This is a genomic window from Stenotrophomonas sp. GD03654 (assembly GCF_029845105.1).
In the GTDB taxonomy this organism is placed as follows: domain Bacteria; phylum Pseudomonadota; class Gammaproteobacteria; order Xanthomonadales; family Xanthomonadaceae; genus Stenotrophomonas; species Stenotrophomonas africana.
Genome location: NZ_JAOCLC010000031.1, coordinates 1 through 56303 on the forward strand (window position 1 = coordinate 1; position 56303 = coordinate 56303).

Annotated in this window: 51 protein-coding genes and 1 tRNA gene; 27 read left to right on the forward strand and 25 right to left on the reverse strand. The window is 66.8% G+C overall.

Features of this window, described 5'->3' with window-relative positions; all coding sequences use genetic code 11:
- The 9 genes from N5J73_RS12675 to N5J73_RS12715 all read right to left on the reverse strand — a co-directional run.
- Positions 1-746, reverse strand: a 746-nt coding sequence (locus N5J73_RS12675) for a hypothetical protein (RefSeq protein ID WP_049449026.1), incomplete at its 3' end; no start/stop codon positions are given.
- Between the two features lie 35 nt (positions 747-781).
- On the reverse strand, positions 782-1459 hold the full coding sequence (locus N5J73_RS12680; RefSeq protein ID WP_049449029.1) for a DUF4124 domain-containing protein: 678 nt from the start codon (positions 1457-1459) through the stop codon (positions 782-784).
- Positions 1460-1502: 43 nt separating this feature from the next.
- Positions 1503-2093: a Sua5/YciO/YrdC/YwlC family protein gene (locus N5J73_RS12685; protein ID WP_080354943.1), complete on the reverse strand. Its 591-nt coding sequence runs from the start codon at positions 2091-2093 to the stop codon at positions 1503-1505.
- Between the two features lie 98 nt (positions 2094-2191).
- Positions 2192-4684 carry a DNA topoisomerase I gene (locus N5J73_RS12690; RefSeq protein ID WP_049449034.1) on the reverse strand — a complete coding sequence of 831 codons (2493 nt, stop codon included), beginning with the start codon at positions 4682-4684 and terminating at the stop codon, positions 2192-2194.
- 190 nt (positions 4685-4874) lie between these two features.
- A complete protein-coding gene (locus N5J73_RS12695) occupies positions 4875-5807 on the reverse strand; it encodes an RDD family protein (protein WP_049449036.1) in 933 nt (310 codons plus the stop codon).
- A gap of 49 nt (positions 5808-5856) precedes the next feature.
- The gene (locus N5J73_RS12700) at positions 5857-6609 is read right to left on the reverse strand and encodes a pilin (protein ID WP_049449038.1); all 753 of its coding nucleotides are present in this window, start codon (positions 6607-6609) and stop codon (positions 5857-5859) included.
- A 39-nt stretch (positions 6610-6648) separates the two neighbouring features.
- On the reverse strand, positions 6649-7122 hold the full coding sequence (locus N5J73_RS12705) for a DUF494 family protein (RefSeq protein WP_005411195.1): 474 nt from the start codon (positions 7120-7122) through the stop codon (positions 6649-6651).
- Positions 7123-7165: 43 nt separating this feature from the next.
- Positions 7166-8293: a DNA-processing protein DprA gene (gene dprA, locus N5J73_RS12710; RefSeq protein ID WP_049449040.1), complete on the reverse strand. Its 1128-nt coding sequence runs from the start codon at positions 8291-8293 to the stop codon at positions 7166-7168.
- Between the two features lie 131 nt (positions 8294-8424).
- A complete protein-coding gene (locus N5J73_RS12715; protein WP_049449042.1) occupies positions 8425-9558 on the reverse strand; it encodes a LysM peptidoglycan-binding domain-containing protein in 1134 nt (377 codons plus the stop codon).
- A gap of 126 nt (positions 9559-9684) precedes the next feature.
- Between N5J73_RS12715 and def the strand changes: the two genes are divergently transcribed.
- The 5 genes from def to N5J73_RS12740 all read left to right on the forward strand — a co-directional run bounded on the left by def (position 9685) and on the right by N5J73_RS12740 (position 15728).
- Complete coding sequence (gene def / locus N5J73_RS12720; protein WP_049449044.1) at positions 9685-10197, forward strand: peptide deformylase; 513 nt, start codon at positions 9685-9687, stop codon at positions 10195-10197.
- A gap of 120 nt (positions 10198-10317) precedes the next feature.
- Positions 10318-11241, forward strand: a complete 924-nt coding sequence (gene fmt, locus N5J73_RS12725; RefSeq protein WP_049451463.1) for a methionyl-tRNA formyltransferase — start codon at positions 10318-10320, stop codon at positions 11239-11241.
- Between the two features lie 3 nt (positions 11242-11244).
- Positions 11245-12576, forward strand: a complete 1332-nt coding sequence (rsmB, locus tag N5J73_RS12730; RefSeq protein ID WP_049449047.1) for a 16S rRNA (cytosine(967)-C(5))-methyltransferase RsmB — start codon at positions 11245-11247, stop codon at positions 12574-12576.
- A 23-nt stretch (positions 12577-12599) separates the two neighbouring features.
- Complete coding sequence (locus tag N5J73_RS12735) at positions 12600-14321, forward strand: glycosyltransferase family 39 protein (protein ID WP_049449049.1); 1722 nt, start codon at positions 12600-12602, stop codon at positions 14319-14321.
- Positions 14322-14438: 117 nt separating this feature from the next.
- Positions 14439-15728 carry an O-antigen ligase family protein gene (locus N5J73_RS12740; protein WP_049449051.1) on the forward strand — a complete coding sequence of 430 codons (1290 nt, stop codon included), beginning with the start codon at positions 14439-14441 and terminating at the stop codon, positions 15726-15728.
- Here the strand turns inward: N5J73_RS12740 and N5J73_RS12745 are convergent.
- Both N5J73_RS12745 and N5J73_RS12750 read right to left on the reverse strand, forming a co-directional pair.
- A complete protein-coding gene (locus N5J73_RS12745) occupies positions 15701-16822 on the reverse strand; it encodes a glycosyltransferase family 4 protein (protein WP_049449053.1) in 1122 nt (373 codons plus the stop codon). The genes N5J73_RS12740 and N5J73_RS12745 overlap by 28 nt on opposite strands.
- Positions 16823-16865: 43 nt before the next feature.
- A complete protein-coding gene (locus tag N5J73_RS12750; RefSeq protein ID WP_049449054.1) occupies positions 16866-17684 on the reverse strand; it encodes a glycosyltransferase family 2 protein in 819 nt (272 codons plus the stop codon).
- Here N5J73_RS12750 and N5J73_RS12755 point away from each other — a divergent pair.
- Entirely contained in the window at positions 17683-18741 is a 1059-nt protein-coding gene (locus tag N5J73_RS12755) for a CDP-glycerol glycerophosphotransferase family protein (protein ID WP_049449114.1), read from the forward strand. The two genes, N5J73_RS12750 and N5J73_RS12755, sit on opposite strands and share 2 nt — an antisense overlap.
- A gap of 84 nt (positions 18742-18825) precedes the next feature.
- Here the strand turns inward: N5J73_RS12755 and N5J73_RS12760 are convergent, their stop codons facing one another.
- The 4 genes from N5J73_RS12760 to N5J73_RS12775 all read right to left on the reverse strand — a co-directional run bounded on the left by N5J73_RS12760 (position 18826) and on the right by N5J73_RS12775 (position 23066).
- Positions 18826-20364, reverse strand: coding sequence for a PH domain-containing protein (locus tag N5J73_RS12760; RefSeq protein ID WP_049449055.1), 1539 nt, complete (start codon positions 20362-20364; stop codon positions 18826-18828).
- Entirely contained in the window at positions 20361-20861 is a 501-nt protein-coding gene (locus N5J73_RS12765) for a PH domain-containing protein (RefSeq protein ID WP_049449056.1), read from the reverse strand. The genes N5J73_RS12760 and N5J73_RS12765 overlap by 4 nt, the downstream gene beginning before the upstream one ends.
- A gap of 75 nt (positions 20862-20936) precedes the next feature.
- A complete protein-coding gene (ribA, locus tag N5J73_RS12770) occupies positions 20937-22073 on the reverse strand; it encodes a GTP cyclohydrolase II RibA (protein WP_049449058.1) in 1137 nt (378 codons plus the stop codon).
- A gap of 72 nt (positions 22074-22145) precedes the next feature.
- Positions 22146-23066: a lauroyl acyltransferase gene (locus N5J73_RS12775; protein WP_049449060.1), complete on the reverse strand. Its 921-nt coding sequence runs from the start codon at positions 23064-23066 to the stop codon at positions 22146-22148.
- Positions 23067-23127: 61 nt separating this feature from the next.
- Between N5J73_RS12775 and dtd the strand changes: the two genes are divergently transcribed.
- The 4 genes from dtd to N5J73_RS12795 all read left to right on the forward strand — a co-directional run bounded on the left by dtd (position 23128) and on the right by N5J73_RS12795 (position 26447).
- On the forward strand, positions 23128-23568 hold the full coding sequence (dtd, locus tag N5J73_RS12780) for a D-aminoacyl-tRNA deacylase (RefSeq protein WP_049449062.1): 441 nt from the start codon (positions 23128-23130) through the stop codon (positions 23566-23568).
- Positions 23569-23658: 90 nt separating this feature from the next.
- A complete protein-coding gene (rpoD, locus tag N5J73_RS12785; protein ID WP_049449065.1) occupies positions 23659-25512 on the forward strand; it encodes an RNA polymerase sigma factor RpoD in 1854 nt (617 codons plus the stop codon).
- A gap of 138 nt (positions 25513-25650) precedes the next feature.
- Positions 25651-26319: a hypothetical protein gene (locus N5J73_RS12790; protein ID WP_099589675.1), complete on the forward strand. Its 669-nt coding sequence runs from the start codon at positions 25651-25653 to the stop codon at positions 26317-26319.
- Positions 26320-26371: 52 nt separating this feature from the next.
- A tRNA-Ile gene (locus tag N5J73_RS12795) sits at positions 26372-26447 on the forward strand.
- Between the two features lie 109 nt (positions 26448-26556).
- Here N5J73_RS12795 and N5J73_RS12800 read toward each other — a convergent pair.
- Positions 26557-27072 carry a hypothetical protein gene (locus N5J73_RS12800; RefSeq protein WP_065428149.1) on the reverse strand — a complete coding sequence of 172 codons (516 nt, stop codon included), beginning with the start codon at positions 27070-27072 and terminating at the stop codon, positions 26557-26559.
- A complete protein-coding gene (locus N5J73_RS12805) occupies positions 27069-27632 on the reverse strand; it encodes a hypothetical protein (RefSeq protein ID WP_049451464.1) in 564 nt (187 codons plus the stop codon). The genes N5J73_RS12800 and N5J73_RS12805 overlap by 4 nt, the downstream gene beginning before the upstream one ends.
- Positions 27633-28279: 647 nt before the next feature.
- Between N5J73_RS12805 and N5J73_RS12810 the strand changes: the two genes are divergently transcribed.
- Positions 28280-30055 (forward strand): serine hydrolase domain-containing protein, encoded by a 1776-nt coding sequence (locus tag N5J73_RS12810; protein WP_239508862.1) that lies wholly within the window; start codon positions 28280-28282, stop codon positions 30053-30055.
- 18 nt (positions 30056-30073) lie between these two features.
- Here N5J73_RS12810 and N5J73_RS12815 read toward each other — a convergent pair whose 3' ends face one another.
- Positions 30074-30466 carry a DoxX family protein gene (locus N5J73_RS12815; RefSeq protein WP_049449072.1) on the reverse strand — a complete coding sequence of 131 codons (393 nt, stop codon included), beginning with the start codon at positions 30464-30466 and terminating at the stop codon, positions 30074-30076.
- Positions 30467-30584: 118 nt separating this feature from the next.
- On the opposite strand from N5J73_RS12815, the gene N5J73_RS12820 reads away from it, so the two are divergent.
- Both N5J73_RS12820 and N5J73_RS12825 read left to right on the forward strand, forming a co-directional pair.
- Positions 30585-31004, forward strand: coding sequence for an H-NS histone family protein (locus N5J73_RS12820; RefSeq protein WP_006395620.1), 420 nt, complete (start codon positions 30585-30587; stop codon positions 31002-31004).
- Positions 31005-31053: 49 nt separating this feature from the next.
- Positions 31054-31461 carry a hypothetical protein gene (locus N5J73_RS12825; RefSeq protein WP_049449077.1) on the forward strand — a complete coding sequence of 136 codons (408 nt, stop codon included), beginning with the start codon at positions 31054-31056 and terminating at the stop codon, positions 31459-31461.
- 24 nt (positions 31462-31485) lie between these two features.
- Here the strand turns inward: N5J73_RS12825 and N5J73_RS12830 are convergent, their stop codons facing one another.
- On the reverse strand, positions 31486-32127 hold the full coding sequence (locus N5J73_RS12830; protein ID WP_049449079.1) for a glutathione S-transferase family protein: 642 nt from the start codon (positions 32125-32127) through the stop codon (positions 31486-31488).
- Between the two features lie 465 nt (positions 32128-32592).
- Between N5J73_RS12830 and N5J73_RS12835 the strand changes: the two genes are divergently transcribed.
- Both N5J73_RS12835 and cml read left to right on the forward strand, forming a co-directional pair.
- On the forward strand, positions 32593-33045 hold the full coding sequence (locus tag N5J73_RS12835) for a PA2169 family four-helix-bundle protein (protein ID WP_279941030.1): 453 nt from the start codon (positions 32593-32595) through the stop codon (positions 33043-33045).
- Positions 33046-33298: 253 nt separating this feature from the next.
- Positions 33299-34501 (forward strand): CmlA/FloR family chloramphenicol efflux MFS transporter, encoded by a 1203-nt coding sequence (gene cml, locus N5J73_RS12840; RefSeq protein WP_080354944.1) that lies wholly within the window; start codon positions 33299-33301, stop codon positions 34499-34501.
- Between the two features lie 54 nt (positions 34502-34555).
- Here cml and N5J73_RS12845 read toward each other — a convergent pair whose 3' ends face one another.
- Positions 34556-37942 (reverse strand): autotransporter serine protease, encoded by a 3387-nt coding sequence (locus tag N5J73_RS12845; protein WP_049449081.1) that lies wholly within the window; start codon positions 37940-37942, stop codon positions 34556-34558.
- A 188-nt stretch (positions 37943-38130) separates the two neighbouring features.
- Here N5J73_RS12845 and N5J73_RS12850 point away from each other — a divergent pair, with 188 nt between their 5' ends.
- Both N5J73_RS12850 and N5J73_RS12855 read left to right on the forward strand, forming a co-directional pair.
- Positions 38131-38331 (forward strand): hypothetical protein, encoded by a 201-nt coding sequence (locus tag N5J73_RS12850; RefSeq protein ID WP_049449083.1) that lies wholly within the window; start codon positions 38131-38133, stop codon positions 38329-38331.
- Between the two features lie 122 nt (positions 38332-38453).
- Positions 38454-38804 carry a VOC family protein gene (locus N5J73_RS12855; protein ID WP_049449085.1) on the forward strand — a complete coding sequence of 117 codons (351 nt, stop codon included), beginning with the start codon at positions 38454-38456 and terminating at the stop codon, positions 38802-38804.
- A 15-nt stretch (positions 38805-38819) separates the two neighbouring features.
- On the opposite strand, the gene N5J73_RS12860 is transcribed toward N5J73_RS12855, so the two are convergent.
- Positions 38820-39440, reverse strand: a complete 621-nt coding sequence (locus tag N5J73_RS12860; RefSeq protein ID WP_049449088.1) for a TetR/AcrR family transcriptional regulator — start codon at positions 39438-39440, stop codon at positions 38820-38822.
- Positions 39441-39566: 126 nt separating this feature from the next.
- Between N5J73_RS12860 and N5J73_RS12865 the strand changes: the two genes are divergently transcribed.
- Entirely contained in the window at positions 39567-41039 is a 1473-nt protein-coding gene (locus N5J73_RS12865) for an MFS transporter (RefSeq protein WP_049449090.1), read from the forward strand.
- Between the two features lie 10 nt (positions 41040-41049).
- On the opposite strand, the gene N5J73_RS12870 is transcribed toward N5J73_RS12865, so the two are convergent.
- Complete coding sequence (locus tag N5J73_RS12870; RefSeq protein WP_049449091.1) at positions 41050-41355, reverse strand: KGG domain-containing protein; 306 nt, start codon at positions 41353-41355, stop codon at positions 41050-41052.
- A gap of 244 nt (positions 41356-41599) precedes the next feature.
- Between N5J73_RS12870 and N5J73_RS12875 the strand changes: the two genes are divergently transcribed.
- On the forward strand, positions 41600-43084 hold the full coding sequence (locus N5J73_RS12875) for a DUF4434 domain-containing protein (protein WP_049449093.1): 1485 nt from the start codon (positions 41600-41602) through the stop codon (positions 43082-43084).
- 5 nt (positions 43085-43089) lie between these two features.
- Here the strand turns inward: N5J73_RS12875 and N5J73_RS12880 are convergent, their stop codons facing one another.
- Positions 43090-43554 carry a MarR family transcriptional regulator gene (locus N5J73_RS12880; RefSeq protein WP_049449094.1) on the reverse strand — a complete coding sequence of 155 codons (465 nt, stop codon included), beginning with the start codon at positions 43552-43554 and terminating at the stop codon, positions 43090-43092.
- Between the two features lie 50 nt (positions 43555-43604).
- Between N5J73_RS12880 and N5J73_RS12885 the strand changes: the two genes are divergently transcribed.
- From N5J73_RS12885 to N5J73_RS12895, 3 genes are all read left to right on the forward strand, one after another.
- Positions 43605-44516: a S41 family peptidase gene (locus tag N5J73_RS12885; RefSeq protein ID WP_049449096.1), complete on the forward strand. Its 912-nt coding sequence runs from the start codon at positions 43605-43607 to the stop codon at positions 44514-44516.
- 98 nt (positions 44517-44614) lie between these two features.
- Positions 44615-45508: an NAD(P)-dependent oxidoreductase gene (locus N5J73_RS12890; protein ID WP_049449098.1), complete on the forward strand. Its 894-nt coding sequence runs from the start codon at positions 44615-44617 to the stop codon at positions 45506-45508.
- A gap of 210 nt (positions 45509-45718) precedes the next feature.
- A complete protein-coding gene (locus N5J73_RS12895; protein ID WP_049449099.1) occupies positions 45719-48250 on the forward strand; it encodes a methyl-accepting chemotaxis protein in 2532 nt (843 codons plus the stop codon).
- Positions 48251-48328: 78 nt separating this feature from the next.
- Here the strand turns inward: N5J73_RS12895 and N5J73_RS12900 are convergent, their stop codons facing one another.
- Complete coding sequence (locus N5J73_RS12900; protein WP_049436940.1) at positions 48329-48715, reverse strand: DUF2628 domain-containing protein; 387 nt, start codon at positions 48713-48715, stop codon at positions 48329-48331.
- Positions 48716-48928: 213 nt separating this feature from the next.
- On the opposite strand from N5J73_RS12900, the gene N5J73_RS12905 reads away from it, so the two are divergent.
- Complete coding sequence (locus N5J73_RS12905) at positions 48929-49099, forward strand: hypothetical protein (protein ID WP_162838397.1); 171 nt, start codon at positions 48929-48931, stop codon at positions 49097-49099.
- A gap of 60 nt (positions 49100-49159) precedes the next feature.
- Here the strand turns inward: N5J73_RS12905 and N5J73_RS12910 are convergent, their stop codons facing one another.
- On the reverse strand, positions 49160-51205 hold the full coding sequence (locus tag N5J73_RS12910; RefSeq protein ID WP_049449101.1) for a TonB-dependent receptor: 2046 nt from the start codon (positions 51203-51205) through the stop codon (positions 49160-49162).
- 490 nt (positions 51206-51695) lie between these two features.
- Here N5J73_RS12910 and mdoH point away from each other — a divergent pair, with 490 nt between their 5' ends.
- The 4 genes from mdoH to N5J73_RS12930 are packed head-to-tail and all read left to right on the forward strand — an operon-like array spanning position 51696 to position 56120.
- On the forward strand, positions 51696-53621 hold the full coding sequence (gene mdoH / locus N5J73_RS12915) for a glucans biosynthesis glucosyltransferase MdoH (protein WP_049449103.1): 1926 nt from the start codon (positions 51696-51698) through the stop codon (positions 53619-53621).
- Positions 53622-53671: 50 nt separating this feature from the next.
- Complete coding sequence (locus N5J73_RS12920; protein ID WP_080354945.1) at positions 53672-54331, forward strand: alpha/beta hydrolase; 660 nt, start codon at positions 53672-53674, stop codon at positions 54329-54331.
- A 3-nt stretch (positions 54332-54334) separates the two neighbouring features.
- Complete coding sequence (locus N5J73_RS12925) at positions 54335-55378, forward strand: sensor histidine kinase (protein WP_193391127.1); 1044 nt, start codon at positions 54335-54337, stop codon at positions 55376-55378.
- A 10-nt stretch (positions 55379-55388) separates the two neighbouring features.
- Complete coding sequence (locus N5J73_RS12930) at positions 55389-56120, forward strand: LytTR family DNA-binding domain-containing protein (RefSeq protein ID WP_049449107.1); 732 nt, start codon at positions 55389-55391, stop codon at positions 56118-56120.
- Positions 56121-56303 lie beyond the last annotated feature (183 nt).

Below are 56303 nucleotides of genomic sequence, written 5' to 3' on the forward strand. Positions count from 1 at the left end.
CACCCCGGCACCGGGCAGTTGCTCGCTTCCAGCACGCCCTGCAGCCGCTCGCGTTCACCACGCGCGGTACCGCGGTTCTCCGGCGCGGCAAAGCGCTCACGGCCGCGGGCATCGCGGAAGCGCTGCTGCCAACCACCGCAACGCTGCGCTTCGGGAAGCGCTTCGCAGTGGTCGCGCACCACTTCACAGCTGGCAGCATTCACCGGCGTCACTCCACCCAGGCCCTGTACCGTCATCAGCTCGCAGCGGCCGGGCGCGGCCTCGTACTCGTAGAGGTAGCCGCCGCCCTGGCTGTCGGTGCACTGGAAGATCGGAGGAAGCGGCGGCTTCGGCGGACCGTCGCCTGCGGCGGCGCGGGCCTCGGCATCGCGGCGCAGCGTCGCGCTGTCGAGGATCTGGTCGTCGCCTTCGTGTTCGACCATGCCTGCCTCCATGATCGTGCGTCCTTCGTCCGCGCGTCGTGGTTTCGCTGGGGCACTCGGGGTAACGGCCGGTCCGGCCGGCACCGGCGCGGGTGTTTCGACGGGGGCGGGTGCAGGGTCGGCGGTCACCGGTGCAGCGGCCGCCGGCTGCGTGTTGGCCGGGTCGGGTATGCGCAGCACCTGCTGCTTGCTGCCGGTGGGGCACGGCGTGCGCTGCAGGGTAGGGACGTCACTGCTGCTGGAGGTACAGCGGTAGATCACGCCCTCTTCGGCCAACGTGCTTGCGGGCAACAGCACCAGGAGCAGCCAGATCACTCGGTTCATGCGCACAGCGTACAGGCTGCGACGGCGTGCTGCGCTCAGCGTTCGCAATCGCGCGACAGACGCGCATCGATGCCGCGCTGTTCGTTGCTGATGGCGGTGCGTTCGCTCTGCAGTGCGCTGTTGTAGCGCCGGTCAAGTTCCCAGCGACGGTCGCGCAGGCGCGCGCAGACTTCCTGCGGCGGCAACGCATGGCAGCTGTCGCGGACCAGCACGCTGCCGGCCGGAACCTGCACGCCCATGCTGATCGAAGGGGGGCGATAACCTGCGCCTTCGCCGATCGGCGTGCCGATGGCCGGGCGTGGTCCAGGGTAGGCCGGGCCACGATGACCGTGTGGCAGCCAGACGCTGGTCCACAACGGTACCCAACGCGGATTGCCTTCGTTGTTGTCGCTGGTATAGCGCTGGCCGTCTTCGCTCACGCACTCGTACATCGGCTGCGGCGGCTGGATGTAGACGTGGCGGACTTCGCGCTCGCGGATGACCGGGGTTTCGCTGGGCGGCGGGGGCGTGGCATCACTGCGCACCACCCGTGGAGCGGGATCGCGCGGGCGCTGCAGGTCGCGCACCTGCTGGCGGCCGCTGTTGCAGGGCGTGTCCTGCAGGGCAACGGCCCCGTTGCTGGCAACGCAGCGGTACACCCGCACGTCGTCGGCGGCGGGCGCCGTCCACGGCAGCAGCAGGCACAGGCTGAGGGTGGCGCGCAGCAGGGTCATGGCGGCAGGGTGCGTGATTGTCCGCAGCAGCGCAATCGCCGGCTCAGGAACGCAGCACGTTGCCGCTGAGCGCGTCGCGGATCGGGGTGGGTTGGGCCAGGCCACCGGTCTGCCCATCGAGGATGCCATCGAGCAGGCGCAGCAGGCGCGGGTCCAGCTCTTCGCGACTGCGTGCCGGTGGTTCTCCGGCCAGGTTGGCGCTGGTGGAGACCAGCGGGCCGCCCCAGGCGCGGCAGAGTTCGGCCACCAGCGGGTGCGCGCTGATGCGCACCGCGATACCACTGTGTTCACCGGTGACCCAGGGCTGCGCGCGCGGGCCGGCGGGAAGGATCCAGGTGTTGGCGCCGGGCCAGCTGGCCAGCACGGCGCGTTGGCGGGCGTCGGGCAGCGCCTGCAGGCGCACCCAGCCTTCCAGCTGCGCCAGTTCGGCCGCGACCAGGATCATGCCTTTCTCGATCGGGCGCTGCTTCAGCCGCAGCACCATGTGCACTGCCGCTTCGTGCGAGGGATCACAGCCCAGGCCCCAGACCGCTTCGGTGGGGTAGGCGATCACGCCGCCCGCGCGGAGCGTGGCGACAGCAGAGTCCAAGGTGAGTTCTTTCATGGCGGCGACCGGCCCGGCGTGGGCCTCCATTATCTCCCTGCTGCGTGCAGAAGGGGTGGTGGGTGCGGATGGTAGGTGCGGACCGTTGGTCCGCACACCTTGCAACCTCACCCACGCATGGCGTGGAGCTACTTCGCGGCCTTCTTGACGGCCTTCTTGGCCGGTGCCTTCTTCGCGGCCGCCTTCTTCACCGCTTTCTTGGCCGGGGCCTTCTTGGCAGGCGCTTTCTTTGCAGCGGCCTTCTTCGGCGCGGCTTCCTTCTTCACCGCCGCCTTCTTGGCCGGTGCCTTCTTCGCAGCGGCCTTCTTGGCGCCGAAGCCCTTGCGCACAGGCTTGCCGGTTTCTTCCATCAGCTGCTGCACTTCGGCCAGGGTCAGCGATGCCGGTTCGCGATCCTTGGGGATCTTGCCGTTCATCTTGCCATCGCTGATGTACGGGCCGAAGCGGCCGTTCAGCACCTGGATGTCGCTGCCCTCGAACTCCTTGATGATCCGGTTGCGCGCGATCTCTTCCTTCTCTTCGATCAGGAACACGGCGCGGGCCAGGTCGATGGTGTACGGGTCGTCTTCCTTCTTCAGCGAGGCATAGGTGCTGCCACGCTTGGCGAACGGGCCGAAGCGACCAATGCCGACGCTGACCGGCTCGCCGTTGTCCTCGCCCAGCGCGCGCGGCATCAGGAACAGTTCCAGCGCGTCTTCCAGCGAGATGGTGTGCATCGACTGCCCAGGGCGCAGCGAAGCGAACTTGGGCTTCTCCTCGGCGTCCTCGGCGGTGCTGCCGATGGCCGCGTAGGGCCCGAAGCGGCCCAGCCGCACGCTGACCGGCTTGCCGGTCTTCGGGTCGGTGCCGAGCTCACGCGCGCCACTGGCCTCGGCACGGTCGACCGATTCCTTCTTGTCTTCCACCAGCTCCTTGAACGGCTCCCAGAAGCGGGCCATCAGCGGGATCCACTCTTCTTCGCCACGCGAGACGGCATCGAGCTCGTCTTCGAGCTTGGCGGTGAAGTCGTAGTCCACGTACCGGGTGAAGTGGCTGGACAGGAACTTGGACACCGCACGGCCGACGTCGGACGGGCGGAAGCTGCGGCCTTCCATTTCCACGTACTTGCGGAACAGCAGGGTCTGGATGATCGAGGCGTAGGTCGAGGGACGGCCGATGCCGTACTCTTCCAGCGCCTTCACCAGCGCCGCTTCGGTGTAGCGCGGCGGCGGCTGGGTGAAATGCTGTTCGGCCTGGATGCGTTCCAGCGGCACGCGGTCGCCGGGCTTCATCGCCGGCAGCTTGCGGCCTTCGTCCTCGTCCTCGGCGCTCTTGTTGTCCTTGCCTTCTTCGTACACGGCCAGGAAGCCGGGCACCACCACGGTAGTGCCGCTGGCACGGAACACGTGTTCGCTGCCGGCGGACAGGTCGACGCTGACGGTGTTGAGCGTGGCCGGAATCATCTGGCAGGCCACCGCGCGCTTCCAGATCAGCTCGTACAGCTTGCGCTCGTCATCGGTCAGGTAGCGCGCGACCTGCGCAGGTGTGCGCAGCGCCGAGGTCGGCCGCACCGCTTCGTGCGCTTCCTGGGCGTTCTTCGACTTGGTCTGGTAGGTGTTCGGCTGGTCCGGCAGCGAGGCGATGCCGTAGTCGCGGGCGATCACATCGCGGATCTCGGCCAGCGCGTCCTGCGACAGGTTCACAGAATCGGTACGCATGTACGAGATCAGGCCGACGGTGCCTTCGTCGCCGATGGCCACGCCTTCATACAGCTTCTGCGCCACCTGCATGGTCTTGCGGGTGGTGAAGCCGAGCTTGCGCGAGGCTTCCTGCTGCAGGGTGGAAGTGGTGAACGGCGGCGCCGGGCGGCGCTTGCGCTCCTTGCTGGCCACGTCGGTGACGTGCAGCGAACCCTGCGCGGCTTGCTGGATGCGCATGCGCGCCGCTTCAGCGGTGTCGCCATCGGTGATGGTGAACTGCTCGAACTTCTGCCCGTCCAGCTTGATCAGCTTGGCATTGAAGTGTTGCGACGGGTGCGCGCACTCGGCGGCGATCGACCAGTACTCGCGGGCGATGAAGGCTTCGATCTCTTCCTCGCGCTCGACGATCATGCGCAGCGCCGGGCTCTGCACGCGGCCGGCGGACAGGCCGCGCTGGACCTTGCGCCACAACACCGGCGACAGGTTGAAGCCGACCAGGTAGTCCAGCGCGCGGCGCGCCTGCTGGGCATCGACCAGGTCAGTGGCGATCGCGCGCGGCTGGCTGATCGCTTCCTTGATGGCGCGCGGGGTGATCTCGGTGAACACCACGCGCTGCATCGGCTTGTCCTTGACCAGCCCGCGTTCCTTCAGGATCTCGGCGATATGCCAGCTGATCGCTTCACCCTCGCGATCCGGGTCGGTCGCCAGCAGGATGTCGTCGGCGCCCTTGGCGGCCTTGGCGATCGCATCGACGTGTTTCTCGTTCTTGTCGATCACGTCGTAGTGCATGGCGAACCCGTTGTCCGGGTCGACCGCGCCTTCCTTCGGAATCAGGTCACGCACATGCCCATACGAGGCCAGGACCGTGTAGTCCTTGCCGAGGTATTTGTTGATCGTCTTGGCCTTGGCCGGCGATTCGACGATGAGCAGGTGCTTGGGCATGTCGGGAAGGTCTGTGGGCGAACCGGAGGAAGGGGCCGCTAGGGTGGAGCAAACGGCCGCATTAGTGAAGCGGCCACGGGCAAATCCATAAACTGAACGCCCGGTAATGTGCCGGGCGTTCAGTTTCACCTTATTAGAGGAATCACGCCCGGACAGCCCGTGTCAAGCAGCGAGGCGTGAGGATGGCCGTTCAGGAGGCCATCTTGGCGATGAAGCCGACTGCGAATACCAGCAGGGCCAGGCCCACAAGCGACAGCAGGCCGGTCAGCACCAGCACCAGCACGGTGACAGTCCCCAGCTCCCGGCGCTGCAGCTGCGGCTGGTCGGTGTAGGCCCAGCGGTCGACCACCAGGGTGTCGCAGATCATGTCGTGCAGGCCCTGCTTGCGCTCGGTGAACGCCGCCATCAGGAAGCCGATGCCGAGGGTGAAACTGCTCAGCAGCATGGCCCAGTAGCGACCAAATGCGCGCGCCTTGGTCAGGCGTTCGCCATTGCTGCGCACGACCTTGATGCCGACCGCCATCTTGCCCAGCGTGGCACCGCCCTTCGAGGCATGGAACCAGGTGTAGTACGCCATGCCGATGGCGAAGTTGATCAGCGCGCTGGACAGCTGGGCGACCACTTCGATGGCCGATTCGCCGCTGCCTATCGCGCCCATGCTGGCGCCGAGCACCACGCCGAGGATGGCGCCGATGATGCTGCCGGGGATGACCAGCACGAAGTAGTCGATCATGTAGGCGGCCACGCGCTTCCAGAAGCCCGCGTAGACCACTTCGCCACCCATCACCGGCTGGGCATGGCCAGCGGCACCGGCCGCTGCCGGGGCGCTGTAGGGCGAGCTGCTGAGCGCGCCGGTGCCCGGCAGGGGGGCGCTGCCGTTGTCGATGGCAGCATAGTCGCCACGCAGGTCGAAGCCGCCGCTGCTGGTGGCCGTGCTGGCGTCGGCCAGCGTCTGCAGTCCGAGTTCGTCGACCACCTGGCGCAGCGCAGCCCACTGCGCCATGCCTTCGCGCCAGACCAGGGTGTCCAGGTTCAGTTGGCCGCGCTGGAAGCGCTGGCGGATCTCCTGGACCGGTAGCGGGCCCTGGCGTTGCTGTCCTTCGGCGTAGTACCACTCAGTCATTGCATGTTCCCTGTTGGGTCGTCCTTGGAGGTGCCGGTGCGCGCGCGGTTCAGCCGCGGCACGACGGCGGCAGGTACTTGTCGTCGCTTTCGCCGCTGCATTCCCAGCGGCCGCTGTCGCGATCGTATTCCAGCCACAGCAGGTCGCCATCGGGTTTCTTGCCGGGTACGGCCAGGGTGGCCTCGATGCCGCAGTGGCCGTTGTTGAAGCGGCCGATGTTCACCGCCGACAGGCCGGCCTGGGTGAAGTCGCCCGGGGCCGGGAAGCCGGCGTCGTTGGCACCGGGGCACCGGCCTTCGTCATCGGCGAAGTGCTGCACCTGGTCCTTCAACGGCTGCAGCGCGGTCACGGCGCCGGCGACCTTGGCGCGCACGGTGTAGTCGTTGTAGGCAGGCAGCGCGATGGCGGCCAGGATGGCCACGATCGGTACCAGCACCAACAGCAGGCCGCCGCCGATGATGGCGGTCAGGGCACAGCCGGACAGCTTCTTCTTCGGGGGCGGCAGGGCGGTGGCCGATGCACTGGTGGTGTAGGGCGTGGATGGCGGCAGCACCGGTGGCTGCGGCGGAGGCGGTGCCACCGGTTCCGGTTCGGGCTCCACGGGGGGCGCGGAAGCGTCCAGCGCCGGCACGATCAGGCCGAGTTCGTCGACCACGGTGCGCAACGGCTGCCATTGCGGCAGTCCGTCGCGCCAGACCAGGGTGTCCAGGGAGATCTGGTTGTTGCGGAACAATTCGACCAACTGTTCCGCCGGCAGCGGACCCTGCTGCCGGTTGCCTTCTGCATGGAACCACTCGCTCACGGGGACGCTCCTGAATGCGCTATGCCCCCAAGTGTACGGTCAGTGCAGGGGTTCTGGCTCGTCCATGAACATCTGCGTCTCCATCCAGGCATACGCCGCCTCGGAGCCGGGCTGGTTGAACAGCACCATCAGGACGACCCACTTCAGATCGTCCAGGTCCAGTTCGTCCTGGTCCAGGGCCATCGCCCGGTCCAGCACCAGTTCACGCTGGTCGGCGTCGAGGATGCCGTGCTGTTCCAGGTACAGCAGGAAACCGCGGCATTCCACGTCCAGCTTGTCCAGCTCGGGGCCGTGGTAGACGCGCACGGGGCCATCGACCCGCGCCTGGGCCACGCTCGGCCGCTGCGCGGCCAGGGCATCGAGCCAGTCGAATGCCTTGTTGATCTCGGTTGGGCTGAAACCGGCCTGGATCAGGCCGTTCTGGAGCGAATCGCGGTCACGGATCAGGTCCGCATCTTCGCTGAAATAGTGTTCAAACAGGTACAGCAGTACATCCAGGATGCTCTCTTTCATTGCCCCTCGGCCTGCGTCGCGCGACGCTGTGGAGGTGAAGAAACTAGGGAGTTCGACAGTAGCGGCCGTGTACGCACACCACGATTCCCGCCAGTTCCATGGCCAGCAGCATGGAGGACACCTGGGGCGCCGTCAATCCACAGCGTGTGATCAGTGAATCCATACCGCTTGGGTTGTGGTCCAGGGCCCGCCACAAGCACTGGTAGTCAGGGTCGTCGGCCCAGCGCGCCGGCAGGAGTACCGGCGGTGCCTGTTCAGTGGGGGTGGCCAACCGTGATTGCAAGCCCGGCAGCTGCTGGCGAAGGGCGGGGGCCAGCAGTTCAAGGACCTCCTCCGGGCGCTCGACCAGTGCGGCACCCTCACGGATCAGCCGATGGCAGCCCGCCGCGCGTGGATTGAGTACCGAGCCGGGCAGGGCGCAGACCTCGCGGCCGGCCTCGGCAGCCAGGCGTGCGGTGATCAGGGCACCCGAGCGCTGGGCGGCCTCGACCACCACCGTCGCCAGCGCCAACCCGGCCACCAGCCGGTTGCGGGCGGGGAAGTGGCCGGGGCGTGCCGGCGTTCCGGGCAGGTACTCGCTGAGCACCGCGCCATCGGTGGCGATCCGGGCTTGCAGCCGTGCGTGGCCGTCCGGGTAGGCACGGTCCGGGCCGGTGCCGATGACCGCCACGGTGCAGCCACCGGCGTCCAGCGTGGCCTGATGCGCGGCCGCGTCGATGCCCGCCGCCAGGCCGCTGGTCACCGCCAGCCCGGCTTCGACGAAGCAGCCGGCAAACCGGGCTGCCAACGCGCGTCCGCCCGGTGTCGGCGAGCGGCTGCCGACCAGCGCCACCGACGGGCGCCAGGCCAGACTGGGGTCGCCGGCGATGAACAGCGCCAGGGGTGGGTTGGGGACATCCTGCAGGGGCGGAGGGAATGCCGGATCGGTAAAGGCCAGCAGGTGATGGTTGTCGTCTTCCAGCCAGCGCCGTGCCACCGCCCAGGCCCGGGCATCCGGGCGTTCCAGTGCGGCGCACTGCTCTGGCGTACAGCCGTGCGCGCGCCAGTTCGCGGCGCCCTGCGCGATGGCAATCTCCGCGCTCCCTGCGGCCTGCAGCAGGGCCCGCCGGGGCGCCAGCGCGCCGCCTGCCATCAACAGGCGCAGCAGCGCCTCGTCAGCTTGGTTGGTCATCCCCCCACTATCGGGCGCATACAACAAAGGCGCCCTAGGGCGCCTTCGCATGCGGCTGTCAGACTTTGCCGGAGATGCCTGCCGGCCAGCGGCCGGCACGACCTGCGGTGGTCGGGGCAGCCCGGCAACCGTTACTTCGCGTCCGGATGCAGTGCGTTGTAACCCACGCGCACCGGCTTCACGCCCTGCATCACCAGTGCGTAGCTGACGTTGTCGAAGGTACGGAACACCATCGCGTGCGCGGCGTACTCATCCGGCAGCGCAACCCGGCCCACGTTGCCGCTGAGGGCATCGTCCATGCGCGACGAGGTCGGGTACTTCATGCGGTCCGTCACATGACGGCCCGGCCGCCACAGCGAGAACACGGTGCCGTTGTCCACGCCCTGGGTGCGCCCTGCCGAGATCGCGATCACGTCGCGCGGGCCACCGGCAGTGAACATGTCGGTCACCGCCAGCACGCGCACGTCGACGCCCTCGACGCTGGCCGCCGGTACATGCGGCACGAACTGCAGGTCGTACGGACGGGCCTCGACCGGCACCAGGCGGTCGCCGGCACGCACTTCACGGCCGCCCAGGTCCTTGTCCAGCGCCAGCGTGGAGGCCTCGACCTTGCCGCCAGCGACCCGGGTGATGGTGCCTGTTGCGACCTGGGCCAGCTCGTAGCCGAGCACGCCGCGGCGCGCGTTGGGCGCGTTGTAGGCTTTCCAGAGGTTGCCACTGCCCGGCGTGACATCGCCGTTGGCGGTCAGGTCTTCGGTTGGCTTGGGCTGGGCATAGCGCACGGTCGGGCGCACCACGGCCCAGCGCTGGCCCAGCTGGGCATCGGCCAGGCGCACATAGGCGGTGTTGCCGCCGGTAACGCGCAGGCGTTCCTCTTCCAGGCCGACAACGGCGGGCAGCTGCTCGATGCTGTCGACCACGCTCAGCTGCTTCAGGAACGGCTCGACCTGGGCCAGCGGAATGGCGTCGATCGGGGCCTCCTGGCGCGGGCCGGGCTGGGCCGCCACGGTGACCCGGTCCAGATAAGCCAGGCTGAGCACGTCACCGGGATAGATCAGGTGCGGATTGGCGATCTGCGGATTGGCCTGCCAGATCTCCGGCCACAGCCACGGCTTCTGCAGGAAACGTGCGGCGATATCCCACAAGGTATCCCCTTTTCGGACCACATAGGTGTCCGGGTGCCCGCCATTCACTTCCACGGCGGTAGCATAGGCAGCCACGGTCAGCATCGCCGCGGCGACGACCGTACGAAAACGAAGCAACATAGGTGTGAAGCCCTGATTCCCCAACAGGTCCGCGCACTATAGTCCAGAAACCGGGGCGCAAGGCAAGCGTTGGAGCTAGAATCTGCGACGTATGCCGGCGTGCCGGCCCCCTATCCGGAAACAGCCATGGCCCTTCTCCCCATTCTCGAGTTCCCCGATCCGCGCCTGCGTACCAAGGCTGCGTTGATCGAAGCTGCCGAAGTCACCACGCCGGCCTTCCAGGAACTGATCGACAACATGTTCCTGACCATGTACGACGCCCCGGGCATCGGCCTGGCCGCCACCCAGGTGGATGTGCACAAGCGCTTCATGGTCATCGACGTCAGCGAAGAAAAGAATGAACCGCATGTGTTCATCAACCCGGAAATCGTCGCCAGGGACGGGGGCCGGGTGTACCAGGAAGGCTGCCTGTCGGTTCCGGGCATCTTCGCCGACGTGACCCGTGCCGATACCATCACCGTGAAGTACCTGGACCGCAATGGCCAGGAACAGCAGCTGGAAGCCGGCGAAGTGCTGGCCACCTGCATCCAGCACGAGATGGATCACCTGGACGGCAAGCTGTTCATCGACTATCTGTCGCCGCTCAAGCGCGAGATGGTGCGCAAGAAGCTGGCCAAGCAGCGCAAGCACGTGGCGTGATCGCCAATCCGGGCCGCCCTTCGGGTGGCCCGCGCCTGCGCGGCACGCGCGGGCTGTACGGCGCCGGCCGACGGCGCCGTTTTCTTTCCTGCACGAATCCATCCTGCAAGTGGGGTAGCCATGAGGATTGTCTTTGCCGGTACGCCGGAATTCGCGGTGTCATCGCTGCGCGCGGCTGCGCGCCATCATGAGGTCGTGGCCGTCTACACCCAGCCTGATCGTCCGGCCGGGCGTGGCCGTGGCCTGGCGCCGTCGCCGGTCAAGCTCGAAGCCGTGGCCCGTGGCATTCCGGTCTACCAGCCCGAGTCGCTGAAGGACGAGGCGGCCCAGCAGCAGCTTCGCGACCTGCAGCCGGACCTGATGGTGGTGGTGGCCTACGGCCTGATCCTGCCCAAGGCGGTGCTGGCCATTCCGACCCACGGCTGCTGGAACGTGCACGCCTCGCTGCTGCCGCGCTGGCGCGGTGCCGCGCCGATCCAGCGTGCGATCCAGGCCGGTGACGCAAAGACCGGTGTGTGCCTGATGCAGATGGAGGCCGGCCTGGATACCGGCCCGGTGCTGCTGCACCAGGAGCTGCCGATCGCCGCCACCGATACCGGTGGCCAGCTGCACGACAAGCTGGCGGAACTGGGCGCGCAGGTGCTGTCCGATGGTCTGGGCCTGCTGCGGGCCGGCATCAAGCCGATCGCGCGGCCGCAGCCGGAACAGGGCGTGACCTACGCGCACAAGCTGGACAAGGCCGAAGCGAAGCTGGACTGGGCGCAGGACGCGGGCGCGCTGGCGCGCACCGTGCGCGCGTTCAATCCGTGGCCGATCGCCGAGGCGACGCTGGCCGGCGAACGCGTGCGCATCCATGGCGCGGTGGCGCTGGAGGCGGACCACGGCCAGGCACCGGGTACGGTGCTGGCCGCCAGCCGTGATGGCATCGACATCGCCTGTGGCCAAGGCGCATTGCGCCTGCGCGTGCTGCAGCGTGAAGGCGGCAAGGCGATCACCGCCGCCGATTACCTCAACGCTCGCCGCGACCTGCGCGTGGGAGCGTAAGCGGTGTCGAAGCAGAACGATTTCTCCGTCGCCAAGGCGGCACCGGGCGCGGCCACACGCATGCTGGCCGCACGTGTACTGGCACAGGTGTTCACCCGTGGCCGTTCGTTGAAGGCTGAACTGGCCTGGGCGCTGCCGAAGCTGGCCGACAGCCGCGACCGCGCGCTGCTGGAAGCCCTGTGTTTTGCCGTCCTGCGCCGTCGCAGCACCTACGACGCCGCGTTGCAGTCGTGGATGCAGAAGCCGTTGTCGGCGCGTGACGCCGACCTGCGCACGCTGCTGATGGTCGGCTTCGCGCAGCTGGACGTGCTGGAGCTGCCGGCGCATGCGGCGTTGTCGGCCACGGTCGATGCGGCGCGCGCGCTGGGTCGTGAGCGCCAGGCAGGCCTGGTCAACGCGATCCTGCGCCGTGCGCAGCGCGAAGGTTTCCCCGAGCAGCCCGCACGCGACGCCTTCCCGGAATGGCTGGCCGATGCGATTGAGCGCGATTGGCCGGCGCAGGCCGAGGCGATCTTCAATGCCAGCCTTCAGCCGGCACCGTTGTGGCTGCGTGCGAACCGCCAGCACGGTGGCCGCGACAAGGCACTGGCCGCGCTGGCCGAGGCGGGTATTGCCGCCGAAGCCAGTGCGCTCTGCGCCGATGCGTTGCGCCTGGCGGCTCCCGTTGCCGTGAACCAGCTGCCCGGCTTTGCCGACGGTGCGCTGTCGGTGCAGGACCTCTCGGCGCAATGCGCGGCCGATGCGCTGGCACCGGCGGCCGGTGCACGCGTGCTGGATGCCTGTGCGGCGCCTGGCGGCAAGTCGGCGCACCTGCTTGAGCGTGACCCCAGCCTGCGCTTGCTGGCGCTGGATATCGACGCGCGACGGCTGGCCCGTGCACGCGACACCTACACGCGTACCGGGGTGGGGGAGCATGCACAGACGCTGGTTGCTGATGCCAGTGACCCCGGGTCATGGTGGGATGGCGTGCCGTTCGACGCGATCCTGCTGGATGCACCTTGTTCAGCCACCGGTGTGATCCGTCGTCAGCCGGATGTGATGTTCCACCGCCGTGCCGAAGACATCGATGCGCTGGTCGGTGTGCAGGCGCGCCTGCTGGAAGCCTGCTGGTCGATGCTGCGCCCAGGCGGCGTGCTGCTGTATGCGACCTGCTCGATCCTGCGTGCCGAGAACATCGATCAGGTGCGCGCGTTCCTGAAGTGGCATCCGGACGCCGTGGCGCAGCCGTTGGGCGACGCATTCGGCGTGGATTGCGAAGGTGTGGCACGCCAGCGACTGCCGGGCGACAACGATGCTGACGGTTTCTTCTATGCGCGTCTGATAAAAGCAGCCTGACCTCTGCTGCCGTTTCGAGTCCCATGCTGAAAACCCACGCGTCGCGCCAGACGTGGTTGTTCGTGGTGATGGCCCTGCTGGTGCTGGGGGCCGGTCTGGGCCTCCGTGATCCATGGCCTTCGGACGAGCCGCGTTTCGCGCTGGTGGCCAAGCAGATGGTCGACAGCGGTTACTGGTTGTTCCCGCATCGCGGCACCGAGCTGTATTCGGACAAGCCGCCGATGCTGATGTGGTGGCAGGCCACGCTGTACGGCGTGATCGGCCACTGGCGGGTGGCCTTCCTGCTGCCGTCGCTGCTGGCGGCGCTGGGTACGCTGTGGTGCGTGGTCGATCTCGGCCGCCGGTTGTGGACGCGGCAGGTAGGGCTGTACGCGGGATGGGCGCTGCTGTTCGCGTTGCAGTTCACTTTCCAGGCGAAGAAGGCGCAGATCGACCCGCTGCTGGTGTTGTTCATCACCCTGGCCAACTATGGCCTGCTGCGCCACCTGCTGCTTGGGCCAGCCTGGCGCTGGTGGTGGCTGGGTTGGTTCTTCGCCGGAATCGGGGTGATCACCAAGGGTGTGGGCATGCTCGCCCTGCTGATGATCGTGCCGGCGGCCATCGCCTCGGCCCTGCACTGGCCGCGTGTGTCCCTGCATGCGCGCGATGGGCGTTTCTGGCTGGCGCCACTGGCGTTCCTGCTGGCGGTATCGTTGTGGCTGGTACCGATGCTGCTGGCCGGACTGGGCACCGGCTCGGACGAGTACCGTGCCTACATCAGCGACATCCTGTTCCGGCAGACGGCGCGCCGCTATACGCATTCCTGGGATCATCACCAGCCGTGGTGGTACTTCTTCGGCGTAATGCCGTCGATGTGGATCCCGGCGTTCCTGGCCTTGCCGTGGGCTATTCCAGCTTGGCGCAGGCGCCTGCGCCGACGTGACCCACGCTACCTGCTGCCGCTGGCCTGGTGTGTGCTGCTCGTGCTGTTCTTCTCCATTCCCGATGGCAAGCGCGACGTCTACATCCTGCCAGCGTTGCCGATGTTCTGCCTGGCACTTGCGCCCCTGTTGCCTGGATTGATGAAGCGGCGCGACGTGCAGGGCCTGCTGTGGGGTTTCACCGCGGTGCTGGCGTCGGCCCTGACCCTGGTCGGGGCGCTTGCGCTGCTGGGTGATCCGCACTTCGAAGTGAATCTCACCCGTGGTCGTGGGTTGCCACCTGGCGCGACCGACGCGCTGGCCTGGGCGATCCTGGCGATGGGACTCTGGGGTGGGCTGGGCCTGATGGTGGCAGGACGCTGTCGCAGCCACCTGGCGTTGGTCTCGACCCTGACCGCAGCCTGGGTGTTGTACGGCCTGGTCGGCTACCCGCTGCTGAATGATTCAAGCTCCGCGCGTGGATTGATGCGCGACGTCGGCGCACGCCTCGCGTCGGATGCGGAGCTGGGGCTGGTGGCCTGGAAGGAGCAGAACCTGCTGATGGCCGACAGGCCGGCGGCCACGTTTGGATTCGAGAACCGCTGGCATGAGCAGCTGCAGGCGGCCGTGCGCTGGCAGCGGCTGGACCCCGGACGACGTTGGCTGCTGGTGAACGACGATGCCATGCAGGGCTGCATTGATCGTTCACGGGCGGAGATGGCAGGCATTTCCAACCGGCGGCGCTGGTGGCTGGTTCCTGCGGCGGTCGTAAGGGGCACCTGCGCGCCCACGGTGGCGGAACTGGAACGTGAGTACCTGCTGCAGGGGCCACCGGATGAGGACTGAACGAATGAGCGACGAACATGACGGCGCTGCGACAATCGAAGGCTCGCTCTGCCCTAGAATGAGCGCCGCTCCCGGCACCGTGCCGGTCTCCCGCCACCGACCCGCCGACCGCACCACGTGATCCCGCTTTCTCCGTCTACTTCCCGCACGTCGGGCTTCCTGGCCGGCGCCTATACGGTGGCGCTGGGGGCATTGCCGACGCTGTTGATGCTCACCATGGAAGGCGGCAGCGCAGGCTTCTATCTGGTGATCCTGTTGTCGCTGATCCTGCTGCTGATGCCCTCGGCATCGCCGGCCCTGCTGCCGGGCGCCGTTCGTCGCTATGCGTGGATGGGCATCGGCATGGGCGTGATGCTGGTGGGTGTTCTGGTCAGCCTGGGTGTGCATGGCATCTGGAAAGGGTCGGAGGTCGAAAAAGCGGCGCGCCTGCTGTCGATGCTGTTGATCCTGTTCGCGGCGCTGCGGGTGCCACGCAGGATCCTTGGGCGCGCCCTGTTGGGAACCCTGCCCGCAGTGTGGTCGGCAGCGGTGATCATTGGCTGGCTGGCGCTGGAAACCGGCGCGCGGCCTGCCACCCAGCAGTTCAACGCGGTGACCTACGGTGACCTGACCCTGTTGTTTGGTGTGTTGAGCCTGGTGTCACTGGGTCTGCCGGTGACCCGCTTTACCCGCATCGAGGCGACGCTGAAGCTGCTGACCGGCATCCTGGGCCTGGTTGCCTTCCTGTGGACGCAGACCCGCGGTGGCCTGCTGGCGATTCCCTGTTTCCTGCTGATCGGCCTGCTGGTGATGGGGCGTCGGCTTGGCCGCATGAAGATCCTGCTGGGCCTGGTACTTGCAGCGGGCGTAGGCATTGTCGCCACCCATGATGGCGCGCTGCGCGACCGCATCGATGCCGGCGTGAACGAGTATGGTGATTGCAGTGCGGACCACCTGGCCGATACGTCGGTCTGCATCCGCCTGCAGTTGTGGAGCGCGGCGGGCCACATGATCCGTGAGCAACCAGTGTTCGGTGTCGGCGGCGGCAACCGCTTCCGTCAGGAACTGGAACGGCTTGCCGAACAGGGCAAGGTCTCGACGATGGTCGCGCGTGATTTCGGCGAGACCCACAACGACCTGCTGTACTTCCTGGCCACCTACGGTGTGCTGGGCGGGCTGGGGCTGGTGCTGGTGTACCTGGCGCCCGCGCTGGTGTTCCTGCCACGCCTGTGGCGTGGCGACGAGCGATCGCGGTTGCATGCCGCTGCAGGGTTGAGCATCTGCGTGGCCTTCGCCGTCTTCGGCGTTACCGAAATGATGCTGCGTGACATGCGCACCGCGTCGTTCTATGCCGCCTGGGTCGCGCTGCTGCTGGCGCTGTCCGAGCCTCGCCGCCCCGATCAGCGCGAGCCTAGCGCCGCTTCGTAGCTGGCCAGGGTCGCATCGGCGAAGGTCTGCAGGCCGAACGCGGCTTCTGCATGGCGACGGGCGGCCATGCCCATTGCCGCCAGGGCCTGGCGCTGTTCGTACATCGCCTGCAACTGCGCCGCGATGGCGGCCACGTCACGGGTGGGTACGACCCAGCCGTCGACGCCCTGCTGGATGTTCTCCGGAAGACCGGCATAGTCGCTGACCAGCATCGGCCTGGCGCTGGCCATCATTTCGCGGCAGGCGAAGGAGATCGTTTCGATGTCGTTGGACAGCACGAAGCCGACGTCGCCGGCGGCGATCAGCGGGCGCGTATCGGCCAGCAGGCCGGTGAAGTGCACCTGCGCTGCGACCTCGCCGAGCGCCTGCACCTGTCCGCGCTGCTGTGCGTTGGGCAGGTGGCCGGCCACCGCCATGTGCACGTGTGGGCGGATGGCATCGGGCAGCAGGGCGATGGCCTGCGCCAGGTCGATCCAGCCCTTGTAGTCGTCAGTGCCGGCATTGCTGACCAGCACCAGGTCATCCGGATCCTGGGTCCATTGCTGCCGCATTGCCTGCCCCGCGTCGGCGGCCATCGGTGCAAAACGGGCCAGGTCGACGCCGTTGCGGACCACGTCGATCGGACAGCGGCGGTATGGGCCCTGCTCCAGCAGCCGCCCGGTATGGGCCGATACCGCGATCACGCGATCGGTGGCCCAGCGCGCACGGAAGGCATTGCCCAGGGTGTTGGTCGGCTTGCTGTTGTGCTTGGTGAGGATGATCGGCGGCCGGCGCATGCCGAGCAGGCTCTGCATCACGAAGCGGTGATCGCGTGCGCCGTTGACGTGGACCAGGTCGATGCCCTCGTCCCGCACCAGGCGGCGCAACGCGCGCTGTTCGGCCAGCTGCTGCGGCAAGGTCGGCAGGCCACTGCCGAAGGCCATCGGCAGGGCGGTCGCGATGCCCTCTTCGGCAACGGTGCGCAGCAGGCGGCTGTCGGCGGGGGCAGCGACATGGAGCGTGTGCTGGCCATGCAGGGCCCGCGCCAGGGATACGATGTACGTGGTGTGGCCGCCACCGTCGCCGTAGTGGAAGTTGGTGTACAGGATTTTCATGGGGGATCTTCGGGCAACGCGTGGTCAGTGTGACACAGCCGGCTCAGGACCGTTCCGCAGGTGCGACCGGGTCGGCCACTGCCTGGCCGTTGCCCAGCATCCACAGCATGATGGTCTTCTGCCGCACGTAGTTGGCGCGCACATAGGCGTAGACCAGGCCGTGCCAGCCATCGCGGAAGCCGCCGCGGAACAGGAAGCCGCGCCAGAACCGCCAGGCCGGGGCCAGCACCAGCTTGCCCAGCGTGGCCCGCTTGCCGCGCGCGAACTCGTGCTCGGCCATCATCCGCGCGTACTTCTCGGTCTTGGCCAGCTGCTGCTGCAATGACCGGTACGGGTAATGGATCAGGTCGCCGCGGAGGGTGCCCACACTGCCGTCGACACTGGCCGCCTCGTGGATCTCGCGCTTGCCGCGCCAGCCGCCCTGGCGGCGGTCGAACAGGCGCATTACCCGGTCCGGGTAGGCATTGCCGTGGCGCAGGAACTTGCCGAAATACTCCGACAGGCGGGCGAAGCGGAAGCCAGCGTGGCCGCTGAAGCCGCCGTCACGGGCCTGTTCGATGGCCGTGCGCAGCTCCGGGCTGATGCGCTCGTCGGCATCCAGGCACAGCACCCAATCGTGGCTGGCCTGCTCGACGCAGAATGCCTTCTGGCTGCGGAAACCCTCGAACGCGCGCTGGAGCACCCGGGCGCCGGCGGCCTCGGCGATGGCCACCGTGGCATCGGTGGAATACGAGTCCACCACCACGATCTCATCGCAGAAGGCCAGCGAGGCCAGGCAGTCGCCGATGCGCCCAGCCTCGTTGAACGCGATAATGCACGCCGAGATGCGAGGCCGTTCGATGGGAGCGGTCGTGGAGGACATGATGGCCGGGTACCTGTTGTTTGCGACGGAGCGCTATGCGCTGCCTATTCTCGCCCCGTTGGCGCAGGCCTTGCACGCCTCCGGGCAGGACGTCGCTGCCTGGTTCGAGGATGGCGCGGCCGGCAGCAGCCTGCCGGGGGTGCCCAACGTCGGCCTGAAGCAGGCCCTGGCGATGCGCCCGCGGGCCGTGTTCAGCGCCGCCAACTGGGTGCCGACCTTCCTGTCCGGGGCCAAGGTGCAGCTGTTCCATGGCTTCAATGTGGAGAAGCGGGACAGTGCGCGCGGCCACTTCCGGGTGCGTGGCATGTTCGACCTGTACTGCACGCAGGGGCCGGCCACGACCGCACCATTCCGCGAGATCGCTGCCCTGCAGGGCCATTTCGCGGTGGCCGAGACCGGCTGGCCGAAGCTGGACCCGCTGTTCCGCGACGATGGTGGCGAGAGCGCCGCGCTGCGAGCGGCGGCAGGTGGGCGTCCGGTGATCCTGTTTGGCTCGACCTTCACCGAGCGGCTCAGCGCCGCTCCGCACCTGCATGCGCAGATCGCCGCCGATATCGCCGCAGGTGGCCACTACTGGCTGCTGACCCTGCACCCCAAGTGCCCGCCCGAACTGTTCGAGCGCTACCGCGCGCTGGCCGGTGCCAATGCCCGTTTCATCGAGCCGGAACAGGTCATGGCCGCGCAGCGTGCCGCCGACGTGCTGGTCTCGGATACCTCATCGATCGTCTCGGAGTTCATCGTCCAGCACAAGCCGGTGGTGACCTTTCGCAACCGCGTGCCGAAGGCGCACATGATCGACTTCGACGACCCGGCGCAGCTGCCGGCGATGCTGCAGCGCGCGTTGCATCCGGACGCCGCGCTGCAGGCGGAGATCGTGCGCTATGCCGATGCCATCCATCCGTATCGCGATGGCCGTTCCAGCGAGCGCGTGATCACGGCCACCGAGGATTTCCTGTCCGGTGAAATGGGCGCGCTGCGGCGCAAGCCGTTCGGCAGCTGGGTGCGCGATCTGCAGATCCGCAAGGACCTGGGCTACTGGGGGCCGTCGCAGCGGTGACGTAGGTCCTGTAGAGCCGAGCCCATGCTCGGCTCTACGGTAGATCCACGCCATGCGTGGATGGCGGTTCAATGATCGGCCGCGCTACCAGCGCAGCTTGCGCCGTGCCAGCGCTGCGGCCAGCTGCTCCATCACCTGCTGGGCCTGTGCCTGCGGCAGATGGTGCAGGGTCAGTGCCACATCGCCATGCGCGCCGGCGGTATCCAGCTGCAGGCTGCTGGTGCCGAGCAGCTTGTCCAGCGGTGAGCGCTGCAGGCGCAGGCCCTGCACCTTGTCCAGCTCGGCCCAGCGCCACCAACGCTTCCACCAGCCGCCGCGCACCGCCACGTAGTGGTCGTCCAGGTACCAGCCCATGCGTGCCATCTGCCGGTGCGCGACCAGCAACGCTACCGGCAACCAGGCCAATACCACCAACCCCCACGTTTCCCAGCGCCAGTACGCGGCTGCCGCCAACAGCGGTACCACCACCAGTGCGCCCAGGCACAGCCGCCACCAGCCGCGCTGCGGAATGGACTGCCACTGCGCCGGTGGCCATTGCAACTGTGGCAGCAGGTGCCGCACCAGCTGCTCGCAACGCGTACTTGACGCCAGGGGTGCCAGTTCGCGCAGGGCACGGTCCTCATCGCGCGAGGGCCCGCCAGCGGCACTGTCGATGCGGAGCTGGCGCAGCCCGAACCAGCGCTGCAAAGTACCTTCGCGCAACGTCCAGGCCTGGATGCGGCGGCGCGCCACGCTGCTGCGGGTGCGGCTGAGCAGACCGGCCGACACGGTCAGGCGACGATCCTGCTCGCTGAGGGTGAAGCCGTGGTAGCGCAGCAGGGTCAGCACCACCGACAGTATGCGTAGTGCCAGCCAGCCCAGCAGCAGTGCGGCAGCCAGCAGCAGGAAGGCGCCGGCCATGCCGGGGTGCAGATGGCTGGCGTAGCCGAAGGCCTCGCGGCCACCACGCTCGATGGCATCGTCCATCACCGGCCGTGGCACGGTCTGGAACAGCACGCCGAATGCGGCCACCGCCAGCGCCCAACCGCGGTTGGAGAGCAGGCCCATGCGCACCACATCCCAACCGGACAGGCGCAGCAGCACGTGTTCGCGGTCGGCGTTGGCAATGGGCGGCGCATCAACGGCGTCGGCGGCCTGTGGCGCCTGCCCGCGCTGGCGCACCAGCCGCTCCAGCGCCAGCGCCTGGTCCAGCTTCAGCACGCGCATCTCGGCTTCCGGACGCACGCCGCCGGCCGATTCCAGGCGCAGCTCGGCGACGCCGAACAGGCGGTGCAGCGGGTTCTGCCGTACTTCCACGTTGTGGATGCGGGCGAACGGGATCTCGCGGCGGTTGCGTGCCAGCAGGCCACTGCGCACGGTGATCGCATCGCTGCCGATGCGGTAGCGGTAGCTGAGGTACTGCAGCACCGATACCAGCACCAGTGCTGCGATCGCCGACAGCGGGATCAGCTGCGCCCACATCGGGTCGCGGTCGCCGCGCTGGCCGAACACCAGCAGCGCAACCAGTGGCAGGAAGTAGTGGCGCAGCTGCATCAGCAGCACGAACAGCCATGACCAGGGGTGCAGGCGGTGATCCTCGCCACCGGCGGGCAGCGATGCGGGCAGGGGCGGCGGCAGGCTCACAGGGCGTCGGCGTCCTGATCGAGCTGATGAGACAGGGTGTCGCGCAGGCGCTCGGCATCTGCCTCGTCCAGGCCACTCACGGTCACCGCGCTCATGCGGGTACCGGCGGTGTGCACGATCAGTGTGGCCAGGCCAGCGCGGCGCTCCAGCGGCCCCCGGCGCAGGTCCAGGTGCTGCACTCGCGAAATCGGAATGCGCGTTTCCAGTTGCCACATCAGGTCGCGGCGCAGGCCCAGGCCCTGTGCGTCCAGCCGCCAGCGGGTGCGGGTCAGGCGCCGGCGGCCCAGCCACGCACCGAAAACGATGCCGATCAGCAGCCCAAGGGCGGCAGTCCACAGGCCGCCGGGCAGATCGAAGAACCATGCGGCCGCGGCCAGTGGCAGCCCCGGCACGAACAGACCACCGAAAGCGCCTTCCAGTGCAGCGAGACGGGCGGCGCGTTGCGGCAGCGGCTGCCAGGCATCGGTGGGCGGGGAGGTCAGGGAAACGTCGGTCACGCGGGCTCCGTCAGGCGGCAGGGCAGGCGATGGCGGCCGTGACCGCACCGCGCAGACGGTAGCAGGTCGGCTGCGCTACTGGGCAGCCTGGATCAGCGCGTCCACATCCAGCATGTGGCCTGCGCGATCAGCCTTGGTGCGCAGGTAGTGTTCGTTCTCGGCGGTGATCTCGCCGGTGACCGGAATGCAGTCCAGCACTTCGATGCCGGCGTTGCGCAGCCGCTGTGCCTTGGTCGGGTTGTTGCTGAGCAGGGCCACGCGCGAAATGCCCAGGCCATGCAGCATCGCCACCGCGCTGCCGTAGCGGCGCTCGTCGGCGCCGAAGCCCAGCTGTGCGTCGGCGTCGATGGTGTCCAGGCCGTCATGCTGGTAGCCATAGGCGCGCATCTTTGCGGCAATGCCGGTGCCGCGGCCTTCCTGGTCCAGGTACAGCAGCACGCCGCCACCCAGCTCCTTCAGCTTGCGCAGGCCACGCCGCAGCTGGTCGCCGCAGTCGCACTTGAGCGAGCCGAACAGGTCACCGGTCAGGCACGAGGAGTGCACGCGCACCGGCACCACGGCCGACAGGTCCGGCTCACCGACGATGATCGCCACCTGGTCGCGCTGGGCCACGCCACCGCGGAACACCGCGAAGGTGGTCATGCCGACATCGCGCAGCGGTACCGGCGAACGTGCCACCAGTTCGTAATCGTGGGCCGCATGGGCCGCGCCTTCGGCGAGGTCGCACAGGGCCACTTCGGCAGCACCGTCGAAGGTGCGGTCATCGGCGTCCAGGCGCACCGCCACCATGGCCGGCAGCAACAGGCCGAGGCGGGCCAGTTCCACGGCGCCGGCATCGAAGGCGTCACCGGCGCTCCAGCCGTCCGGCATCGGGCCGGGTTCGCGCAGGTAGCCCAGCGAGGGCAGGGCATCGAAGGCAACGCCGGCCAGCGGCAGGCGCGCGCCCTCAGGTGCCTCCACGCCGAGTACCCGGGCGCGGGTGGCGGTCAGGAACAGGTAGTGGCGTTCGCACGCGGCGCTGGCGAAGGCGGCGAAGCTGCTGGCGGTGGCGCTGTCCAGCGCGATTACCGCCAGGCGCTGGCCCTGGCCATCGTGGAGCAGGACCGGGCGACCGGCGCGCAGTTCGGCAACCGCGCGTTCGCAGCGGATCGCGGCCGGATCGCCGAACAGGGAAGAAGCAGCAGGCATGGCAGGACCGGGGGAGGCGGACATCGCAGTCTCTATGGGGGCGCCGGCGTCGTATTCAACGTGCTGCGGCCGCCGGTCGCAGGGACCCGGCGGGCGTCAGTGCGGGTGTTCCTCAGTCGCGTACGGGTCTTCCTCGCCGCTGCCCGGTGGCCGCAGCGTATAGCGCTTGTAGGTCCACTGGTACTGCGCCGGATCTCGGCGGGCGATGCGCTCGATGCCGGCATTGAGGGCGGTGGCGGCTACCTGCGGGTCCGGGTCGGCCACGGCCGGGTCGGTCGGCTCGATGTGCAGGGCGAATTCCATGTCCGGCCCGATGCGCTCGCACCAGCCATACAGCACGGTGGCGCCGGTGCGCTCGGCCAGGCGGTTGACCAGGGTCATGGTCAGCGCCTGCACGCCGAAGAACGGCACGAACACGCCGTCGCCGGCCTTGGGCTGCTGGTCGGGCAGGATGCCGGTGGCACCGCCGTCCTTGAGCACCTTGAACAGCTGGCGCACGGCCGGACCTTCGGCGCGCACCTGCTGCACGTTCTGGCCGCCCCGCACCAGCTGCAGGAAGGCATCGCTGGCCTCGTCCTCCGGCGGTTTGTAGACGATGGCGATCTGCCCGCGCGAGGCCAGCCACTGGTTCAGCAGCTCCCAGTTGCCGAAGTGCGGCGCGGCCACGATCACGCCCTTGCCGCTGGCCAGGGCTGCGTCGTACAGGGCCTCGCCATGGCGCTGCTTCAGATGCAGGCGCAGGTTGTCGGCCGGCCTCTGGCTCCACAGGCGCAGGGTCTCGATGGCCTGCAACGCGGTGGAGCGCAGCAGATCGCGGTGCAGGCGATCGCGTGCAGCGCCGTCCAGCTCCGGGTAGGCCAGTTCCAGGTTGCGCCGGGTGACGCGGCTCTCACGGGCGTTGAGATTGATCCACGCCCACGCGAGGGCGCGCGCGAACCCCCGCAGCAGTGGCCAGGGCAGGCGAGCGAACAGGGTGGTGGCGCGATAGACCAGCCGGGCTTTGCGTTGCGGATTCATCGGCGCCAGTTTAGCCAAGGGCGCTGCTATCGTGGCCGGCCCTGTTCATTGGAAGCCCACGATGCTCGTCCTGATCCAGCGTGTCAGCCAGGCCGCCGTCCATGTCGATGACGAGGCGGTGGGGCAGATCGGCCCGGGCCTGCTGGCGCTGGTGGGCATGGAGCCGGGCGATACCGAGGCCCAGCTGCACCGCATGGCCGAGCGCCTGCTGGGCTACCGGGTGTTCGCCGACGAGGCCGGAAAAATGAACCGGTCGCTGCGCGACACCGGCGGTGGGCTGCTGCTGGTCAGCCAGTTCACTCTGGCGGCCGACACCCGATCGGGCATGCGGCCCAGCTTCACCAGCGCCGCGCCGCCGGACGAGGCTGAACGCGGGTTCAATCGCTTTGTCGAGATCTGTCGTGAAAATCACGCGCCAGGGGTGGAAACGGGTCGATTTGGTGCCCATATGGTCGTCAGCCTGGTCAATGACGGTCCCGTGACCTTCCTTCTCAGGCCCTAGGCCGCCGGGACCACCGCCCGGCAGGCCGGGCCCCGGGCTGGTATAATGCTACGTTCCCTATTTCTCCCTAGCCGGTGGCGCGAGCACTACATGGCCAACGAACGTCCTGCCCAATCCGAAATCAAGCAACTGATCAGCAAGGGCCTGGAACAGGGCTACCTGACCTACGCCGAAGTCAATGACCATCTGCCGGACGACATGGTCGACCCGGAACAGATCGAAGACATCATCGGCATGATCAACGGCATGGGCATTGATGTCCATGAAGTTGCGCCGGATGTGGAAACCCTGCTTCTCAACGACGGCAACACCGGTAACCGCGAAGTCGATGACACCGCGGCCGAAGAAGCCGCCGCCGCGCTGAGCGCGCTCGACACCGAAGGTGGCCGTACCACCGACCCGGTGCGCATGTACATGCGCGAAATGGGCACCGTCGAGCTGCTGACCCGCGAAGGCGAAATCGCCATCGCCAAGCGCATCGAGGAAGGCCTTTCGCAGGTCCAGGCTGCATTGGGCCAGTTCCCGGTCTCGGTCGAGTCGCTGCTGACCGACTACGAAGCCCACAAGGAAGGCAAGAAGCGCCTGGCCGAAGTGATCGTCGGCTTCAACGACCTGGCCGACGAAGTGCCTGCGCCCGCCGCTGTCGTTTCCGATGATGGCGATGATGCCGACGCCGAAGCCGACGAGGACGAGGACGATGATGTCGAGGGTGGCGAGGAAGAAGCCGCACCGACCGGTCCGGACCCGGAGGAAGTCGCTGCGCGCATGCAGGCGCTGAGCGATGCCTTCAATGCCTTCAAGAAGGCGGCGACCAAGGGCGACAAGAAGAACCTGCCGCGCCTGCGCGAAGAGATGTCGGCGGTGTTCGTCACCCTGAAGCTGCCGCTGCCGCTGACCGATGTGCTGACCAAGCAACTGCGCGACACCATGGCGTCGATCAAGGCCCATGAGCGCCGCGTGCTGAACCTGGCCACCGTCACTGCCCGCATGCCGCGCAAGGACTTCATCCGCTCCTGGGAAGGCAACCAGACCAATCTGGAGTGGGTGGAAGACGCGCTGAAGCGCAAGCAGAAGTGGTCTTCGGCCCTGCGCGAAGTGAAGGACCAGATCATCGCCGAACAGCAGGCGACGATCGACATCGAGAAGCTGACCCAGCTGGACCTGGAAGAGCTGAAGGAAATCAGCCGTGCCATGGCCTACGGTGAAGCCAAGGCGCGCAAGGCCAAGAAGGAAATGGTCGAGGCCAACCTGCGCCTGGTGATCTCGATCGCCAAGAAGTACACCAACCGCGGCCTGCAGTTCCTCGACCTGATCCAGGAAGGCAACATCGGCCTGATGAAGGCCGTGGACAAGTTCGAGTACCGCCGTGGTTACAAGTTCTCGACCTATGCCACCTGGTGGATCCGCCAGGCGATCACCCGCTCGATTGCCGACCAGGCACGCACCATCCGTATTCCGGTGCACATGATCGAGACGATCAACAAGTTGAACCGCATTTCCCGCCAGATGCTCCAGCAGTACGGCCGCGAGGCTACGCCGGAGGAGCTGGCCAAGGAAATGGACATGCCGGAAGACAAGATCCGCAAGGTGATGAAGATCGCCAAGGAGCCGATCTCGATGGAAACCCCGATCGGCGACGACGAGGATTCCCATCTGGGCGACTTCATCGAGGACACCAACGTGGAGTCCCCGATCGAGAACACCACCAACATCAACTTGTCTGAAACCGTGCGCGACGTGCTGGCCGGCCTCACCCCGAGGGAAGCCAAGGTGCTGCGCATGCGCTTCGGCATCGACATGAACACCGACCACACGCTGGAAGAGGTCGGCAAGCAGTTCGACGTGACCCGCGAGCGCATCCGCCAGATCGAAGCGAAGGCCCTGCGCAAGCTGCGTCACCCGAGCCGCTCGGAGCAGCTGCGCAGCTTCCTGGATATCGATTGACGGGTATCCGCTGCATATGAAGCATCCGACAGACCCCGCGGAAGCGGGGTCTGTTTTTTTTTGCCTGCGGTCTCGTCCGCGTTGCACGCGACGGGATAGGATGCGTGTCCTGTTTTCGCACTGGTCAATGGAATGCCGATGAAACTGCCGATCTTGCTGCTCTCGCTGTCACCGCTGGTTGCCTGGGCGGATATTCCACAACCACCGGCATGCAATGCCGAGAGTTTCTTCAGCAGCCAGTTCGACTATGCCGTGGGTCGCGTGGTCGACGCCGGGCAGGTGCTGCTGCTGGGCGAGGCAGAAGGCTGCCTGGACGAGGAACGGGAGGGGTGCCGCAGTGGCGAGGAGATGGAACCGGGGACCGGCCTGGTGATCGGCGACAGCTGGAACAACTACTACTGCGTGAAAGCACGTTCGCCGAGCAAGGAAGTGGTGGGCTGGGCGCCGGAGTCGCGCGTGATGAAAACGAGCAACTACTACGAGACCAGCTTGACCAGCTGGGTCGCCCATTGGGAACGCAGTGACGGAAATGCCATCGACATCGCGGCCAAGGGGGACGCATTCGAGCTGAGCACGCAGGAGGGCGGCGAGGGGGCGGCACCGCGGGTCCTGGGCCGCGCTGCACCGGAGGAGGACGAAGACGTACTGCATCTGCGCCAGGGTGACTGCACTACACGCGTACTGCTGCGCGGCGCCGACCTGGTGGTGGCTGACAACGGACAGTGTGGCGAGCACGAGCGCCGCCTGCGCGGTGAGTACCACAACCGTGCGCCGTTGGATCGGTTGATGCAGCGCCTGGGGCAGTAGTGGCGCGCAGTGGAAACCCTTTGCCGGCCTCACTACACTGTGAGGCTGCGCCGGGCCTATAGCTCAACGGTTAGAGCAGGGGACTCATAATCCCTTGGTTTCAGGTTCGAATCCTGATGGGCCCACCACATCGCTGTCCAACGAAGTCCAGTGACGAAGCCCCGATGGCGTCTGGCTGGTGCATCAGGGGGCGCCAGGGGCAGCACCTTGCGGCGATGCCCCTTCATTGAAGGGCCCTCAGGATCGCGGCAGATTCTCGATGGGACCAACGCGACCGGGCGGGGGCGGCTGACAGTTGCCGAAGCACCCGCCACCACCGGGGAACCAGCCGCCGATCCCGCCACCACCGCCAGTGCCACCTCCGCCACCGCCACCGCCAGACGGCGGTGTCGAGGCGAAGCTGTCTTCAGTGCCGCCTGACTCTTCTGCCGACTTCCCGCACGGCTTGCTGACGGTGATCATGCTTGAGCCGGTCATCATCATGATTTTCGTCTTGTACATGACGTTGCCGACGAAGGACGTGTTGCGCCATGCATCGGCACCGAAGGTCCTTTCAGCGGTCTCATCCAGTTTCTTCAGGAATGCCCGGTTGGGTGCCTCTGCGGACGAGGCACCGGCTTGCTTGGCCGCCGCAATATCCTTCAGGTCGACCGATATCGAGAACGGGAGCATTGGAAGAACGGTGCAGGCCAGAGCAACACCGGTAATGGTGAAAGCTGCGGTGGCCAGGGCGAATTTACTTACAGGTTTCATTGCCATCCTTGCGAGTTGTCAACGGGGAACGGGCGGTAATCGGGAACGAACGGGTTGCCCGTTCTTCCCTGGTAGAGCTGGTTGAAGGTAGCGTTCAGGCGAAGCGCTTCGGCCTCCCCCTGCATCCGCTCCTCGATGGTGAGTGGCGCAGAGAACATGATTTCCCTGCCAAGCGCAGCGGAAGGGTCTGCGCGCATCTCCAGGACACGCGAAACCGCGTATGCGTTGATGTTTCCCGCTCGACCGGTGGATGCGAAATGTGTCGCAAGCAACTGCAACGCAAAGTAGTTGCCGTCCACGGCGGACGACATCATCTGGTCCAGGGCCGCTCGATCGGGGAGCCTTCTCGAGTCCAGGATCGTGCGGGCAAGCTTGTCGCCGTTATTGGCGGCCTGTTCCAGCAACGCATCCGGCGCGCTGGAGTAGGAAGCCCACTGCGCGGTATTCGGATAGCCGTGTTCGTCCAGCCAGCGTTGCTCCTCGCGGCTACGCCCATCAAAGGGATCATCGTCCTTGGGCTCCATGGCATCGCGATTCTGCGGAACACCGGGAAACAGCATGCTCGTGCTGTTGGCAGGCCGTAACGCGGGTGACGCCGCCGAAGGTGTCGGCGCGGCGGGATTCTCGCGCGGTCCTCCCGCCTGTCCAACCTTCGGTGCTGCTTGCGAGGCCTGTGGCGTGGGGCGAAGGAGGAGAAAGGCGGCTACTGCTCCCGTGGCGAGTGCGGCAACGATGAGTGCTGCAGCGAATTTCTGCGATGAACTTCTGTATTCCATGAGGGTGGTGCAGTTTCCTTGCGATGAACACTGAGTCTGGTACGCGACGCAACAACGTTGGAGTTGCTCGCGCAACTGAAACGGAGTGCACGCAGGTCGCCGGTGATGGATTCGATCCCGTGTGCACATCTGCATCGCCCGCATAGAACGGAAAAGTGGTGCGGCCTCCCCCAGTCCTCTGTGGTCTGTATTCATTTCTTGTTTACGTTCTGGTCCGGCACACGCTTCGGGCCCGGTGCCGGGCGACCCGTTGCACATCAACGACTACGGGTCACTAACAGAGCTGCGGGAACCGCCACAAGCCTATTGGAAGGAGTCCCGCGCCTTTGTTTCGGCGCAGGGACTCCGCTTGCTGGAACCTCCCGGCTGAGGCCCGCTCAGCCGCAGACAGCGCAACACCGTCCATCGCCGCCCCCTGTGTCGAATGACACATGCCCAACCATTTCTGCTGGCGAGAAGATGACGGCATCCCGAAGTGGAGTGATCTGATGCCTGGTACGCTCAGTCGTCGCACCTTCCTGGCCAGTGCCGCTGCCGTTCCAGCGGCCGCGCTCATGCCGGCGGGCATTGCTACCGGGAAGACATATGCAGTCCTTACTGAGAGCTTGATCGAGACGGAACGGGATGCAATCCGCTCCGCCATGAAAGGCAGCGACATCGGTGCCGCTGCCGTCTGCCTGGTCGAAGACGGGCAGGTGCGCTGGGCCGAGGGCTTCGGGTACGCATCGGGCGACGGTAGTGCAGCAGTAGACGCCAGTACGATGTTCAGCATCCAGTCCACCTCGAAGAATTTCGCGGCGGTGGCGGTGCTGTTGGCCGTGCAGGACGGCATCCTTGAGCTGGACGCGCCCATTACCCACCATCTGCCGTCGTTCACGGTGCGCAGCCGCTTTGAGCATTCACCGCAGGAGCACATCACGCTGCGCCTGCTGCTCGCCAACCGTGCTGGATTCACGCACGAGGCGCCGCTGGGCAACAACTACGAACCGGCGTCACCGGGCTTTGATGCGCATGTCCGAAGCATCTCCCAGACATGGCTGCGCTTTCCGGTAGGTACGCGCTACCGCTATTCCAACCTGGGCTTCGACCTTGCAGGCCATGTCCTTGAACAGGCTGCGGGTGTCGATTACCCGCAGTGGCTGCGGCGTCGGATCTTCGAGCCGCTGGGAATGCGCGACAGTACGGCGGATGCGTCGGTCTATCTGGCAAGCAAGGGCCGCGCATTGGGAACCCAGGAAGGCTTCGTGCAGGTACCGCCGGTGACGCCACTGGTGGTGTCCGGTGGCGTCTGGACCAGTGCTGCCGACATGGCGAAGTATCTTGGCTTCATGCTTGCTGGCGGTAAGGCAGGCACGCAGCAACTGCTCGCACCTCATCTCTGGGACGAGATGCATGGCTTCGGCCTGGGTGGCGACTACGGGCTAGGTGTGATGCGCAGCGAGCGCCGCTACGGCAGCACACCGGTACGGCTGCTGCACCACCGCGGTGGCGGCTTCGGATTCGGTTGCGTTTTCACGTACTGCCCGCAGGCGCAGGTGGGTTTCGCTGCAATGTTCAACCGTGCGACGTCCGCAGGGTACGGCTTCGGCGAGCGTCTGCTCGATCGACTGTTGTCGGCGCGTTTCGGACCACGGCAGCCCCGGGTGCCGGTATCGTCGCTGGCGCCGATCCGATTGAACCAGAGCCAGCTGCAGCGGATGGCGGGAAACTGGATTGGTCGCAGCGCCAAAGCGAAGATTGTGGCTGCCGAAAATGGTGAATTGCTGTTGCGTCGAGAGGCCAGTGAAGCGGGTACCCGGCTTGCGGCCATCGACGGCGATCAACTGTTTACCGAAGGCGCCGATGGAGAGGTTGCGACGTACCGTTACCATGCGGCAACGGACATGCTGCCTGCGCATCTGGAATGTACGAACGGGGAAGATGGCCTGGACCAGAACGACACCATGGAGATGCCTGCCGGGCCGAATACCCTCCATTGGCACCCCTGGTTGGGTCGCTATCGCATCGACCAATGGGGCAAGCCGTCAATGTCCGTTGTGCTGGAGCAACGACAGGGCTGGCTGTACATCGATGGCATCCGCCTGGTTGCTGAAGTGGAGCCTGGCCTGTTGTTCACCAGCGATGGCGAAGCCGTGGACTTCCGTGGCCTCCAGCCGACGTGGCGCAACCTGCGCTTGCAGCGCGTCCGCAATGCGGACGCTGGCTGATGCCTGCGTGGCGTTGGGTCAGGCGCGCCGCCCCCGGCCGTCAATGCTGTAGCGCCCGGCGCCTGTGCAGGCCAGCAGCAGGAAGCCACCGGCCAGCCCAAGGTTCTTCAGGAACATGATCTGCTGGGTCTGGTCGGCGAAGTTGTGGTGGAAGATGAAGGCGGTGACCAGGCTGAAACCCACCAGCACCACCGACACCAGCCGGGTCTGGAAGCCGAGCAGGATGCATAGTCCGCTGCCGATCTCGAAGGCGATGGTGGGCCAGAGCAGGAGGCCGGGCACGCCCATGGCTTCCATGTAGCCCTGGGTGCCGTTGAGATCACCGAGCTTGCCCAGGCCGGAGACCAGGAACAGCGCCATCAGCAGGATGCGTGCAAGCAGGTAAGCGAGCGAGTGGGATGCGTGGCTCACGTCGGTGTCCTCGGAGATGGCCGTCGAGGGTGATCGGAGCCCACCGGCGGTGAAGCCTGTGTCTACGCGAGGCGCAAGGCGCCTTGACAGCTGGCGGTTCGCAGGAGACCTTTCTCCCATGACGATTGATATTGAATCGCTCAGCCTTCGGGAGCTGGGCGCCTTGGTGGTTGCCGCTGAACAGCGGAAACAGCTGATTTCCAGCCGCCGTCCGGCCAGTGCGGTGCGACGGATGCTGAAAGCCGCCGCGGCCGAAGCCGGCTACACCCTCGAAGAACTCTTCGGTGGGGAAGCCTCGGAAACACCTGCGCCTGCCCGCAAATCCGCCCGCCGTAAATCCGGCAAAGTCGCGCCCAAGTATCGCGACCCGGAATACAAGCGCCTGACCTGGACCGGTCGCGGGCGCATGCCGCGCTGGTTGGCGTCCAAGGTGTCGATGGGCCACAAGGCCACCGATTTCCTGATTCCTGGCTTGGCCAGGCCGACCGCTGGCAAGACCAGCACCATCGGCAAGCGGACCGTCATCAAGAAGGGATGAGGCTGCGGCACTGCTACCCTGCCCGGGTCTTTCAACCGAGGAGCACGGGATGGCACACGAGGGTGGCATGACGATCACGCCGAAAGTCCTGTACACAGCTGCAGGCGCGGCCGTGCTGGTCAGCCTGCTGGCCTGGGCGGTGGAATGGAGCGGAATGGCCTATGTCTGCCCATACTGCCGCGTGCAGCGCACGGTCATCGGCGTGCTGGGTGTGCTGACGCTGTTCGCGCGACCGGGCGGGCTCATCGTGCCGTGGTTGTCGTACACCGCGGGCGGCTTCGCGTTCGTGGTCGCGGCGATGCAGCACTTCAACGGCTGGAAGCGTATTTCCGCCGGAGATTTCAGCTTCAACGCGCAGTGGTACATCGATCCATGGCTGCTGTCAGGCTGCGCGATGCTGATCCTGGTGGCACAGCTGATGCTGGTGCAGGCTGCGTGTCGGCGCAGTCTGCGCTGATGCCTCTGCCCACGGGGCGTAGCCTCAGGCGTTCTGGAATACCGCCAGCTGCGCGGCGAACGCGCGCTGGTACGCCGGTCGTTGCGTTGCGCGTGCCACATAGGCGACCACCTGCGGGTGCTCGTCTAGGAGGCCGCTGCTTTTCAGGCGTAGCAGCACCGAGACCATCATCAGGTCGCCGGCGCTGAATTCGCCCTCCAGCCACGACGCCGAGCCCAACCAGGCGGACAGTTGTGACAGCCGCGTACGCACGCGCTCTTCAAGCATCGGCAGACGCTGCGCATACCAGGGCTGCTCGCGCTCCAGTACCCAGGCCATGGAGCGTTCGACGATGGGCGGCTCCACCGTGTTCAGCGCGGCAAACATCCACATGATCGCGCGCATGCGTGCAGCCGGATCGGCTGGCAGCAGGCCGGGGTGTTGCTCGGCCAGGTGCAGCACGATCGCGCCGGATTCGAACAGGAGCCGGCCGCCGTCCTGCCAGGTGGGAATCTGCCCGAAGGGACTGCGCGCCAGGTGCGCGGGCTGCTTCATCTCGGTGAAGCTGAGCAGCTGCACATCATAGGGCACAGCCAGTTCCTCCAGCGCCCAGCGTACGCGCATGTCGCGGGCCAGGCCTTGGCCACGGTCGGGGGAGGTGGCGAAGGCGGTGAGGATGGGAGGCATGGGAACAGTCCGCGCGGTCAAGGAAGGTTTGATGATCTGACGAGCGAGTGTGCCGAAAATCGACAGGGGCGGTGCCCTGCACGTCGCCTGCACGTGATCTGCACGCAGGCACTGTCCTGGATCGATCAGTCTGCCGGGGTCATCCGCAGAGACAGGTAGCAGGAATGAATACCCCCGGGAAACCGAAGCCTAGTTGGCGCCAGAGAAACGTGCTGATGGGAGTGCTCGCCGCAGTCCTGGTGATCGTGGTGATCATCCTCTTCATACCTTGGTGAGTTGCCCAGGATCGCTCGATGTGATCCACGCGCCACTGTGACGTGAAGCAGTCAGTGCGGGTTGGGTGAAGTGATGTGCGTATCAATCGTTGCTCACCTGCGAACTACACGAGCATGTCCAGAGTGGATCCGCAGGCAGCGCAGTCGAGGCTGCTTTTCTCCCCCGAAACGACGATACAGGAGCAACGCCATGAGCACCCAGTCCACCATCGAACATCGCCTCAACGACCTGATCGAGATCGCCCGTGACGGCAAGTCGTTCTATGAAGAAGCCGCGACCAAGGTGAAGGACGCCGAGCTTTCGGCCCTGTTCACTCGCATTGCCGGCGTCAAGGGCCGCATCGTGGCCGCATTGAGTGGCTCGGTTGCAGCCAGCGGTGGCAAGCCTGCCGAGCATGGCACCGTGGTCGGCTCGATGCAGCAGTTCTACGGCAAGGTCCGCGCCGCGTTCGGCGATACCAACTACGGCTATGTGGCCGAGTTGGAGGAATCCGAAGACCGCCTGCTGGGTGCGTTCAAGGACGTGCTGAAGGACAACGAGCTGCCGCCGGCAGTGCGTCAGGTAGTGACCCAGCTGCTGCCGGAAGTGCAGGAATGCCACAACGTGATGCGCGCGCGCAAGCATGCGATGAAGGCGGCTTGATGATCATCGGCGGCCCACTCCCCGGGGTCGCCGCGGCCGGGGCGGCATCGCTGCCCCGGTCACCCTGAACCGGTCGCTGCTACACTCTGACCGGTTCCGCACGGTCAACGATGGACACCATGAACAACGGGAACGGTCCGCAGACAGTTCGCTGAGCCGCAACAACGAAGCAGACGTTGTTGCGGTGCCCATCCCTGCGATGCACGCGAGATGGATGGATCACCGCCGGATTCACTCTGGGCGGAGACTCCCCGTGTTCAATCGACAGGCCCCGCGTTGGGCCCATACCCTGCCATCGGCCATTGCGCTGATGGCGCCGTTCGACCTCCTGGCCTCGCTGGCCATGGATATCTATCTCCCCGTAGTGCCCTTGATGCCAAATGCGTTGGGTGCATCGCCTACGCTGGTGCAATTGACGCTGAGCATCTACATGCTGTTGCTCGGCATCGGCCAACTGCTGTTCGGCCCGTTGTCCGACCGCATCGGGCGGCGGCCGGTGCTGCTGCTGGGGGCGTTGCTGTTCACCGTTGCGTCGTTTGCGTTGGCGCTGTCCAGCAGTGGCGGCGCATTCCTGGCTTGGCGCACCGTGCAGGCGGTGGGGGCGTCGGCGGCATTGGTGGCGACCTTTGCCACGGTGCGTGATGTATACGCGGATACAGCGGAAGGCGCGTCGCTGTACGGGCTGTTCGCTTCAATGCTGGCCTTCGTACCGGCGCTGGGGCCGATGCTGGGGGCACTGGTGGCAACGGCAGCGGGGTGGCGCGTGATCTTCGTGCTTCTGGGCGTGCTTGGCGCGGTTGCCGGCCTGCGCGCGCAACGCCAGTGGCAGGAAAGCCGCCCAGCATCTGGTGCAGAAGCGGGACCGGCACTACAGAGGGTGCTTCGCAGTGGCGCCTTCTGGGCATACACGCTGGGATTCAGTGCGGCGATGGGTACGTTCTTCGTGTTCTTCTCGATTGCACCGCGCGTGCTGGTCGAGCGCATGCAGTATTCGCAGATCACGTTCAGCCTGGCGTTCGCGACAGTGGCACTGGTGATGATCCTCACTTCGCGCGTGGCGAAGCGGTTCATTGCACGCTGGGCGGTACGTGGCACTTTCCTGCGCGGGCTCTGCGTGATGATGGTGGGTGTGCTGCTGATGGCGCTCGCTGCGGTGTTTCCACTGTCATTTGCCAGTGTCGTGCTGCCGATGTGGGGCATTGCGGTGGGGCTGGTGATGGTCGTTTCGGTGGCCGCCCATGGCGCGTTGCGTGATTTCGCCGACGCGTCGGGTACGGCGGTGGCGCTTTACTACGCCGTACAGAGCGTGATCGTGGCCGGCTTCGGGACACTGGCTACCGTCTTGTTGCCAGGGGACACGGTGTGGCCGCTGGTGGCCTATGGCCTGCTGTTGCCCCTGGCAAGTCTGATCGCTGTGGCGGCGTTGCGGTGCCACATAGCCTTGGGCAGTGAATAAAAATGGGGCGGCCAAGAGGCCGCCCCAACCTGTCAATCGATCATGTGCGTGGCGTTAGAAGCGCACCGACCAGCGCACGTTCGCACTGTGGTCGCGGCTCTCGCTGCCGTACTGGCCGCTGTAGCCCAGATCCAGCTGCTGACGCGGTGTCAGCCACGCGGACAGGCCCAGTTCGGCCACCACGGCGTTGTCGGCAATCGGAGCACCCTCGACCACGAAGGTGGTGCTGCTGTTGGCGAAGGCCAGGTTGGCCACCTGGTTGCGATCACCCGAGGCACGGCGGTAGCCGACACCGCCACGCAGGTGCAACCAGCTGTCCTGCTGGAACGATGCCTTCAGGCCCTTGTCGAAGCGCAGGCCAGCGGTGGCGACCGTGGTGCCGGTGTCGTCCACCTCGCCGTGCAGGGCCGCCGCACCGCCGCGCTCGTTGATCTGCTTCAGATCCACCTCCACGCGCGCGACCTGCAGGTACGGCTCCAGCCCGGCTTCCGGACCACCGAAACGGTAGCCGGCTTCGATGAAGGCCTGACGCGTGCGGGCGTCGTAGCGTGCGCTCAGGCTGTCGCTGAAGCCCGCGAAGGCCACATCGCGTGTGCTCTTCACCTCGTGCTTGCTCCAGGCCACGCCGCCGCGCAGGCCGAAGCCGCCCCAGGTGTGGCTGGCGTAGGCGCCGAAGTGCGTGTTGTCGATCTTCGACTTGGCGCGGCGGTCCTGCTGCTTCACGTCGGTACGGCCGGTGCCGGCCAGCACGCCAACCTGCCAGCCGGAGAACTCGCGGTCGATGCCGACCAGCAGGCCGTTGCTGTTGGCTTCGGTGCGGGCGGTGTTGGCGTTGCCATCCAGCTTGCTGTTGCCGCCCAGGGCCTGCACCCATGCGCCCGTGGCGTCGCCCGCATCGGCACCGGGTGCGGTGGCACCGGCACGACGTGACAGTGCGGCATCGCGCACATAGCGGCTGCCCTCGACCAGGGCCAATGCCGTGGCCGGATGCAGCTCGCCGCTGAGGCCATCGAGCACGCCACCGACCTGTTGCGGGAACAGCTGCGTCAGCGGCTTGGGCAGGCCCTGGTTGATTGCCAGCACGTCAGCGGCGCCGGCCACCGCGCGTTGATTCGGCGTGGTGGCGGCACTGGCCAGCGAGGCGCCGCGAGCCACGTCGATACGGGTGCCATTGGCACCGTAGGCGAGGCTGAACTGCAGGAACGGCGAGAACGCACTGAAGTCGGTTTTGGCGAACTGGCCGCTGACGCCGCCATCGGCGCGGATGAAATTGAACTGCTCGCCGAGGTAGTAGGTGCCCGGCTCCGGCAGTGCGACCAGAGTGCCGCCGAGGGTGGCGGTGCCGGTCACGTGCAGCTGGTCACTGCGCCCGCCCGGAGCGAGTTCGGCCGCGTAGACACCGGTTGCGCCCTGCACATAGTCGCCATTGATGGTCAACGTGCCGATGGAGTTGCCGGGCGCGATGATGCCGTCCACGCGGGTGTTGCCCAGCGTACCGACACCCTTCAGCAGGCCGTTGGCACCGACCGTGGTGGTGCCGCCGGTCTGCGTGCCGTTGAAGGACACCACGCCACCGTTGACGGTCAGGTTGCTGTCCTTCAGCAGGCCGCTTGCGCTGACCGTGCTCACGCCCCCGGTGGTGTTCAGCGCGGTGGAGACCAGGCTGCCGTTGAGCAGGAACTGGCCACCCTGGACCTCGACCGCAGACGTGAGCGTGTTGGCACCGTTCAATTCCAGCGTGCCGTCCTGCAGCACTGCGCCGTTGAAGGTGTTGTCGCCGCTCAGGCGCAGCCAGCCGATGCCGGACTTGGTCAGCTTGCCGGGGCCACCGATGTCGTTGGTCCAGTCATCCCAGGCATCGCCCTCCCACACCTTCAGGCCACCAGCCTTCTGGTTCATCACCACGTAGGTATCCACGCGCAGCGAGCCATAGCCTTCGATGGCCTTGCGCAGGTCCATCAGGCCCCAGCCGTAGATCTCGTCGATGCCCGGTGCGCCCAGATCGCGCGCGGTGGTCAGCAGCACGTCGCGGACCTGTGCGCTGTCCAGATAGGGGAAGCGTTCGAACAACAGGCCCAGCGCACCGGTGACGTGCGGTGCGGCCATCGAGGTGCCGCTGAGCAACCCATAGCCGTAGGTGGGCACACGCTGGGTGACGTCAAGCGACAGATTGCCGTTGGCATCCACGCCCAGCGCCGCCGCCACTGCGGAATCATCGCCATAGACTGTGGAGTTGATGCCTGAGCCGGGAGCGGCCAGGCACCAGTTGGCGCTGAGGCCGCACTTGTTGGAGGTCAGGCTGAGCGTGAAATCCTGGCCGACGTTGACGACACTGAGCCAGTACTTCTCGATGTCAGCGAAGGCACGCGGTAGGGTGGCATACATGCCGGCGATCGGGCTGGCCGATACGGGAGCCGCAACATCGCGTGCAGGCGAATTTCCCGCTGCCCAGACCTGGATCATGCCATTGGCGCGGGATCCGTCGGCATAGGTTGCGAGGTAATCGCGATCATCCGGATCGTTGTAGATCTGATCCATCAGTACCGCATTGGGCTCATTACTCAGACCCCAGCTATGGTTGACCGCGCGCACGCCCTGGGCGTTCATCTGGGCGTACATGTCGACCACGGCGGACGAATCGGGGCCAACGCTACCCAGTGAGACCACCGAATAGCCGGTTGCCGTACGCTGCCATTCGCTGGCGCTGTTGAAGAAGAGGCGGGCGACGCTGAGATCCGCCCCGAAGGCGACCCCATGCATACCATTGCCGTCGCGGTTGGCGGCGATGGTGCCGGCCACATGGGTGCCGTGTACTTCAAAGCCGATGCCGGGCTGAACATAGGGGCCGGCCATGATCAGGTCGCGAATGTTCTGTGGGACGTTGGCGTTGAAGCCGACGTAGCTTACCTGCACGTCGTCGCCATCGCTGGAGAAGCAGGCGCCGGGACCCGTGAGCTGTGTGGTGTTGGTGCAGTGCGAACCGTCGGCCAGCAAGTCGGCAATGTGGATGCTGCGATGGTTCTTCCCGGCGAACTCTGGATGGTCCAGGCCGGTGCCGCTGTCGAACACACCCAGGCGGATGCCGGTACCGGTCAGGCCCCGCGCATAGGCGTGGTCTGCGTTGGTCGCGGCCAGTCCCCAGTCGGCGTTGAATTCGTTCGTGCGCCAGCTGGCCGGATCACCTGGCTTACCGGGAATCGACGTGGCGCTGGCTGCTGCTACGGGTGTTGCGGCCGACAGGTTCGCGTCGGTCGATGAACTCGCCAGCGGTGTGGGCTGCGCCCACGCGGCCTGCAGTTGGCGCTGCTGCTGCCAGGCATCGAATGATTCGCTGGCCATGGCCGGGAGTGCGGTGGCCAGCAACAGCGAGCTGGCGACGGCAAGCGCCAGCGGGCGATGTGAGAGGGAGCGGGACGAACGGCCGTACAGCGGGTGATTCATCAGACAACTTCCTTGATTGACGGACATCAAAGGCCGTTAACCCCGCAGCGCGCCGATCACCCCCAGTGGCGTGAAGAAAATTTAATGAACAGGTTAAGATTGGGTGACATCGGCTTTCACTTCGTCTCCCTGCGGTCCCGCTACCGTGACCCAGCCTGGGCTCACCAGGCCTATCAGGGAGTGATGCAATGCGAGTTTTCAGGAAAGTGATCGCAGGGGCTGTGTTCGCGCTGGCATGTACTGGTTCGGTGGCGGTGGCAGGGCCGGTCGAGCCCTGCGACAAGCCGTGCTGGCGGGCTTACCAGATGTGCCTGGCCAGTGGTGCCGATGCCGGTGAATGCCAGCAGGCGTACAACACCTGCGTGGTCGACCTGTGCATGGGCGTGTGAGTCGCGCCGTTTGAGCGTTGCGTTCTATGGAGCCCCGTCATCGACGGGGCTCTTCTGTTTCAATCGAGGATGCCGGCATCGATACGGTAGTCTCGGCATGTCTTCATGGGCAGAGGAGTGCCATGGCCGTCAAACGTGTCGTCGCCAACATCGCCACGCCTGACCCTGCGCGTGCCGCAGCGTTCTATGGCGAACTGCTGGGCATGCCGGTGGTGATGGACCACGGTTGGATCGTCACCCATGGCGGTGAGGGCAGCGCGCTGGCGCAGATCAGCTTTGCCAGTGAAGGGGGTTCCGGCACCACAGTGCCGGACCTGTCGATCGAAGTGGACAATCTGCAGCAGGTACTGGAACGGATGCGCGCGGCCGGCATCCCGCTGGAATATGGCCCGGCCGATGAACCCTGGGGCGTGCGCCGCTTCTTCGTCCGTGACCCCTTCGGGCGGTTGTTGAACATCCTCGCCCACACCTGAGCGACAGACGGTTCGTCAGCGCCGCTTGGCACCGGCCGGTGGCACGCCGACCATGCGCAGGCAATCGGCCTGCACGGCTTCGATGAACGCGTCGGCATCCTGTGCCGGTGTGGCGATCAGGTCGTCGGTAGCGCCGTGCACGCCGGCATAGATCAACGAGGCGGTAACCTGCGGCGCCGGAAGCTGCCACAGACCGGCCGCGTTGCCCGCTTCGAGGATGCCCAGCAGGTGCCGCTGGATTGCATTGCGTTCGGCGTTGCCGCGCTGGTGGTGATGATGGTTGGCGTACACCACATCGTGCAGCGCGTGGGTGCGCACGTAGAGCTCGATGTTGGTACGGATCCAGGCACGCAGGCGTGCCACGCCATCGCCGGCGGGGTGTTGCTGCACGGCCTGGTCGACCGCTTCCATGAACTGCCGCGTGTAGCGTTGTGCCAGCGCCTGCAGGATCTCGGTGCGCGAGGCGAAGTAGGTATAGAAGGTGCCCTTGGCCACATCAGCCGCGGCGACGATGTCGCTGATGGTGGTGGCGTCTACCCCCTTTGACAGGAACAGTGCCTGCGCGGCGTCCATCAGTTCTTCCTGACGGGTTTCCGCGGGCTTGGTGCGAGGCCTGGCGACAGCTGGGGTCTGCATGGTGGGCAAGGTTCGGGTGCGACGGTAGCCATTCTAGCTGTCCTTCGGCATTGACTGACCGCCGGTCATTGACCGACGGTCAGTCAGTGGCTACGATGCGCGCACGTCCTCCCCCGGGATCCACACATGCAACGTTTCCAACGTCCGGCCCTGGTGTTGGCCGCCTACCTCGGCACGTTTCTCGCCTCGCTGGACATCAGCATCGTCAACGTCGCGCTACCCACCCTGCAGCAGGCGTTGAGCACTGACATGGCCGGGCTGCAATGGGTGATCAATGCGTATGCGATCGCGTTGTCGGCGCTGATGCTGTCGGCAGGGCCGCTCGGGGACCGTTACGGTCATCGGCGGATGTGGTTGATCAGCGTCGCCACCTTCACTCTTGGTTCGTTGCTCTGCGCCTGTGCCAACACTCTTGCGACCCTGGTGGCTGGACGCGCAGTGCAGGGCATCGCGGGCGCATTGTTGATTCCCAGCGCCATGCCGATCCTCAGCCACGCCTTCCCCGACGCGCGACTACGCGCACGCGCGATCGGCGGCTGGTCGGCGTTCAGTGCGTTGGCCCTGGTGCTGGGCCCGCTGCTGGGGGGCGTGCTGGTGCAGCGCGCCGGATGGCCCAGCATCTTCCTGATCAACCTGCCGCTGGGCCTGCTTGCGCTGGCGCTGGGCGCCTGGGGAATTCCGGAGCGGCGGCATCCGCAGCACGCTGCACTGGACCCTGCCGGGCAGCTGCTCAGCATCGTCGCGCTGGGTGCGCTGAGTTACGGGCTGATCGCGATCGGCGCGCATGGCCTGCTGGCCCCGGTGACGCTGCTGGCGTTGGGCGTCGCAGCCGCTGGACTGATCCTGTTCGGCATCGTCGAACGCCGCGTGGCACGCCCACTGCTGGCGCTGGACCTGTTTGCCGACCGCCGCTTCGGCATGTTCAACCTGGCATCGTTCGTGCTGGGCTTCACTGCCTATGCCAGCCTGTTCTTCCTGTCGCTGTTCTTCCAGCAGGCGCAGGGGCACAGCGCTGCGCAGGCCGGCGCCCAGTTGGCGCCGCAGTTCCTGTTGATGGGTGTCGTCTCGCTGTTGTTCGGTCGTCTGGTCGCCCACCTCGGGCTGCATGCCGCGCTGGCGCTGGGCTACGCCCTGGCCGGGACAGCGCTGTGCGCGATGGCTACGTTTGAACCGGCTACTTCACGTGCCTATGCCAGTGCTGTACTGGTGCTGCTTGGCGTTGGAATGGGGCTGGCAGTGCCGGCGACCGGCATGGCCGTCATGGCCAGCGCGCCGGTCGAGCGCGCGGGTATCGCTTCAGCCACGATGAACGCATTGCGCCAGGCAGGCATGAGCCTGGGCATCGCGCTGCTGGGCAGCCTGATGGGCCAGCGCGCCGTACAACAGTTCGCTACTTCCGCACAGGCGGCCGGGCAGCGGGGGCTGGTGGCACAGGCGCGCGAAATGATCCTGCAACCGAGCTCGATGCACGCCACGCCGCAGATGCTGGCGTGGTATCGCAGTGCGATGGCCAGTGGTTTCGGCTGGGCGATGGCGGTGGCCGGTGCGCTGGCCCTGCTTGTGGCGCTGGGTCTGTATCGGCAGCGCGCACCGGCCTGACGCGCGGCATTCAGCCCTGCTGGCGTTGCGGGCCCTCTGTCGTGCGTTCGGTCTCCTGTTGCTGCTGTTGCTGCTGGCGCGCATTGGCGTGGCGAGCGTGTCCACCTTCACGACCGATCGCGGCCATGTGCTGGCGGTTGCGGCTGATCGCCTCGCCGCCCTTGCGGCCTGCGACACGTGCTTCGGCCGGACTGAATTCGTGCGCGTTGCCGGAGGCGTGCGCGGCCCGCCCGCCCTTGGCAGCGATCGCGCGCTGCTTGTCCTGGTCCATTGATGCGAAGCCCCGGTTGGAGCTGCGCGGGTTCTGCTCAGTCATGTGAAATCTCCTGCAGTGTGGACGCCGCCTTCGTAGACGACAGCATCCATGCTTGGCCATCGCACGCTAAGTCCAGGTCGCCATCTTCGCCACAGCTTTCACGCGCCCTGCGCACGGGGCTGATGGCGCAGCCATTCAGGCGGGTGCTGCAACCCGGAAGCGCTTTCGCTCAACCGAGGTCACCGCCGCTGTTGATAGCATGCGCAACAACGCCACTCGGCTGGCCACGACAGGGACGTAGAACATGAACAGGATTGGAGTGATCGTATTGCTGGCCTGTGCCGCCCCCGTCCATGCAGCCAGCCCCCTGTTGTCCGGCAGCTTTGTCCACGTCGGCTATTCGGCCACCGACGAACAACTGCCGGCATCGCAGTTGCCGCTGTTCCTGGATGAGCTGCAGGACCTGGGCAACGACACGATCATCCTCGGTCAGCTGCGTGCCACCCGTGCTGGCGTGGGATGCGCCAGCGGCGTGCAGGATTTCGAATGGATTGCCGGCTTTCCCGGCAAGCTCGGCACTGTGCTCGACGCGGCAGCCGCGCGCGGCATGAAGGTCGTGGTCGGCACCACCTACAGCTCGGGGCAGTGCGCCACCTTCTGGCAAGGCCAGAACGCAACGGCCGTGGCACAGGATGCGGCGCAGTCGCTGGCCCAGCTTGGCCAGCAGTACGGATCGCATCCGGCGTTCGCAGGCTGGTACATCACCGACGAGCCGGCACAGGTGCCGGCTGATCGCGCGCCGTTCTACCGCGCGATCGTGGCGGCGCTCAAAGGCAGTACACCTTCGCGGCCGGTGATGGCGGCACCCTACCTTGCGTCATCCACCGTTGATCCGGCCAGCGTGGGCCGGGCTGCTGTGCAGTTCCGTACGGCCACCGGCGTGGACGTGCAGATCTGGCAGGATGGCATCGGTGCCGCCTCGCATGCCCGATTGTTCCAGTGGGATCGCGCCGGCCATTCCACCGAGGCGTATTACGAGGCGCTGTCGGCGGCGCTGGGTGCCAGCGGCCTGTGGGCCGACATCGAACTGTTCAACCATGGCAGTCCCTTGTTCCTGGACACCGGCAATGGACTGTCCGGCGCCTATCGTCCGGCCTCGGTACAGCGCATCAACCAGCAGTTGTGGAGTGCGCGCTCGGCCGGCAAGCGCGTTGCCTGGCTCAACCAGTACCACATGTCCGAGGTGGTCGGCCCCGGCCAGGGCTATGGCGAATCGCCGCGGCTGATGAACACCTATCGCGGGTTGTATGGCCTCGGTGCGTCCTACAGTGTCGATCCGGTGCAGACCACCTACAGCTACAGCGTAGCGCCAGATGCGAACTATCCCGACAGCAGCGGTCACGAGCTGTTTGATCGCCGCGTGGGAGATCCGCGCAATCCGATGGATGCCGGCTGGGTGGGCGTGCATGGCAACGTCAGCATCACCATCGACCTGGGCCAACGCAGGCGGGTGGACTGGATCGGCCTGCACACGATGACTCGCCCCGGATGGGGCATCGTCACGCCGACGTCGGTGGAGGTGATGTGCACTGAGCCGGGTACTGCAGCAACCAGCATCGGCATGTTGTCAGCGCCGTTCACCCAGGCCGGACTCAGTGGATCGACCGAGGAGGAATACGTGCTGGGCAACGCGGCGCCCCTGGCTGCGCAGTGCCGTACGCTGGAGCTGCGGCTGGCCAATGGCAACTGGACCTTCCTCAGCGAGATCGAGATCGCGGCCGAGCAGTAGCGATGTCAGCGTTGGCGTGCGTCGTGCAGCCGCTGTGCGAACGGCCGCTGTTCAAGCGCCTGCAGTGCGTCGCGCAGCACCTGCTCCAGTGACTGCCCGAGATCGGTATCCAGGCTGCGCGCCGCGCGCGCCGTAGCCTGCCACTGTGCCTGCAGCGCCGGCAGGACCTGCAGCGCCTGCGGGCTGAGCTGCAGGATGCGCTCGCGGCTGTCCTCGCCGATGGCGGTATGCAGCCAGCCGTCGTGCACCATCGCTGAAACCGTCTGGCTGAGCGCCGAATGGCTGAGCCCGCAGGCCAGTGCCAGGTCCTTGATGCGGCAGGGGCCCTGCGCCATCAACGTGCGCAGCACCGGGGTGTAGCGCGGCCGGTAGTCCAGCTGCAGGTCGCGATAGGCCTGTTCGACCGCCGGATCGAGCTGATCAAGCAGGGCGCGCAGCAGGGTGCCCAGGGTGGCGTGTTGGAGATCCATGGGCGTGATGATATATAAGCACTTACATATCATCAACATGGGGTGGGGTCATGGCGGTTTCGTGGATGCTGGGCGCGGTGCTGGCGGCGTCCTGCCCGGCCCAGGACGCGGTGCTGCAGGCGGCGGCCACGGCAATACAGGCGCACTACCTGGACGTGGCCGAGGGCGCGCGCATTGCCGGGGCCGTGCGCGGCTGGTCCAGCCAGCAGCGCTATGTGGACAGCTGCGCGGACCCGAAGGTCTTCAGTGCGCGCCTGAACCAGGACCTGGACGTGTTCGATGGCCACTTCCATGTCGAGCGGGTGGATGCCAGCGGCGACCAGGACGACTGGCTGATGGCCTGGCGCGCGGATGCGCGCAGCACGGGTGCGGGCGTGCGCGAGGTGCGGGTGCTGGAGGGCAATATCGGTTACCTGCGCCTGAGCACCTTCTATCCGCTCGATCTGGCCCGGCCGAAGCTGGCCGCAGCTTTCACCCTGCTGGCCGACACCGATGGCCTGGTGCTGGACCTGCGCCAGAACGGGGGGGGCGATGACGGCAGTGCGGACCTGCTGGTGCGTACCCTGCTGGAGTTAGATGTCACCGCAGTGCAGGTGCTGGAGCAACGTGGACGGCGTACTCCCGTGCCACTGCCGCCAGCGAGCCTTCCGCCGTACCTGAAGCCGTTGGTGATCCTGATCGACCGCCGTACCGGATCGGCCGCGGAATTTGTCGCGTACTCGCTGCAGGCGCAGGGGCGGGCACGTGTCGTTGGTAGTCGAAGTGGGGGCGCGGCACATATGTTCGATGATCCTGTGCTGCTGCCGGATGGCTATCAGATCAGCATTCCCGACCGGCAGCCGATCAACCTGCGTACCGGTAGCAACTGGGAACGTACCGGTGTCACGCCTGATGCAGCAGGCGGTGACGATCCGCTGTTCGTCGCGCGGCAGTTGCTGGCCCGATCGGCATTGCAGAAATGAACGCACAATTGCAACCGCGCCCTATCGCAGACGACATGCTGCATGCCTAGAATCGAAGCATCCCGGTAGTTCCCGGGCGCTTCGAGTGAATGGACTCAATGAAGATTCTGTTGACCGGCAGTTCCGGGCGGATCGGGCGTGCGATCTTCGGCGCGTTGGCGGCGGCCCATGAAGTGGTGGGGTTGGATCGCAGTCCGTTCGCCACTACGCGCATCATCGCCGATGTCACCGACCGTCATGCGGTCACGCGGGCGGTGCAGGGCGTCGACGCGGTCATCCATGCTGCGGCGCTGCACGCCCCGCACGTCGGGCTGGTGCCGGATGCGGTGTTCCAGCAGATCAATGTGGACGCCACCGCGCACCTGCTGCAGGCGGCGCGCGAGGCCGGTGCACGGCGCTTCGTGCTGACCAGCACCACCGCGCTCTATGGTCACGCGGTGGTGGCCGGCGGCTGCCGCTGGATCGACGAGGACACCGAACCCCTGCCGCGCACCATCTACCATCGCAGCAAGCTGCAAGCAGAGGCGTTGGCTGAAGCTGCCGCCGCGCCGGGCTTCAGCGTGCGCGTGCTGCGCATGGCCCGCTGCTTCCCCGAGCCACCGGAGCGGATGGCGATGTTCCGCCTGCACCGTGGCATCGACGCGCGCGACGTGGCCAGCGCGCACGCCGCGCTGCTGCACGATGAGGGCGCGGCCTTCGCGCGCTACATTGCCTGCGCTCCGACGCCGTTCCAGCGCGAGGACTGCCTGGAACTGGCGACCCAGCCGCGCAACGTGCTGGCCCGTCGCGCGCCACAGCTGCTGGCCGAGTTCGAGCGCCGCCGCTGGCCGTTGCCGCTCAGCATCGATCGCGTCTACGACAGCGCCCGTATGCGCAGGACGTTGGGCTGGCAGCCGCGCTTTGGGCCGGACGATGTCCTGCAGCAGTACGCCGCTGGCAGCATCGAAGTTCTGCCGCGGGCGCAATGGATCAAGGACCGCGTGGCCGAATAGGGCGGCAACGGGGCGGCTTCCTGACCCGACCCTGAGCAGGTTCAGGAATGTGCAGGCCCGCCGCCTCAACCTCGTTGGCAGGCGGCCGCTAACCCGGTGCGCTTCCAGTGCCGGGCACGACCCGGCGGCCGGTGGCCTGCGCGATGGATCGCGCGCCTGCGCGGTGCCTTCGCGGCGCCGGTCGTCCTGAACTGCCTTGCGGACCTTTCCATGCCTCCTTCCCGCTCCGCCGCTGCCCGCCGCCCGGGCAGCATTGCCCACAAGCTGATGCTGGGCACCGCTGTGATCGCACTGCTGTGCTTCGGCCTGACCGCATTCCTGATCTACCGACAGGCCAGCGCCAGTCTGATCAGCGCCTCGCGCCAGACCATGACCAGCGAGGCCAACGCCGAAGCACGCCAGGTTTCGGCCGACCTGGGCACCGCCTTCGCCAGCAACGATGCCATGGTCGAGACCGTGCTCGCCCAGCGCGCACGCGGTGACGTGCCCGATCGCGCCAGCCTGGCGGCAGTGCTTGGCGAACAGCTGCGTACCCACCCGGAGTGGCTGGGCAAGAGCACCATGTGGGAGGCCGATGCCTTCGACGGCAAGGATGCAGAGTTCGTCAACACCGAAGCGCACGATGCTACCGGTCGTTACATGAGCTACTGGGCCTGGCACGACGGCAAGCCGCAGCAGTCGACGATGACCGACTACACCGAGACCGCCAGCGGTTCGGGTGACTGGTACATGGTGCCCAGCCGCGACAAGCTGCCGAAGGTCAGCGAACCCTATGCCTATGACATCGCCGGGCAGCAGGTGCTGATGAGTACGCTGAGCACGCCGATCATCGAGAACGGCAGGTTCCTTGGCGTGTTCACCGTGGACTTTTCGCTGGCAGCGCTGCAGAAGCACCTGGCCACGTTGAAGCCGATGGGGGCCGGCCGCGTCGAACTACTGTCGCCGAAGGGCGTGGTGCTGGCTTCGGCCAATGCCGCCGAGATCGGCAAGCCGCGCAACGATGCATTGACCCGCAGCATGCTGGCCGACATCGCCGCCGATCGTCCGTTCGAGGCCTTCAGCCCCGATGCGGCCGGCAATGTGCGCGTGTATGTGCCGCTGCGCGTGGGCGACGCCCCTCAGCGCTTCGCGCTGGGCGTGGTGATGCCGCATGCGGTGATCGTGGCCGAGGCGCGTCAGCTTCTGTGGCTGACCCTGCTGGTTGGCGTGGTGGCCGCGCTGACGCTGAGTGCCGGTGTCTATGTGCTGCTGCGCCGGTTGGCGATCCGCCCGTTGGCCGAAGCCGTGCGTGTGGCCGGCGATGTCGCCGCGGGCAAGCTGGACAGCACCCTGCCGGCACGCAGCGACGATGAAGTGGGGCGTTTGCTGGAAGCGATGCAGGGCATGCGCGGCCAGCTGCAGGCGGTGATGGCTGCGCAGGCGGAGATGGCGCGCCGCCACGATGCCGGAGAGCTCAGCTACCGCATGGATGCCTCGGCGTTCCCCGGCGAATACGGTCGCATGGTGGCCGACAGCAACCAGTTGGTGGCGTCCAGCAATGCAGTCACCCAGCGCTTGGTTGAAGTGATGCAGCGCTACGCCGTGGGCGACCTCAGCGTGGACATGGAAGCGCTGCCGGGCGAGAAGGCGGTCTTCACCGCTGCAATGGCCACCACCAAGAGCAACCTGGCCGCGATCAATGAGCAGATCCAGCAGTTGGCCGCAGCCGCCGCAGCCGGTGATTTCGCGGTGCGCGGCGACACGCTGCGCTTCGACCACGACTTCCGCCGCATGGTGGAAACCCTCAACACCATGATGCAGGTCAGCGACCACAACCTGGCCGAGCTGTCGACGCTGCTGCGCGCGATCGCCGCAGGCGACCTCAGCGCGCGCATGCAGGGCGACTTCCACGGCGTGTTCGCGGTGATGCGCGACGACGCCAACAGCACCGTGCAGCAGCTGACCCAGATCGTCGGACAGATCCAGCAGTCGGCGGCCAGCATCCGGCTGGCGGCGGGTGAGATTGCCGCGGGCAATAGTGACCTGTCGCGCCGCACCGAGCAGCAGGCGGCAAACCTGGAAGAGACCGCGGCCTCGATGGAGGAGCTGACCTCCACGGTGCGCCAGAATGCAGACCATGCGCTGCAGGCCAATACCCTGGCCGGTTCCGCGGCCGGCGTGGCCAGCGAAGGCGGCCAAGTGGTCAGCCAGGTGGTGCAGACCATGGAGCAGATCGAATCCTCTTCGCAGCGCATTGCCGAGATCATTTCGGTGATCGATGGCATCGCGTTCCAGACCAACATCCTGGCGTTGAACGCGGCGGTGGAAGCGGCGCGTGCCGGTGAGCAGGGCCGTGGCTTCGCCGTGGTCGCCAGCGAAGTGCGCGCGCTGGCACAGCGCTCGGCGGGCGCTGCGAAGGAAATCAAGGCGCTGATCGACGCCTCGGTGGCGCAGGTCGGTGCCGGTGCGCAACTGGTGCACGGCGCGGGCCGCACCATGCAGGAGATCGTGGGTCAGGTCGGTCGGGTCAACGAGATCATGGCCGAGATCTCGGCCGCATCACGCGAGCAGTCGGCCGGCATCGAGCAGGTCAACCAGACCGTGGTGCAGATGGACGAAACCACCCAGCAGAACGCCGCGCTGGTGGAGGAAGCCAGTGCCGCCGCGCGGGCGATGGAAGAACAGGCCGAGCAGTTGGCGGTGGCGGTCTCGCGCTTCCGTCTGCACGCCGAACCGGCAGCCGTGGCACGCCGCGCCGCCTGACCCCGCAAACGAAGACGCCCGGCGGGGGCCGGGCGTCGATTGCATCCTTGCCGCGCATCCCTGCGCAGTTCTGAGGGCTCAGAACATGCCTTCAAACGGGTTCCAGCTGGCGCGTCCTTCCACCTTCTCCAGGTAATAGCTGTAGTTGGTGCTGGAGGCGACCAGCAGGTTCATGGCGATGAACAGCATCCGCCCCACGACGTCCGGAAGGAACATGGAGACGATGGCCAGCACGATGTTGATGCCGATCAGCACCAGTGCCTTGCGCCACATGCCCAGGATCAACAGGTAGATGGCGCCGAAGAACAACGCAAAGAAGTTCAGGTTGATCTTCAGGCGGTCACCGAAGGACAGCGCCTTCCAGGCCTGCTTGAAGCCGGGATTCTTGGGGGCGCCGTGCTGGCGGAAGAAGTTGAAGCGGAACTGCCACTTCGGGCTGAACTGGGACAGGTCAGTGGTATTCATGGGAAACATCCCTGTTGGAAAACGTTTTCATGATAGGGCAAGTCCTATTCAGGATCCAAGCTTCGGCGTCAAAAATGTGACGCCTGCCGTGTTCCACGTGGTGTGGCGGGGCGCCGCACCGTCACCCATCCGCCTTGTTTTTAGGATAGGGTGCGCAGTTCCGCTGCCGCCCCTGCTGGATCTGGGTGGCAGCGGGATGTCCATGGAGGTTGCATGACCACACCTGCTACACCGGAAAACGCACCGGGACCGGTGCTCCTGCCGACACCTGAAGTGGTGCAGGCACAACAACTGCTCGCTCGCCAGCAACTGGCGGTGGCGATGGACCGTGCGCGCACGGCCGCCACGCAGGATGCGGCACCGGCCGCGCTGCAGAGCGAGTAATCCGCAACACCGCCGATCGCGCTGGCCAGCCGCCAGCGCGATCACGGCGCGCGCCGGCGGTCAGAACCGCGCGGTCATGCTCAGGAAATAGCTGCGCCCGGCCACGAAGTAGTCGGTGGAGCCTTCGGCATACAGCTTCTTGTCGGCCAGATTGCTGACGCCGCCGCGCAGGGTCAGCACTTCGTTGACGTTCCATGCCGCGGTCAGGTCATACAGGGTGTAGGCCTTGAGGAACGTCGTGGCGGTGCCGGTCTGCTTGCCGGTGTACTGCGCCGACAGGCTGCTGGAAAACACCGTGTTGGGCGCCCAGTCCAGCGACGAGTAGCCGGAGAATTCCGGCGTATCGATCAGATTCCTGCCGGTGGTCAGGTTCTTGGCCTCCTTCATCCAGGTGGCCGAAGTGCGCCAGCGCCAGTGCTCGCCGAAACGGAAGTTGAGGTTGCCTTCCATGCCGCTGGTACGGGCGCGCTGCACGTTGCTCATGCGCGTCCACCAGATGCCGTTGAACCGGCCCAGCGGCGCGTACTCGATCTTGTTCCTGAAGTCGGTATGGAAGTAGGTCAGGCCCGCATCGACCAGGTCGTTGTCGAAGCTGATGCCGATCTCGCGGTTGGTGCTGGTTTCCGGGTCCAGGTCCGGGTTGCCGGCCATGTAGCAGCCGCCGCGGGTATAGCCGAACGGGATCAGCGAAGTGCAGCCGCGGCCGCCGGACTGGGTGGCCGCGCTGGGCGAATTCTCGGTCAGGCTGGGCGCGCGGAAGCCTTTGGAAACGCCACCGCGGATCGTCCACTGCTCGGCCGGATGCCAGACCAGGTAGGCTCGCGGGCTGACGTGGCCGCCGAACGTCTCATGGTGGTCCAGGCGTGCGCCCAGCGTCAGCGCCAGGGTGCGGTGCAGCTTCAGTTCGTCCTCGACGAACAGCGCCCAGGTATCGACCTCCAGGTCCGAGCCACTGACCGCGTTGCCGGCGTAGTCGATCGGCGCGCGGCCGATGGTGTCGGTGTTGGTCAGCTCCTGACGCTTCCACTGGCCGCCCACGGCGAACTGGTGTTCAACGCCAAGGGTGAAGGGCGTGGTCAGGCTGCCTTCGATGATCGTATCGGTGGCCTCGGAACGGCCGGTGGCACCGATGTCGTTCCTGTACTCGGTCCAGTAGGCGCTGAGCTTCGAGTTGCCGAAACGCCACTTGCCATCGTGGCTGAGTGCCAGCGAGCTGCGCTTGAGTTCACTGGCACCCCAGGCGCCTTCGTCCTGCCTCTCCAGCGATGCATCGATGAAGGCCTGCTGCACGCCGTGGCCGGCCTCCAGCGACAGTTCCTGCGCATCGCTGAGCCTCCACTGCAGCAGCGCGTCGACATTGCGGTCCTTCTCGCCGGCGTAGGCGTTGCCGTAGACACCGCCGTTGGAGCGGTCCGAGTCGCGGCGCATGCTGTTGGCGCCGATGCGCAGCCCGAAGCGCTCGCCGAGCGGGCCGGAGAACGTCGCGCCGATCTGCTGGGTATCCCCGCGCTTGCCGTCGCCCGGGCGGGTGTAGCTGTGGGTGGCGCTGCCGTTCCAGTCATCGCCGATGCGCTTGGTGATGATGTTGATCACGCCGCCCATCGCGTCAGAGCCATACAGCGACGACATCGGGCCGCGCACCACCTCGATGCGTTCGATCTGGTCGGGAGAGATCCAGTTCAGGTCCTGGCGGCCCAGGTCGGGACGGTAGTTGGTGGAGGCAGAACTGCCCATGCGCTTGCCGTCCACCAGCACCAGCGTGTAATTGGAGGGCATGCCGCGCAGCTTGATCTTGGACTGTTCGCCCGCGGCGCTGAGGCCGCCGGTCACGCCCGGCACGCGGCTGAGCAGAGTGGCCAGGTCGTGCACCGGCTGGCGCTCGATGTCCTCGCGGCTGATCACGCTGATGCTGGCCGGCGCATCCTTGATCCATTGCTGGGTGCCCGAGGCGGTGACCACCACGGTATCCAGATCCTTGGTGGAGGCATCGGCGCTGGCCTCAGCGGCAGCCAGCCCGGGCAGGGCCAGCAGGCAAGCAGTGGCCAGGGCAGTGGCCAGGCGGGTACGCGGCAGGCGCGCGGAGCGGAAAGGGTACGGCAGGGACATGACGGCTTCCATGGGAGAGAGAAGGGACCCGGTGGAAGCAGCAGGTGCAGCGGACAGCAGGCAGCCCCTTCCCTGGGTCGTCGGCGCGCGGTGTGTACGGCGCAGCTGGGTGGGTCTGTGCCGTGCGGAAGACGGTGACCTGCCTGGTTAATGAAATGATAACCGTTCGCGTTTGTTACGATCCAGTACCCCCGGTGACGAAGTGACAACCTCCTGCGCCGCCACGGCACGCCTGCTGTTTGCTGAATGGGGATAAATCCCGGCGTAGACCTTCGCACGCGGCTTACATCCGGCGCCCTAGACTGGGCCGCATTTTCGATTCCGCCCCGTTGGAGATCGTGTGGGTTCCGGTAGTGACAGACATCGACTGTGTGGCCCAGCGCCGACACAGCCAGGACAAGTGCGGGCGCCGGGAAGGCGCGCCGGGAACCTTCGTGCATGCAGCCCGGCCGGGACGGCCGGCCGTGCCGATCGTGGGGAGTAAGCGGTGATGGGGGGGCAAACCATCCACGCAGGCGCGGAGGCACCCGGGCTCGACGCCGGGTGGGCGCTGCTGCCGGCCGAGTCGCCGCTGCAGATGCCCGAGCAGACCCTGCGCGCAGGCGAACTGAAGGTCCGCCGTCACCGCACCTCGCCGCGGCTGATCGGCCTGCGCCGGTTCTATATCTTCGGCGGCACGCTGGCGATGACCGCCATCGCCACCCGGATGATGTGGCGGGTGCTGTCGGCCAATGGCACCAGCGTGCTCGAAGCCTGCCTGCTGGTCCTGTTTGTCGGCCTGTTCGCCTGGATCGCGCTGTCTTTCGCCAGCGCCCTGGCCGGCTTCCTGACCGCCGTGTTCGATCGTGGCTACCGCCTCGGCATCGACCCGGACAAGCCGCTGCCAACCGTGCACAGCCGCACCGCGCTGCTGATGCCGACCTACAACGAAGACCCGCGTCGCCTGTTGGCCGGCCTGCAGGCCATCTACGAATCAGTGGCCGCCACCGGCCAGCTGGAGCGCTTCGACTTCTTCGTGCTCAGCGACACACGCCGCGAGGACATCGCGCGCGCCGAGGAACAGGTGTTCGCCGAGCTGCGCGATCGCGTACCGGACGGCCGGGCGCGGCTGTTCTATCGCCGCCGTGGCGACAACAGCGGGCGCAAGGCCGGCAACATCGCCGACTGGGTCCGCCGCTTCGGTGGGGCCTACCCGCAGATGCTGATCCTCGACGCCGACAGCCTGATGACCGGCGACAGCATCGTGCGCCTGGTGGCCGGCATGGAACACAACGCCGATGTGGGCCTGATCCAGACCCTGCCGTCGGTGATTGGTGGCCGCACCCTGTTCGCCCGCATGCAGCAGTTCGGCGGCCGCGTGTACGGCCCGGTGATCGCCCGTGGCGTGGCCTGGTGGCATGGCGCTGAGAGCAACTACTGGGGTCACAACGCGATCATCCGCACCCGTGCCTTTGCCGACCACGCCGGCCTGCCGGCGCTGCCGGGGCGCAAGCCGTTCGGCGGCCACGTGCTCAGCCATGATTTCGTCGAAGCGGCACTGATGCGCCGCGGCGGCTGGGCCGCGCACATGGTGCCGTACCTCGGCGGCAGCTACGAGGAAGGGCCGCCGACCTTGACCGACCTGCTGGTGCGCGACCGCCGCTGGTGCCAGGGCAACCTGCAGCATGGCAAGGTGGTCGGCAGCCGTGGCCTGCACTGGATCAGCCGTACCCACATGCTGATCGGCATCGGCCATTACTTCACCGCACCGATGTGGGCGATGCTGATGTTGATCGGCATCGCCATTCCGCTGTTCCAGGAGGGCATCGATTTCAATGCCCTGCTGCACCTGTCACCGAGCGTGTACTGGCGCGCCCAGGATGAGGAGCAGGTCGTCCGCCTGTTCGCGGCGACCATGGCGGTGCTGCTGCTGCCCAAGGTGCTGGGCTACTTGGCGATGCTGCTGGACCCGGTCGACCGCCGTGGCTGTGGTGGTGCGATCCGCGCGTTCGTCTCGATGCTGGTGGAAACCGTACTGGCCGCGCTGATGGCACCGGTGGTGATGTACGTGCAGTCGCGCGGCGTCGCTGAAGTGTTGTCCGGCCGCGATTCCGGCTGGGATGCGCAGCAGCGTGACGACGGCGGCATTTCGTGGATGGCACTGATCCGTGGCTACGGCGGCCTCGGCGTGTTTGGTGCGTTCATGGGCGTGCTGGCCTGGGCGGTGTCGCCGTCGCTGGCAGCCTGGATGGCGCCGGTGGTGATCGGCATGGTATTGGCGGTGCCGGTGGTGGCGCTGACCTCCTCGCGCGGCCCGGGTGCCTTCCTGCACCGTCTTGGGCTGCTCGATATCCCCGAGGAGAACATCCCGCCGCCGGTGCTGGTGCGTGCGGCACAACTGCGCCGGGAAGCCGCCGAGCAACCGCCGCTGTACTGATCCGCCTGCGCCAGCGGCATAATGCGGCTCGAACTTGAAGGAGCCGCATCATGCTGCAAACGGTGGAACAGGAAACCGGCGCCTCGCCGCAGTGGTCGGTGATCTGGCTGCACGGCCTCGGTGCCGACGGCCATGACTTCGCGCCGATCGTGCCGGAACTGGTGCGCCCGCACTGGCCGGCGCTGCGCTTCGTGTTCCCGCATGCACCGGTGCGGCCGATCACGATCAACAACGGCGTGCCGATGCGTGGCTGGTACGACATCGTCGGCATGGATTTCCGTTCGCGCGCCGACATGGCCGGCGTGCAGGAATCGGTGGTGCAGCTGGATGCACTGATCGCCCGCGAGATCGAGCGTGGCATCGCTCCGGAAAGGATCTTCCTGGCAGGTTTTTCGCAGGGCGGCGCGATCATCCTGACCGCCGCGCTGTCGCGCACTGCGCCGCTGGCCGGTCTGATTGCGTTGTCCACCTACCTGCCCGAAGCTGAAGGCGCCAAGCGCGTTGACGGTGCCGTGCAGGTGCCGGTGTTCATGGCCCATGGCAGCAGCGATCCGGTGATTCCACAGGCGGTGGCCGTACACAGCGCACAGGCGTTGCAGGCGCTGGGCCTGGAAGTGGAATGGCACAGCTACCCGATGGCCCACCAGGTCTGCGCCGAAGAGATCCAGGCGCTGGGTGACTGGCTGCAGGAACGGCTGGGCGTCGCCTGAGCCATGCCCCCGGCCAGCACGCCGCCGTGGATGCCGGAACTGTGCCGCCTGCCGCGGCTGGCGGCGATGCTCGGCCTGGCCGAGCTGGTGGTGGTAGTGCTGGCGCTGGCGCCCGATGGCAGCCGTCACTGGACCTTCGGCGAACTGTTGTCGGCCAGTGGCTTCGCGTTGTGGCTTGCGCTGGCGGTGACCGCCAGCCTGTGCCTGCTGCGGCAGGCGCTGTCGAGGCTGCCGCAGCTGCTGGGGGCCGTCGCGGCGATCACGCTGGCGACCCTGATCGCGGTGGTCTGCGCCGGCGTCGTGCATGCGCTGTACGCGGTGCTGGGGGACAACTTTGCTCGGGGAATCAGCTTCTGGCGCTTCACGCTCGGCAGCGCGGCCACCACCGCGCTGATCACCGCGCTGGCCCTGCGCTATTTCTACGTGAGCGACCGCTGGGCCGCGCAGGTGCAGGCCAATGCCCGTGCCCAGGCCGACGCGCTGCAGGCGCGGATCCGTCCGCATTTCCTGTTCAACAGCATGAACCTGATCGCCAGCCTGCTGCATCGCGACCCGGCTGTGGCCGAACGTGCGGTGCTCGATCTGTCCGATCTGTTCCGTGCCGCGCTGGGTGCCGGCGAGGGCGATTCCACCCTGCGCGACGAATGCGAGCTGGCCGAGCGCTACCTGTCGATCGAATCGCTGCGCCTGGGCGAGCGCCTGCAGGTGCGCTGGCAGCGCGACGAGCCACTGCCGTGGGACCTGCCATTGCCGAGGCTGGTGCTGCAGCCGCTGGTGGAGAACGCCGTGCTGCACGGCATCTCGCGCCTGCCCGAAGGCGGCACCATCGAGCTGCAGCTGGCGCGCGAGGGCAATGAGCTGCAGATCCGCGTGCGCAATCCGGCGCCAGACCCGCAGGCACCCGGGCTGGCCCTGGCGCGCGGTGCCGGCCATGCCCAGCACAGTATCGGCCATCGGCTGGCCTGGCGCTTCGGCAGCGCCGCCCGGATGACGGCTGGCTGGAGCGAGGGCTACTATGCCTGCCAGGTGACAGTGCCGATCCAGTGAGGGGACGATCGTGAGGGTAGTCATCGCCGATGACGAACCGCTGGCGCGTGAGCGCCTGCGCAGCCTGTTGGCCGCGCAGGACGGCGTGGATGTGGTGGCCGAGGCCGGCAATGGCGAGCAGGCCCTGCACGCGTGCGCGGAGCTGCAGCCGGACCTGGTCCTGCTGGATATCGCCATGCCTGGGCTGGATGGCCTGGAAGCCGCCCGCCACCTGGCCAGCTTCGAGCCGCGCCCGGCGGTGGTGTTCTGCACTGCCTACGACGCGCATGCACTGTCGGCGTTCGAGGCCGCAGCGATCGACTACCTGATGAAGCCGGTGCGCGCCGAACGCCTGGCAGCGGCGATTGCGCGTGCACGCACGTTCCTGGCCGGCCGCGACGGCCAGCCGCAGGAACACAGCGGGCAGCAGGCCCGCAGCATGCTGTGCGCGCGCCTGCGTGGCAGCCTGCGGCTGATTCCGCTGGACGACATCCATTACCTGCAGGCCGAAGAGAAGTACGTGGTAGTACACCACGCGCGCGGCGAGGACCTGATCGAGGAATCGCTGAAGTCGCTGGAAGAAGAGTTCGCCAGCCGCTTCATCCGCATCCATCGCAACTGCCTTGTGGCACGCCATGAGCTGGTGGAGCTGCGTCGTGGCACGGGCGGCCAGGTGCAGGCGATGCTGCGTCATGGCAAGCAACCGCTGGAAGTCAGCCGCCGCTGCGTGGCGACGCTGAAGCAGGAACTGCGGCATCTGTGAGTGTTCCGCGCGGCCTGCGGCCGCGACTGCTTTCAGATCAACATCAAGATCAACAGCAACAGCAACGGCGGGTTGGTCGGCTCGTTGGTGCTACGTACTGGGTCGGGCCGGGGTGGGGTGGCGGGACACGCTGCAAGTACATCCCTGTAAGCTCGATGGCGCCTTGCTCGTGTGCGCTGTCCT

Coding starts and splice junctions, on each gene's coding strand:
- N5J73_RS12680 (WP_049449029.1), bottom strand. CDS start 1,459: ATGACCCTGCTGCGCGCCACCCTCAGCCTGTGCCTGCTGCTGCCGTGG.
- N5J73_RS12830 (WP_049449079.1), bottom strand. CDS start 32,127: ATGCCTCCCATCCTCACCGCCTTCGCCACCTCCCCCGACCGTGGCCAA.
- N5J73_RS12890 (WP_049449098.1), top strand. CDS start 44,615: ATGAAGATTCTGTTGACCGGCAGTTCCGGGCGGATCGGGCGTGCGATC.
- N5J73_RS12880 (WP_049449094.1), bottom strand. CDS start 43,554: ATGGATCTCCAACACGCCACCCTGGGCACCCTGCTGCGCGCCCTGCTT.
- N5J73_RS12865 (WP_049449090.1), top strand. CDS start 39,567: ATGCAACGTTTCCAACGTCCGGCCCTGGTGTTGGCCGCCTACCTCGGC.
- N5J73_RS12745 (WP_049449053.1), bottom strand. CDS start 16,822: ATGAAAATCCTGTACACCAACTTCCACTACGGCGACGGTGGCGGCCAC.
- N5J73_RS12690 (WP_049449034.1), bottom strand. CDS start 4,684: ATGCCCAAGCACCTGCTCATCGTCGAATCGCCGGCCAAGGCCAAGACG.
- N5J73_RS12885 (WP_049449096.1), top strand. CDS start 43,605: ATGGCGGTTTCGTGGATGCTGGGCGCGGTGCTGGCGGCGTCCTGCCCG.
- N5J73_RS12910 (WP_049449101.1), bottom strand. CDS start 51,205: ATGTCCCTGCCGTACCCTTTCCGCTCCGCGCGCCTGCCGCGTACCCGC.
- N5J73_RS12715 (WP_049449042.1), bottom strand. CDS start 9,558: ATGTTGCTTCGTTTTCGTACGGTCGTCGCCGCGGCGATGCTGACCGTG.
- dtd (WP_049449062.1), top strand. CDS start 23,128: ATGCTCGTCCTGATCCAGCGTGTCAGCCAGGCCGCCGTCCATGTCGAT.
- N5J73_RS12905 (WP_162838397.1), top strand. CDS start 48,929: ATGACCACACCTGCTACACCGGAAAACGCACCGGGACCGGTGCTCCTG.
- N5J73_RS12705 (WP_005411195.1), bottom strand. CDS start 7,122: ATGAAAGAGAGCATCCTGGATGTACTGCTGTACCTGTTTGAACACTAT.
- N5J73_RS12775 (WP_049449060.1), bottom strand. CDS start 23,066: ATGAATCCGCAACGCAAAGCCCGGCTGGTCTATCGCGCCACCACCCTG.
- dprA (WP_049449040.1), bottom strand. CDS start 8,293: ATGACCAACCAAGCTGACGAGGCGCTGCTGCGCCTGTTGATGGCAGGC.
- N5J73_RS12835 (WP_279941030.1), top strand. CDS start 32,593: ATGAGCACCCAGTCCACCATCGAACATCGCCTCAACGACCTGATCGAG.
- N5J73_RS12850 (WP_049449083.1), top strand. CDS start 38,131: ATGCGAGTTTTCAGGAAAGTGATCGCAGGGGCTGTGTTCGCGCTGGCA.
- N5J73_RS12895 (WP_049449099.1), top strand. CDS start 45,719: ATGCCTCCTTCCCGCTCCGCCGCTGCCCGCCGCCCGGGCAGCATTGCC.
- N5J73_RS12825 (WP_049449077.1), top strand. CDS start 31,054: ATGGCACACGAGGGTGGCATGACGATCACGCCGAAAGTCCTGTACACA.
- N5J73_RS12800 (WP_065428149.1), bottom strand. CDS start 27,072: ATGAAACCTGTAAGTAAATTCGCCCTGGCCACCGCAGCTTTCACCATT.
- N5J73_RS12790 (WP_099589675.1), top strand. CDS start 25,651: ATGAAACTGCCGATCTTGCTGCTCTCGCTGTCACCGCTGGTTGCCTGG.
- N5J73_RS12870 (WP_049449091.1), bottom strand. CDS start 41,355: ATGACTGAGCAGAACCCGCGCAGCTCCAACCGGGGCTTCGCATCAATG.
- N5J73_RS12735 (WP_049449049.1), top strand. CDS start 12,600: ATGCTGAAAACCCACGCGTCGCGCCAGACGTGGTTGTTCGTGGTGATG.
- N5J73_RS12810 (WP_239508862.1), top strand. CDS start 28,280: ATGCCCAACCATTTCTGCTGGCGAGAAGATGACGGCATCCCGAAGTGG.
- N5J73_RS12900 (WP_049436940.1), bottom strand. CDS start 48,715: ATGAATACCACTGACCTGTCCCAGTTCAGCCCGAAGTGGCAGTTCCGC.
- N5J73_RS12860 (WP_049449088.1), bottom strand. CDS start 39,440: ATGCAGACCCCAGCTGTCGCCAGGCCTCGCACCAAGCCCGCGGAAACC.
- def (WP_049449044.1), top strand. CDS start 9,685: ATGGCCCTTCTCCCCATTCTCGAGTTCCCCGATCCGCGCCTGCGTACC.
- fmt (WP_049451463.1), top strand. CDS start 10,318: ATGAGGATTGTCTTTGCCGGTACGCCGGAATTCGCGGTGTCATCGCTG.
- N5J73_RS12875 (WP_049449093.1), top strand. CDS start 41,600: ATGAACAGGATTGGAGTGATCGTATTGCTGGCCTGTGCCGCCCCCGTC.
- N5J73_RS12920 (WP_080354945.1), top strand. CDS start 53,672: ATGCTGCAAACGGTGGAACAGGAAACCGGCGCCTCGCCGCAGTGGTCG.
- N5J73_RS12845 (WP_049449081.1), bottom strand. CDS start 37,942: ATGAATCACCCGCTGTACGGCCGTTCGTCCCGCTCCCTCTCACATCGC.
- rpoD (WP_049449065.1), top strand. CDS start 23,659: ATGGCCAACGAACGTCCTGCCCAATCCGAAATCAAGCAACTGATCAGC.
- N5J73_RS12755 (WP_049449114.1), top strand. CDS start 17,683: ATGATGGCCGGGTACCTGTTGTTTGCGACGGAGCGCTATGCGCTGCCT.
- N5J73_RS12855 (WP_049449085.1), top strand. CDS start 38,454: ATGGCCGTCAAACGTGTCGTCGCCAACATCGCCACGCCTGACCCTGCG.
- N5J73_RS12685 (WP_080354943.1), bottom strand. CDS start 2,093: ATGGAGGCCCACGCCGGGCCGGTCGCCGCCATGAAAGAACTCACCTTG.
- mdoH (WP_049449103.1), top strand. CDS start 51,696: ATGGGGGGGCAAACCATCCACGCAGGCGCGGAGGCACCCGGGCTCGAC.
- N5J73_RS12695 (WP_049449036.1), bottom strand. CDS start 5,807: ATGACTGAGTGGTACTACGCCGAAGGACAGCAACGCCAGGGCCCGCTA.
- N5J73_RS12820 (WP_006395620.1), top strand. CDS start 30,585: ATGACGATTGATATTGAATCGCTCAGCCTTCGGGAGCTGGGCGCCTTG.
- ribA (WP_049449058.1), bottom strand. CDS start 22,073: ATGTCCGCCTCCCCCGGTCCTGCCATGCCTGCTGCTTCTTCCCTGTTC.
- N5J73_RS12925 (WP_193391127.1), top strand. CDS start 54,335: ATGCCCCCGGCCAGCACGCCGCCGTGGATGCCGGAACTGTGCCGCCTG.
- N5J73_RS12750 (WP_049449054.1), bottom strand. CDS start 17,684: ATGTCCTCCACGACCGCTCCCATCGAACGGCCTCGCATCTCGGCGTGC.
- N5J73_RS12805 (WP_049451464.1), bottom strand. CDS start 27,632: ATGCTGTTTCCCGGTGTTCCGCAGAATCGCGATGCCATGGAGCCCAAG.